Genomic DNA, 57,006 nt, shown 5'->3' on the forward strand with positions numbered 1-57,006 from the left:
AAGCGCGGGCTGAAACGACGATAATCGTCGGCCGCGAAATCATCCGCGGCTTTTTTGGCCTGGCCGATGATCGTTTCAAAGCCTGAAATGCCCCACCATCCCCTTCAGTTCAACCCCCAGTTGCGCCAACTGGATACTGGACGCGGCATTGCCCTGCATCGCCAGCGATGACTGATCGGCACTGGCGCGAATGCTGGTAACACTGCGATTGATCTCCTCGGCCACCGAGCTCTGCTCCTCGGCCGCCGCGGCGATCTGCTGGTTCATCTGCTGGATCAGCGACACCGCCGCCGCAATGCTTCCCAGCGCACTCTCGGTCTGCAAGGCATCGCTGACCGCCAGCTTCACCAACTCGCCACTGCTCTGGATCTGCTGCACCGACGACTGCGCCGCCAAACGCAAAGCGCTGACCAGGCGTTCGATTTCCTCGGTCGATTGCTGGGTTCGCTTGGCCAACGCACGCACTTCATCGGCCACCACCGCAAACCCCCTGCCCTGCTCGCCAGCCCGGGCCGCCTCGATCGCCGCGTTCAATGCCAGCAGATTGGTCTGCTCCGCCACACTTTTGATCACACTCAAAACCGTGCCGATGTTCTGGATTTCCGCACTCAGGCTTTCGATGCTCGAACTGGCCGAGGTGGCCGAGTTCGCCAGTTGTTCAATCCGCGCCATGCTCTGGCGCACCACCTGCTGGCCACTTTCAACCTTGCCGTCAGCCGTTTGCGCTGCCAGGGCCGCCTCCTCTGCATTACGCGCGACATCATGCACCGTGGCCGTCATCTGATTCATTGCAGTGGCGACCTGTTCGGTTTCCTCCTTCTGCGTGCTGACTTCGAGGTTGGTCTGTTCAGTCACCGCCGACAGCGATTGGGCGGAAGTCGCCAACTGCTCGATACCCGACTGCAAGCCGCTGACTATATGGCTGAGCCCCGCGCCCATTTGTTGCATTGCCTGCATCAACTGGCCGATTTCGTCACGACGGGTCACGTCAATGGTCGCACTCAAATCCCCTGAGGCAATCTGCTGCGCCACCTCAATCACACGGCGCAGCGGTGCCACGATCAACCGGGTGATAAACCACGCGGCAACCAACCCGACCAGCAAAGCCAGGGCGGAGGAGCCGATGATTAGCAGCGAGTTCTTTTTCAGTTCAGCCTGCATCGCCATGTCTTGTGCAACATAAGCCTGATCCACCCGTTCGACCACTTGGGCTGCGCGCTGGTGCAATTGTTGATAGACGGTTTTTTCCTGCTCCAGCAGCCCGGTGTACTCGGCAAGTTTGTCGCTGAAACTGACGATATGGCCCATTACCTCATTGAGGACGGTCTGATAGCCCTCATCCTTGACCGTGGTCTTGAGCTGCTCGGCCTGGGCCAGTGCCTGGCTGGCCTGTTCGATCTTGCCCTGCCCGGCGCTATCGTCACCTTTGCGGCTTTGATCCAGGCGCACGCGCGCTTCATTCATGGCTTGCAGCATCAAGCGTGAAACCTGGCTGACCTGACTGGCCTGCTCGATGAATTGCGCACCGTCCTTGCCTTCGGACTCTTTCAGCGTATAGGCGCCGTCATCGACGAGCCCGGATTGCAATACATCAAGGTTATTGGCCACGCTGGACACCGACCAACTGGCCATTTCCAGGGCCAGGTCCTTGGCCTGGGTAAGCGAGACAAACTCGTCGAAAGCCTTGCGATAGTCCCCCAGGGACTGTTCGACATCATTCATCACCGGCACGTTGGCCGCAGAAGCGGCCTTGAGCTGGCCGGCCAGGGCGATCAGGCCATCGACGCCCTCGTGCAGGGCATCGACGGTTTTCGGACTGCCGTGCAAGGCGTACTCCTGCTCCAGCAGCCGCACCTTGAGCAAACCGCTGTTGAGCGATGACATCTGCTTGAGCCCGTCGAAGCGCTGGCTGATGGTTTGCAGGGACCAAACGCCAATGCCCGCCACCAATGCAGTCAACAACAGTACCAGGACAAACCCGACACCCAGTTTTTTCGCCATACCGAGGTTGGCAAAACGTCCTTGCACGGCCGAATTCATTGCACTTAGTCCCCTGCCAAAGTCTGTAGACGCAGATTCGCAACGGGCCGGTGGCAACACAAGGCTCTGGCGCCGGAATAATGGCAAAAAGCTACGCCAACGTCGTTTTCAGAACGTTTGAGGTCGATCCCGTGCAGAGGCCTGAAAGAACGCCCGGGCTCGCGGATCGCAGGCATAGGCCACGTTGATACGCTGCCAGTCACTGGCCTCACCCGAGGGGTTGAAGGCGGTCTTCGATGACAGCAGCACACCCAGGCGCCGCGCCTGGGTCCGCAGCTGATCGTAGTCGGACATTCGTGATCGCGCCCAGATGAACAAGCCTCCCGCCGGCTTGCCGAAAACTTCCCATTCGGCATCCTCGAGCAATTGCAGCACCGCCAGCCGGTCGCAGCTCAAGCGTTGGCGCTGACGCTGCACCAGTTTGCGGTAGGCACCATTAGCCAACAGGCACGCCAGCACCGACTCGCAAAAACGCGAGGCGCCCATGCCACTGATCATCTTGACCTCGGCCAGGCGCGTAATGACTTCGGCACAAGCCACCACGAAACCGACCCGCAAGGAACTGCTGAGGGTCTTGGAAAAGCTGCCCACGTAGATCACGTTGTCGTCCAGCGCAGCCAGACGCATACCGGAACCGCTGTGCAAATCCGCATAGACGTCGTCTTCGATCACCTGTACGTCGAAGGTCCTGGCCAGCTGCAGCACGCGGCGCGCCACCAACGGTGCAAGGCTGCTGCCGGTCGGGTTGTGATAGAAGCTATTGATCAGCAGCCCTTGAGGCCGGTGTTTGACCAGCACCGATTCGAGCACGTCCACGTCCGGCCCGCGCGGTGTTCGCGGTACTTCGACCATGTGGATGCCGTGCAGCCTGAGCAGATCGAACAGCACCGGATAGCCGGGACTCTCCACAGCCACACAATCACCGGCCTTGAACAGTGTCCGCACGATCAGGTCAAGCCCCTGACTGGCGCCCGCCGTGGTCATGATCCGGTTGTCCTGCGCCCGGATATCCAGCTGCCTGAGGTGCTTGAGGATCTGTTGTCGCAAGGCCGGCAAACCCAGCGGCGTGCTGTAGTTGAACAGGCTGGCCGTGTCGGAACGACTGACTTGCCGAATCGCGTAAATCAGATCGTCTGTCTCGCGCCAGCTTTCAGGCAGCCCACCACAGCCCAGCCTCAACTCAGTCGAACAGGACCTGATCTCGGGCTCAGCTCCCTCGAACCACACCGGCTCGTGCTTTGCGCCCGCGGCCAATACCGGGTCGGCAACCGTATAGCCCGCCCCATGACCTGACACCAGCATCCCCTGCGTCACCAGGCGTTCACAAGCCTGGGCAACACTGACCTGACTGAGCAAGTTGATCCGCGCGATCTGTCGCACCGAAGGCAGGCGCGTACCGGGCGATACCCCGCTGGAATGAAGCCAGCAGGTCAGCGCGTCAACAATTTGCTGTACGACGGGCACCAGCGCCTGTCGGTCGATTCTCAATTCCATGAGCAAGCAAACTCCTGTTGATTTTGCGAGAAGCAGTTAATCACAGGAGTGTTCGAAGACATGTGCGACAACGCCGCCAAAACCATTGGATCTAATCATTTGAAACACATTGCCTGGTCCTTTAGCGTAACCAAAAAAACTGTGGGAGCTAGCTTGCTCCCACAGGTTGCAACTCTTCTTTGGTAGAGATGCGTTGCTTTAGAACGCAGTAACGCCACCATCCACCGCAAGCGAATGGCCAGTCGTGAACGCCGCGCCATCGCTGCACAGGTACAGCACCGCGCTGGCGATCTCTTCGACCTTGCCGATGCGACCGACCGGATGCATGGCGTTGGCGAACTCGCCTTTTTTCGGGTCGGCTTCATAAGCGCGACGGAACATATCCGTGTCGATCACCGCCGGGCACACCGCGTTGACCCGGATCTTCTTCTTGGCGTATTCAATGGCCGCCGACTTGGTCAGGCCGATCACTGCGTGTTTAGAGGCTGCGTAGATACTCATTTTCGGCGCCGCGCCAAGGCCTGCCACCGATGCTGTGTTGACGATCGCGCCGCCCCCTTGCGCCAGCAACAGCGGCAACTGGTATTTCATGCACAGCCAGACACCTTTGACGTTGACGCCCATGATCGCGTCGAACTCGTCGAGCGTACCTTCGGCCAACTTGCCTTTCTCAATTTCGATGCCGGCATTGTTGAAGGCATAGTCGAGGCGACCGTAAGAGTTGATCACCTCCTCCATCAGAATTTTTACATCGCTTTCCAGGGTAACGTTGCAGCGCACGAAGGTCGCGTCACCACCGGCTGTACGAATCAGCGCCACCGTGCCCTCTCCGCCCGCCGCGTCCATATCGGCCACCACGACCTTCAGGCCCTCTGCGGCAAATGCCTGGGCGGTCGCGCGGCCAATACCGGCCGCCCCGCCTGTCACCACGACCACCTGGCCGGAAAACGTCATGCTCATTGTTATGTCCTCAAAAGAAGAATGCGGGGAATCGCGTAGGACCAGTCTAGCCATGGAGGTCTTGAACACGGCAGCACTATCAAGGCTCCGGTTGGGTGCCCATGAGTTGCAGTGATGGAACTGCCGTACCAACTATCACTGCACTGGATCAGGCTGCATTCGCCGCATCAGCCGAACTTGCGGCATCGGCGCTGACCGGCTATCAACAAAGCTTCATTCATCCTGAGTGCCTGCCATGACCTCCCAGATCAATCGCCAATTCCTGCTCGCCAAACGTCCGGTTGGCGCGGCGACCCGTGAGACATTCACCTATCAGGAAGTACCGGTCGGCGAGCCGGCGGCGGGTCAGATCCTGGTCGAGAACCAATACCTGTCCCTGGATCCGGCCATGCGTGGCTGGATGAACGAAGGCAAGTCCTACATCCCGCCGGTCGGGCTCGGCGAAGTCATGCGCGCCTTGGGTGTGGGCAAAGTCATTGCCTCGAACAACCCGGGATTCGCGGTCGGGGATTACGTCAACGGCGCCCTGGGCGTGCAGGATTTCTTCCTCGGCGAGCCGCGAGGTTTCTACAAGGTCGATCCGAAACTGGCACCGCTGCCACGTTACTTGTCCGCGCTGGGCATGACCGGGATGACGGCGTACTTCGCCCTGCTCGACGTCGGCGCTCCGAAGGCCGGTGACACCGTGGTGCTGTCGGGCGCAGCCGGCGCCGTGGGCAGCATCGCCGGGCAGATCGCCAAGATCAAAGGGTGCCGGGTGGTTGGCATCGCCGGCGGCGCCGACAAGTGCAAGTTCCTGATCGATGAGCTGGGTTTCGATGGCGCTATCGACTACAAGAGCGAAGACGTCCTCGCCGGCCTCAAGCGCGAGTGCCCGAAAGGCGTCGACGTGTATTTCGATAACGTCGGTGGCGACATTCTCGACGCAGTGTTGAGCCGCCTGAACATGAAGGCGCGGGTGGTGATTTGCGGTGCCATCAGCCAGTACAACAACAAAGAGGCGGTCAAGGGACCGGCCAACTACCTGTCACTGCTGGTCAACCGCGCGCGCATGGAAGGCTTTGTGGTGATGGACTACGCCGCCCAATACGCCAGCGCCGCCCAGGAAATGGCCGGCTGGATGGCCAAGGGACAGCTCAAGAGCAAGGAAGACATCGTCGAAGGACTGGAGACGTTCCCGGAGACGCTGATGAAATTGTTCAGCGGCGAAAATTTCGGGAAGCTGGTGTTGAAGGTGTAACCCGATTTTTGAAGTCACCCTAAAAACAATGTGGGAGCGGGCTTGCTCGCGAATGCGGTGTGCCAGACAACATCTTCGTCGACTGACACGCCCTCTTCGCGAGCAAGCCCGCTCCCACAATGGGTTCTGCGGTGTCTGATCAGGCCAATTCAGCCACAACTGAAGCCAGCGCCTTGGCTGGATCCGCCGCCTGGCTGATCGGACGGCCGATCACCAGATAGTCGGAACCGGCATCCAGCGCCTGACGCGGGGTCAGAATGCGGCGCTGATCGTCCTGGGCACTGCCCGCCGGACGAATCCCCGGGGTCACCAGTTGCAGTGACGGATGCGCCGCTTTCAGTGCCTGGGCTTCCAGGGCCGAGCACACCAGGCCGTCCATCCCGGCTTTTTCCGCCAGGGCGGCCAGGCGCAGCACCTGCTCCTGGGGCTCGATGTCCAGACCGATGCCCGCCAGGTCTTCACGCTCCATGCTGGTCAACACGGTCACGCCGATCAGCAGTGGTTTCGGACCGGTGCGCTGATCCAGCACTTCACGGCACGCAGCCATCATGCGCAGGCCGCCGGAGCAATGCACGTTGACCATCCACACGCCCATTTCCGCAGCCGCCTTGACGGCCATCGCGGTGGTGTTCGGGATGTCGTGGAACTTGAGGTCCAGAAACACTTCGAAACCCTTGTCACGCAGGGTACCGACGATTTCCGAGGCGCAGCTGGTGAACAGTTCCTTGCCGACTTTGACCCGGCACAGCTTCGGGTCCAACTGATCGGCCAGCTTCAGTGCGGCGTCACGGGTAGGGAAATCCAGGGCGACGATGATGGGAGTCTGGCAGGCGGACATGAGTGGGCTCTCAGGCAAGTCGAAATCGGCGCGCATTGTAGCGGAACCAGCGCCGCTGCGGGACCCGATGATCGGTAAATCGTCGCGACGGCTCAGGCAAGGCCAGTCCTTGAGGCCATTGTGTCGAGTTCCCCAAGCAGAATACAAATCTCAGGGCCGACGATCGTCAACCCGCGCCTGAGGCTTGCTCCAGTCGATCAACAGGCTGTAGGCCACCGCCAGCAATGTCGGGCCAATGAACAGGCCGATAAAACCAAAGGCAATCAACCCGCCAAATACCCCAAGCAGCACAATGACCAGCGGCAGGTTACCGCCACGGCTGATCAGGTATGGCTTGAGCACGTTGTCGACACCGCTGATGACGAATGTGCCCCAGATCCCGAGGAATATGGCCATCCCGTACTCGCCTTTCCAGACCAGCCACGCGGTCGCCGGAATCCACACCAGCGGCGGGCCCATCGGGATCAGGCTGAGCATGAACGTCACGATGCCGAGTACCAACGCTCCCGGTACGCCGGCAATCAGGAACCCGATCAGCGCCAGGATCGCCTGGGCCGCGGCGGTACCGATCACGCCGTTCACCACCCGCTGAACCGTGCCCGCCACCAATTCGATGTAATAGCCGGCCCGCTGACCGATCAGCCGCTCCAGCAACGTGTGTACAAACGCCGCCAGGCGCGGCCCGTCACGATAGAAAAAGAACACGAAGACGACGCTCAGGGTCAGTTCGAGAATACCGCCGCCGATCTGCGCGCTGCGCGCCAGCAACCAGTTACCCATCTGCCCCAGATAAGGCTTGAGCGACACCATCATCGCCGCGCCCTGCTCATCGATGCTGTTCCAGATCCCCACCAGCCGTCCGCCCACCAGGGGAATCGAACCCAGCCACAGCGGCGCTTCGGGTAGCCCCTCGACCTGCGCATCCTTGATGAAAGCCGTGGCATCGCGCACATGATCGGCAAGATTGAAACCCAGCCACACCAAGGGTGCAGCTACCAGCACCATCCAGCCCAGGGTCAGCAATGCCGCCGCCAGCGACTCGCGGCCATTGAGCCAACGGGTCAGCAAGCGCATCAGCGGCCAACTGGCAAACGCCAGTACCGCGCCCCAGAACATCGCCGACCAGAACGGCGCCATCACCCAGAAGCTCGCGCCGAACAACACCACGAGCAGGATCTGCACCAATAGGCGATCGTTATTGATCATCAAAAGTCTCGAAAAAGTCAGTCAGCAAAAGAGTAGGCGAACGCGACGTACGCGCTCGCCCGGTACAGCCTAGCGCAATAGCTCGATGTGCAGGCCAGAGCCTCCGGCACTGCCAGCTTCCATCCGCGCGGCACGCACGCCCTGGCCAATCAGTGCCTGACGCCAGGCTTCGGCATTCGCTCCGGAAATGCTGACCCGCAAGGTGGTGTCCAGATTCAGCCCGCGAGAAATCAGGCGGAGCCAGGTCTCGTCAGGTGCGCTGTTCAACATGGAAAAATCGAGCTCGCCGGTGCTCTTGAGTTCACGCAGCAAGGTCGCGGAGGTCGGCAACAACTCGCCCAGCGGTGCCGAAGCGTCGAACTGTTCGACATGCAGGTAAGCTTTGCGATTACCCCGGGTGATGCTGTACAGCGCGATAAGCGTGTTGTCCCGTGGAGCGGCAAGTCGCAGCAGCAGATAGGCTTGTTGATCGTCGGCGCCGTACAGCTTGGCGTTGCCGAAGACTTCATTGGCCCATAGGCTGCTTTCGCCGCAATCGCGCGCCTGGCACCAAAACAGCAAGCCGGCGTCCTGCTGTTGCAAGGCCTCGCGGGCAGCGGTGAACGCCTCGATGGATGAATGCTCCGGTGGCAACTCGTAGGTCACGGAAGTGACGTTGCCGCGGGCACTGACCTGGCCGTCGAAACGTAACTGGCCACTGATTTTCCGGATCGAGCCCAGCGGGTAGATCCGCTCCAGTTCGGCGGCAGGACGATAGTCGACAATCTGGGCGTCGACCATGCGCGGTACTATCGGCAGGTCCTGACTGCCCGGAACATCGGCGGCGAACAACAAGGGACTGAAACTGCACAGCACCAATAAACTGAATGAACGCATGGATAGACTCATCGGATCAGCATGGCCTGGGCACCCTTGATGACACTGGCTTCATCGGCGCGTTTGGGTACTTGCAAACCACGCTGCACCGCCGCCCGGGCCTCCAGGGTTGCCATCCAGCGTTGCAACGCCGTCAAGCCCTCCACCGAGACGCCCGACCACTCGTAGCCGCGCACCCAGGGAAAGGTGGCGATGTCGGCAATGCTGTACTGATCGGCGAGGAACTCCACGCTTTGCAACCGGGTGTCAAGCACTTCGTAGAGGCGACGGGTTTCATGCTGATAGCGGTCGATGGCGCCCTGAAGCTTTTCCGGAAAGTAGCGGAAGAACACGTTGGCCTGGCCCTGCATCGGGCCGATCCCGCCCATCTGGAACATCAGCCACTGCAATACCAGCGAACGTCCCTTCGGGTCCGATGGCATCAGTTTGCCGGTTTGTTCAGCGAGGTAAATCAGGATGGCGCCGGATTCGAACACGGCGAAATCGCCGTTGGCGCGGTCGACAATCGCCGGAATCCGGCCATTGGGGTTGATCTTGAGGAAGTCCGCGGACTTCTGCTCCTTTTTGTCGAAACTCAAGGCATGCACCGTGTAGGGCAGGCCGAGTTCCTCGAGCACGATAGAGACCTTGTGGCCATTCGGGGTCGCAGCGGTGTAGAGATCTATCATGGTTGTCTCCCTTTTCAACCCGCCAAGCCTCGACAGTTGCCCGGCGCAAGTCAAGGAATGGCGAAGAACCGATTGAAACAGTCTGCGACAAGATCGGCACCGGACTCGTCATTGAGGTGCAAATGATGGCCGCCTGGCAGCTGTTCCCGGCTAAAGGGTAGACGCTCCAGCAACTCCGGGTGTTTGGCGAGCATGCCGTCGGCGGCAACCACCAATGTTGCAGGACACTTGATCCGCTGGACGAAGGCCATGGCCTGTTCGGTGGTAAGACGCAGCGGCGATGGCAGCGTGAGGCGATTGTCGGTGCGCCAGGTGTAACCGCCCGGCACCGGCATCAGGCCACGCTGCGCCAGCAGTTCGGCGGCCTCGCGGCTGACCGCCACCAGGCCCTTCATGCGCGCTTCGATGGCCCGGTCGAGAGTGTCGTAGACCGGTTTGCGCTTTTCCCGCAGATCCAGTTGCGCTTGCAGGGCCATGCCCATGCGCTCGGCAGCGTTTTCACCTTTGTCTGTAGGAGGAATGATGCCGTCGATCAACGCCAGGTGGGTAACCCGCTCGGGCATCGACCCGGCGATGATCAGCGAAGCAATGGCGCCCATCGAATGCCCCATCAGCGCAAATTTGCGCAATCCAAGCTGTTCGGCGACTTGCAGCACATCGTGGGCATAGTCCCACATGGCGTAGCCGGCGCCCGGCGGGCGATGCCCGGAATGACCGTGACCGGCCATGTCCAGTGCGATGATGCGCAGGCCTTTGAGTTTGGGTGCCAGGCGGGCAAAGCTGTTGGCGTTGTCCAGCCAGCCATGCAGGGCAATCACCGGCAAACCGTCTTCAGGGCCGAACAGGTGCGCCGCCAGTTCGATGTGCGGCAGGCTCAGGCGAACCTCTTCGACGACGTGGTTCATGCGCAATCCTGCTGTCGACGGCCGCCCCAGCGATAGAACAGGCCTTTGAGCATGCCAGCGGTATCAAGGGGACGTTCGAGCGGAAACATGTGGCCGCCGGGCATGGTCAACGACTCTCCCAGCGGCAGGCGGTCGACCGAACTGGCGTGATGACGCATCACCACGCGGCTGTCATGCCCGCGAACCACCGCCAGCGGCACTTGCAACTGACGGGTGCTGCCCGGGCTTGTGTGCGGCACGCCGCGATAGATGCTGATTTCCGTGGCCGGGTCGAAGCGCAGGCGCAGCTTGTCGCCGACCTGATGCAAGCCGTGTTGCAGGTAGGCATCGAAGCATTCCGGGTCGAAGCCGCGGAACAGGGTCTTGCCAGCGAAATACTTGCGGGCGCTGTCCAGGTCGGCGAATTCTTCACGGCGGCCCAGGGTACGCCCGGCCGGGGTCAAACGGTCGATGAAACCAAAGCGTTTGGCCGCCCGTATGACCCATCGGTCGGTGCGTGTCAGCACTGGCGAGTCGAGCATCACCACCCCGCGATACAACTCAGGGCAGCGCAAAGCGGCATGCAGGTGCAACACGCCACCGAAGGAGTGACCGACGCCCCACACAGGCTCGGCCTGTTGTTGCAGGTGATGGATCAGCTCATCCACCAGGTTGTACCAGTTGTCGTCCGCCGGAAAACGCGGGTCGTGGGCGTGCTGCTCCAGATGCGTCACCTCAAACTCGGGTGCCAGCGCCGCAAACAACTTGCCGTAGGTCCCCGAAGGAAAACCATTGGCGTGGGCGAAAAAGATCTGTTGCGACATACCTGCAAATCCATGAGTTAGAACAGGCGTTGATTGTCCGCAAGACCGCGTCCTACAGCAATGACCATAACTACCAGGAATGGTGGTAGGAGCTGCCGCAGGCTGCGATCTTTTGATTTCAAACCGTCAACGTACCGGCGGATTCTCACCCAACGGCACCACCGCCATGGTCAGTCGTGACACGCAACTGGCCTTGCCCTCATCGCTGGTTAACCGAATATCCCAGACATGGGTCGTGCGGCCGATGTGGATCGGCTTGGCCACTGCCCTCACCCGTCCGCTGCGCAGGCCGCGCAAATGGTTGGCGTTGATTTCCAGGCCCACGCAATAGAATTTGCTGGCATCGATGCACAGGTAGCTGGCCATCGAGCCGACCGATTCGGCCAGCACCACCGAGGCACCGCCATGCAGCAAACCATAAGGCTGATGGGTGCGGTGATCGACGACCATGCTGGCGGTCAGGGACTCGTCGTCGAAGGCTTCGAAACGGATGTCCAGCACTTCGCCAATGGTATTTTTCTGGATCGCGTTCAACTGCTCGATGTTCGGGGTGGTGCGCCACAGGCTCATTGCAGAGGTTCCTTGTTGGTTTTGTTCGTGGATCAATCCTGCCACAGCACCGCTTCGCTGCGCTCGCTCCATTCCTCAAAGCGCTCACCGTAAGCCGCTTCGATCACGTTGCGCTTGATCTTCAGGGTCGGGGTGAGAAAGCCGTTTTCCACGGCCCAACTGTCCTTGACCACCACCAGGCGTCGCAGCTGTTCATGCTTGTCGAGGGCGCCGTTGACCTCTTCCAGGAGTTTTTCCAGGCTCGAATGCAGGCCGGCGCGCGCGGCCCCGCCGGCATCCTGCTGGCCGACCGCCGACAACACGCACAACCCCAGCGGCGCACTCAAGCCGTCGCCCACCACGCAAACCTGTTCGATGCGCGAATGCACGGCCAGGCGATTTTCAATCGGTGCCGGAGCCACGTACTTGCCTTTACTGGTCTTGAAGATCTCCTTCAAGCGTCCGGTCAGGCGCAGATTGCCTTCGGCGTCCTCCTCGCCCTTGTCGCCGGTACGCAGGAAGCCGTCCTCGGTAATGGTGTCGGCGGTTTTTTCCGGCTCCTTGTAATACCCGAGCATGGTCGCACCACTGCGCACCATGACCTCCCCCGTCTCGGCAATCCGCACTTCGACCTCTGGACACGGCTTGCCGATCCAGCCCGGTTTGTTCTGGCCCGGCATGCCGATGTGGGAGTAGCCGCAACTCTCGGTCATGCCGTAGACCTCCAGCACGTCCAGCCCCAGTTTGCGGTACCACTGCAACAAGGTCTGCGGCACCGGAGCCGCGCCGGACAAGGCGGTGCGCAACGCATCCAGCCCCAACCCGGCGAGGACTTTATGCCCGACCCGTTTGCCGATGATCGGCAGGCCGAGCAGGAAGTCGAGGCGTTTTGCCGGGATCTTGCTGTACACGCCCATCTGGAATTTGGTCCAGATGCGCGGCACGCCAAACAGTGCGGTCGGCCGCGCACGCTTCAGGTCGGTGAGGAAGGTGTCGAGGCTCTCGGCGAAAAACACTGTTTGGCCGGTATAGATCGACGCCAGTTCGACGAACATCCGCTCGGCAACGTGGCACAGCGGCAGGTAGGACAACAGCCGGTCCGACTCGTTGAGGCCGAACAACGCAGTGCCGCGTGTGGTGGCGAACCCCAGATTGCCGAAGCTGTGCATCACGCCCTTGGGCATGCCCGTGGTGCCGGATGTGTAGATGATGGTCGCCAGTTGGTCGGCGGCAGGCTTGGGATTGTCCTGGATGGGCGAGTTGCGTTGCAGGTCGGTCCAGCTGAAATCAAAGTCGCCTGGGGGATGCAGGGGCAGGCTGATGGTCGGCAGGTCGGAGCTGACGCCACGGGACATGCCTGGCCAGTCGTCGAGCTTGCCGATGAATGCCAGCGCCGCTTCTGAATGTTCGAGTACCTGGGCAACGGTCTCGGCGGTCAGGTTGGGGTACAGCGGCACCGAGACATGCCCGGCCATCCAGATCGCCAGGTCGGCAATGATCCAATGCGCACAGTTTTTCGAGATCAGGGCGATATGGCTACCCTGCGGCAGTTCCCGCGCTCGCAGCCAGTGGGCCGCACAGCGTGCCTGATGACCGACATCGGCCCAGCTCAAGGTCTCGACCTGACCACCGCCGACAGGCTGGACCAGAAAGCGCTGGCGGGGATGACGGGCCTCACGCTCGTAGAAAACGTCCAGCGGCAAACGAAAAGCAGCAGACATGCGACTCGCTCCTGTTTTTTTGGTCTGGAGCAAGCGTAGTCAACCAAGCAAGTGCTTGGTTGAATTTTTAACGGAAAAACAAAATCAATAGATCGCAGCCTGCGACAGCTCCTACATGGAAATGGCGTGCATCTTGTAGGAGCTGCCGCAGGCTGCGATCTTTGCTTTTATGGGTGCTTGATGCCGTTGAGCCTCATCGACCCGACCAACAACTCATTGCTCTCGAGCTCGGCCAGGCCGGCGGTGCTGATCCGCTCTGGCAGATGCCCGGCGCCATGCTGCAGGTAGCTCAACAGATTCCCCACCAGCGGGTTGTGACTGACCAGCAGCACGTTGCTTACCGCGACCATCTGTTCGGCCACCTTGTCCGGTTCCGTGTCCGGTGTCAGCCACTCGACGGTGCGGATTTCCGGTTCGAAACCCAACGCCTCTCGTACCAGTTGCGCTGTTTGCTGCGCTCGCAGGTACGGGCTGGCGTAAATGCCGGTCAGCGGCTGACCCACCAGCTCTGCGGCGACTTTCAATACTTCCTTACGACCGTTATCCGTCAATTCCCGCTCCGAATCGTGGGGGCGGGAGCCGTGTGGTACAGCTTCACCATGACGCAATACCCAGAGTTTCATAGCTTGGGTTCCTCATCTCGGGCCGGATGGGGTGCCGGTGCCACGACATGCGGCGCCTCGCCTTCCGGTGTACGCGGCGTCGGCCAGTCGGCGAACGGCCAAGGCTTCTGGTCGCTGTGAAAGCTGCCGAAACGACCGATCTGCGCCAAAAACTGGCTCAGGCTGTCGCCGAAATTCATCAGGCTGGCGCTTGGGGCGCCATAGAACAAACGATAGATCAACTGCACCAGCACGACGGCGCCGAGGATGAACTGCGCCACTTGCCACACCAGCACGAAGAGGATCATCCACAACACCCGCAGCAGGATAGACTCGTACTTGGCTTCTACTTTTGGATCGTTCATGCGCAACTCCCTGCTTTTCTGGCAAGCGTGATTAGTTGAAACCACTGGTGGAAATAAAGTCGACGTCGGTTTTCGGCTCGCCACGCATTAACAGACCGATGACCTGCTCCAGCGTGCGGCCCTCGAACAGGATCGCGTGCAGCCCGGCGACCAGCGGCATGTACACACCAACCTCCTGGGCCTTGGCCTTGAGTACTTTAAGGGTGTTGACCCCTTCGGCGACTTCACCCAGGCGCGTGACCGCCTCGTCCAGGCTCAGGCCCTGGCCGAGGGCGAAGCCGACCTGATAGTTGCGGCTCTTGGGCGACGAACAGGTCACGATCAGATCGCCCACGCCCGCCAGCCCCAGGAAGGTCATCGGGTTGGCGCCCTGATTCACCGCGAAGCGGGTCATTTCCGCCAATGCCCGGGTGATCAGCATGCTCTTGGTATTTTCCCCCATGCCCAGCGCCACCGCCATGCCGGCGATGATCGCGTAGACGTTTTTCAACGCCCCGCCCAACTCCACGCCGAAACGGTCGGCGCTGGCGTACACACGAAAGGTGCGCCCGTGCAGCGCGGCCTGAACCCGCTGGCAGAGTTCTTCGTCCTCACTGGCGACCACCGTGGCGGTCAGCGCGTGCTCGGCGATTTCACGGGCCAGGTTGGGTCCGGACAGGACGCCGATGCGCGCCTGCGGGGCGATCTCTTCGAGGATCTCGCTCATCAACTTGAACGTGTGGGCTTCGATGCCTTTGGTCAGGCTCACCAGCAATTTGCCGGTCAAGCGTTCAGCGTGCGGCACCAGCACCGAGCGCAGCGCGCTGGAGGGCAACGCGACGAAACACAGGTCGCAGGCGTCCAGGGTGGCTTGCAGGTCGGTGACCGGCGTAACGCCGGGCAGAATTTTGATGCCTTTGAGGTAACGCGGGTTCTCGCGATTGACCCGAATGGCCTCGGCCTGTTCGGGGTCACGCATCCACTGAAGGACCTGATGCCCGTTCTCGGCCAGCAGATTAGCCACGGCGGTTCCAAAACTTCCGCCTCCCAGGACCGCAATCGGGCGCTGTTCAGTCATATGCAATCCGTTAATCCATACCAGTGGCGATGTCGGCATTATACGGGGCAGCCCATCGGCGGCCAGCCCCGGCATCAAATACCTGCACCAGTAGGAAGAAGAGCAATAAAACCGAGGAAAATGCCGACATCGTGAATGGAAAAGTCATTCGGCTCGGTTAACATGCGCGCCAACAATCACTGACAGGGATCTGTTGTGTCTCCGGGCTCTCCTTCGCCGCGTTCGCCTCTGTTACTGGCGCTGATTTTCAGCTCGCCGGCGCTGGCCGACGACTTGTTCCTGGACAGTGAACCGCTGCCGCAAGTGCTCACCGCCACGCGCCTGAAGCAGTCGCCGGCGGCCGTACCGGGAAGCATGACGGTGATCGACAGCGCCCTGATCCACGCCAGCGGTGCCCGCGATATCAGCGAACTGCTGCGCCTGGTGCCGGGGATGATGGTCGGCAACATCAGCGGCAACCAGGCCGCGGTGAACTACCACGGTACCAACGCGACTGAAGCGCGACGCATGCAAGTGCTGATCGACGGGCGCTCGGTGTATCGCGCCGGCCTGGCCACCGTGGACTGGAGCGACATTCCGGTGGCCATGGAGGACATCGAGCGCATCGAAGTCTTTCGCGGGCCGAATACCGTCAGCTACGGCGCCAACGCCCTGATGGCAGTGGTCAACATCATTACCCGGCGGCCGGCCGACAGTCACGGTACGCGCATGAAGGTCACCCGGGGCCAGCGCGGCATCAACGACTTTTACGCCAGCCAGGGCCTGGGCTGGGAAGACGGTGACATGCGCCTGTCCCTGTCCGGCCAGCAAGACGACGGCTTCGACACCGACCGAACCGGCGCGGACTACCATGACAGCCGTCGCCTTGATCGCTTCAATCTCGCCGTCAGCCAGAGCCTCGACGAACGGCAAAGCCTCGACTGGCAGTTGAATGCCAAGGACGGCACCAACCAGCGACCCTATACCTACCGGCCGGTGTTCCCGGGGATTACCCGCGCGGGCAACGACTCCGACGTCACCGCCAAGGACTACGCCGGTTCATTGCGCTGGAATCTGGACATCAATCCCGACCACAGCCTGTATATCCAGGGTTCGGCCCAACACTGGGATCGCCAGCAAACCTGGCGCGCCTGCGATGCTGAAATATCCTTCAGCCCGCAACTGACCGAACTCTGGCAATTGAACCCGAACTACACCGAACGCCTGGCCCGCAATATCACGCGTTTCATCGGCCCTGGCGCGCCGGCCGGCACGCCCGCCGAGCAGGCGCTGGCCAATCAGGTGCTCGATCAATGGCGTAACGGCGCGAGCCAGACCGTTTGCGGCGACATCGACCAGAGCACCCGAGAGTCGCGCTACGACCTCGAACTGCAGGACACCCTGAGCCTTGCCGATAACCTGCGGCTGGTCAGCGGTTTGAACTATCGTTACGACCGGGCCGATTCCGAGACTTACTTCAATGGCACGCTCGATGACACCATCTGGCGGGCGTTCGGCCAGTTCGAGTGGCGTGCCACCGAACACTGGTTGCTGCAAGGCGGTGCCATGTTCGAGGACACCCGATTGATCGGCAGCTCACTGACACCTCGCATGGCGGTCAACTACCTGATCAATCCGCGCCATGGCTTGCGTGCGGTGTACTCCGAGGCCGTCCGTTCGCCGGACATGTTCGAGAACAACGTCAACTGGAGTTATCAGGTCACCAACCTCAAGCCCGGCGCCTTTGGCCAATCCAGCGCCCGCTATTTCGTCAAGACCCGTGGCCCCGGCGACCTCGATCAAGAGCACATGCGCTCCCGGGAGCTGGGCTACAACGGCTATTTTCCCGAACCCGGGCTGGCGCTCGACGTGAAGCTGTTCCACGACGAAATCACCGGCATGATCAGTGAACCGCTGCGCAATAATCAGTACATCGCCAGCAACGCCAACAAGGCGCGTTTTTCGGGGGTCGAAACCCAGCTCGACTGGCGTATCGGCAGCCTCGATCGCCTGCGCCTGACCTATGCCTACGTCGATACCGACGCCAGCAATCCGCTGGATGCCAGGCAGACTGCAAGCAATAGTGGCTCGGCCGGATGGCTGCGCGATTGGGGCCAAGGCTGGAACAGTGCGCTTTTCTATTATGGCGATGATGCCCTCAACGGCTACCGCTTCGAACGGGTCGATGTGCGCATCGCCAAACGTATCGCCTTGGGCAAGACCAGCCTTGAACTGGCCGGAGTGCTCCAGCAACGGCTGGACAATCAGCCGACCACCTTCATCGACAACAATTATGACCAGCGCCACGTGATGTACTTCAGCGCGGAGCTGGAGCTTTAAGATGCCGAATCGTCCAGCCTGCGCAATACCGACCCTGGGTCGGCTGCTGGCCATACTCTGCCTGCTGACAAGCGGCCTGCTGGGCAGCCTGGCGAGTAACGCGGCCGACATTTTGCTCACGGGGGCCGAAGACAGCCCGGCTGTGCGGGCGTTTACCCAGGCCCTGAGCGAGTTGCGACCACGCGATAACGTACGCTTCCAGACGCTGGCCAAAATGCCGATACCGGACAAGCTGCCGGAAAACATCCGCTTGATACTGCTCGACCTGCCCAGCCTCGACTGGCGCCTGCAGAACACCCAGGGCCCGGCGACTCTCGTATTGCGCATCAGCCGCCTGCAAGCCCGGCAACGCTTGAACAACACGTTGCCTGCGCGCCTTTGCCTGCTATGGAGCGATCCGCCACTGGACCGCCAGTTACGCTTGACCCGCACCCTGTTGCCTCAGGCCAGACGCATCGGCGTGCTCTACGACACCCACAGTGAATTCCTCTTGAATGAGCTGCGTCAGGCCGCCCTCCCCCTGGGTCTTGAAGTGGTCACCCAGCGCTGGGACAACATTCACGACAGTCGTCCACTACAAGCACTGCTAAGCAAAAGCGACGTGTTGCTGGGATTGGACGATGCCGACCTGTACAACCCGCAAACCGCAAAGAACCTGCTGCTGAGCAGCTACTCGCGGCAAGTGGCGCTGATCGGACCCAACGCCGGATTCGTCAAGGCCGGGAGCCTGGCGAGCACCTATAGCGACCAGAGCGACTGGCTGGCGGTCCTCGACGAATTGCTCGACCGGCCACCGGCCACCTGGCCGCGCACGCTCTATCCCCATCGATTCAAGGTCGCGAGCAATCCGCAGGTGGCACGTTCATTGGGCATCGAACAGATAGACGAAACGTCTGTCGCCACACTGCTGGCTGAAGGAGAACGCCGCCCATGAGCTTGCGCCGTCGCTGGGACATCAACACCCGCACCCAACTCATCAGCCTTGGCCCTGCGCTGCTGCTGACCTTGTTGCTGATCAGTTTCTTCACGTTCGTGCGCATTCAGGATCTGCGTCAGGAAATCACCCACACCGGGCAGTTGATCGCCAATCAACTGGCCCCGGCCACCGAATACGGAGTGATTTCGGGCAACATCGAAGTGCTCGAAACCTTGCTCAAGGCGACGCTGGCCACACCCAACGTGAGCTTTCTGGAAATCCAGGACAGCGCCAACCGGGTTCTGGTGTACGTCGAACAACCAAACGAACACCACAATCGCGCGCTACAACTCGAAGTGTTCCAGGCACCGATACGGCTCCAGCGCATCGCGTTGCACAATGATTTTTTCCAGAGCAGCAAAACCGCCACTGCCGCCCCCACAGAAGACTATCTGGGCCGGGTGATCGTCGGGCTGTCCAACGACGCCTTCAGCCGGCGCCAACAGGAAATCGTGCTCAAGGCGGCCATCCTGGCGCTGTTTGCCCTGCTGTTTACCTTCCTCGTGGCCCGGCGCCTGGCGGGCAGCCTGTCGCAACCGATCCGTGATATCGGCAATGCCGTCAAGGCGATCCAGGAAGGCGACTACAAGACACCGCTGCCCATAGTCGACGACACCGAGCTGGGGGCGCTGTCGCAACACATCAACAACCTCGCCAGCGGTCTCGAGCAGGCCAGCCGCGAACAGCATCAGGCCATGGCGCAACTGATCCAGACCCGTGAAGAAGCGGAAAAGGCCAACAACGCAAAATCCGATTTCCTCGCCATGATGAGCCATGAACTGCGCACGCCGATGAATGGCGTACTGGGCATGCTGCAGTTGCTGGAAACCACCGACATGACCGAGGAACAGGTGGAGTATGCGGCGCTGGCCTCGGAGTCCACCGAGCACTTGCTCAAGGTCATCAACGACATCCTGGATTTCTCGCGGATTGAACGTTCAGAACTGGAACTGGAGCACATTGCGTTCAACCTCGCCGATCTGATCGGCAGTTGCGCCCAGTCGTTCCAGCACAGCGCCGCGCAACGCCGTCTGGACCTGCAACTGATGGTCCCCGAAGACATGCGCGGCTTGCAGGTCAAGGGCGACCCGACGCGTATCCGGCAGATACTGGTCAACCTGGTTGGCAACGCGCTGAAGTTCACCGAAAAGGGCCGCGTCACCATCGAGGCGCAGTGGCAGTCGCTGGACCACGAGTTGCTGTGGTTCACCTGCACCGTGCGCGACAGCGGCATCGGCATCCCGGCGCAAAGCCTGGAATTGATGTTCAACGCTTTCCAGCAGGCCGACAGCTCTATCTCCAGACGCTACGGCGGCACGGGGCTGGGCCTGCCGATAGCCCGTACCCTGGCCGAACGCATGGGCGGCACCTTGCGCGCGCAGAGTGAGGAAGGCCGCGGTTCGGTGTTCACCCTGGAAATTCCCCTGGCACTGCACCAGCAGACACAACCGCTGTTGCCCCCTCGCGCGCAATCGCGCAACAGCAACGGCGAAGGGCGCAATGTGCTGTTGGTCGAAGACAACCCGGTCAACCAGACGGTCATCGAAGCCATGTTGCGCAGCCTGGGCTTCAAGGTCAGTGTCGCCGCCGACGGCGCGCAGGCGGTACGCAGTGCCGAAAGCCTGATTTTCGAAGCGATCCTGATGGATTGCCGCTTGCCGATCATCGATGGCTATGAAGCCACCCGACAAATCCGCAAGCTACCCGGTTGCACCGACCTGCCGATCATCGCCCTGACCGCCAACGCCTTGCAGGGCGATCGCGAAGCCTGCCTGTCGGCGGGGATGAACGATTACCTGGCCAAGCCGTTCAAACGGACTGATCTGCAGCAAATTCTGCAACGTTGGGTGCAGTAGTACAGGCCTTTCGACCATCTGTGACTGGCGTGAAAGGCGAAAGTGCGGCAGTCTTAGGCACCCGAACAGGCCCGAAAAGGGGCTTGAATAAAAATTTCAGTGCACAAGTGTACATTCATGTCCTTGGTGCTGTGACTTTCACCACAACGCAATAGTCTATGAGTAGGCTGCCGGTTCGAGGCATGAACGCTTCGATCGGCCGGGAAGATTTGCCCCACCTGCCGCATGGGACTATTGAGGAGCTCGCATGACCAAACAAAACGCCTTTACCCGGGAAGACCTGCTGCGCTGCAGTCGCGGTGAGCTGTTCGGCCCTGGTAACGCGCAACTGCCCGCCCCGAACATGCTGATGGTTGATCGCATCACCCTGATCAGCGAAGAAGGTGGCAAGTACGGCAAAGGTGAATTGGTCGCCGAGCTGGATATCAATCCGGACCTGTGGTTCTTCGCCTGCCACTTCGAAGGCGATCCGGTGATGCCGGGCTGCCTGGGCCTCGACGCCATGTGGCAACTGGTAGGCTTCTTCCTGGGCTGGCAAGGCTTGCCGGGCCGTGGCCGTGCGCTGGGTTCGGGCGAAGTGAAATTCTTCGGCCAGGTCCTGCCGACCGCCAAGAAAGTCACCTATAACATTCATATCAAGCGCGTCCTCAAGGGCAAGCTGAACCTGGCCATCGCCGACGGTTCGGTCACTGTCGACGGTCGCGAAATCTATACCGCCGAAGGCCTCCGGGTCGGCGTGTTCACCTCCACTGACAACTTCTAAGGGTTATCCGCATGCGCCGCGTCGTTATCACTGGTCTGGGCATCGTTTCTTGCCTGGGCAATGACAAAGAGACCGTCTCCGCTAACCTGCGTGCAAGCCGCCCTGGCATCCGGTTCAACCCGGAATATGCCGAAATGGGTCTGCGTAGCCAGGTTTCCGGCTCCATTGACCTCAACCTTGAAGAACTGATCGATCGCAAGATCTATCGCTTCGTCGGCCACGCGGCAGCTTATGCCTACCTGGCCATGAAAGACGCCATCACCGACTCCGGCCTGACCGAAGAACAGGTGTCCAACCCGCGTACCGGCCTGATCGCCGGTTCCGGTGGCGCATCGACCCTGAACCAGATGGAAGCGCTGGACATCCTGCGCGAGAAAGGCGTCAAGCGCGTCGGCCCATACCGCGTCACGCGGACCATGAGCAGCACCGTTTCGGCATGCCTTGCCACTCCGTTCAAGATCAAGGGCCTGAACTACTCCATCGCTTCTGCCTGCGCCACCAGTGCTCACTGCATCGGTACCGCCATGGAACAGATCCAGATGGGCAAGCAGGACATCGTCTTCGCCGGTGGCGGTGAAGAAGAGCACTGGAGTCAGTCGTTCCTGTTCGACGCCATGGGCGCCCTGTCCAGCAAGCGCAACGACACCCCGGAAAAAGCCTCCCGTGCCTACGACGCTGACCGTGACGGTTTCGTCATCGCCGGCGGTGGCGGCATGGTCGTGGTTGAAGAACTGGAACACGCTCTGGCCCGCGGCGCCAAGATCTATGCGGAAATCGTTGGCTACGGCGCGACCTCCGACGGCTACGATATGGTTGCCCCTAGTGGCGAAGGCGCGATCCGCTGCATGCAGCAGGCGCTGTCCACCGTCGACACCCCGATCGACTACCTCAACACCCACGGCACCTCGACCCCGGTCGGCGACGTCGCGGAAATGAAAGGTGTGCGTGAAGTGTTCGGCGACAAGGCACCGGCCATCAGCTCCACCAAGAGCCTGTCGGGTCACTCCCTGGGCGCCGCCGGCGTTCATGAAGCGATCTACTGCATGCTGATGATGGAAGGCAACTTCATTGCCGGCTCCGCCAACATCGACGAGCTGGACCCTGAAGTGGCCGACCTGCCGGTGCTGACCAAGACCCGCGAAAACGCCACCATCAACACCGTGATGAGCAACAGCTTCGGTTTCGGTGGCACCAACGCCACCCTGGTACTGAAGCGCTGGCAGGGCAAGTAATACCCCGCCATAACGCCGCACAAGAAAACGCCCCGACTGGTTCGGGGCGTTTTTTTTTGCCTTGAGAAAACCCTCTGAAGATGAAGCTTTTGTCATGAAACCAAATGCCCTGCGACTGAATGTCGCGGATTCCGCGGGCTGCAGCACTGTTGCCGTTTTTGCAAAAAACCCTTACCAAACCCAATCATTTACTTAGCAAGCTACCAAACTCTATAACAGAGTCCTGCACACGCCTTGCTGCAGATAACAGAGATTGGAGCTAGCAGATGACTGTAAAAGTAACTGAACGCGACGATTCACATAAATCCCACGAGGGTGTAGCCGCCGGTATCCGGATCTGGGACGTGCATCAACAAGACCTGCTGGTCGGGATGTTCCACTCCGAGACCGACGCGCAAAACTACAGGGCCGAACTGGAAATGCTCGAGCGCAAACGCGAGCTCGCAACCGGTTGAGGACAGACTCTACAGACTTGCAGCTTGCCCCCCCCCACGCAGGGGCAGGCTGCAACCGGGCCACTTGGCTCAGGTAATGTGAACAGCCGCCAAATGAAGGGAGTCGTCGATCACCAGCGCAGGGACAACACTGACGATCCGCCCCGCTTCAAGTTTCACCACCTCGCATTCACCGTCGCCCGCGCCGTCATTACGGATCGCGTACTGGAGCGAAGACGGATGCAGTTTGCCGTAGTTGAATTTCATGCCGCAGGCAATCAGAAAATCGATCTTCGCCCCCGTCAGTTCAATTTCCTTGTCCCGCTCACCGTCTTTCAACTCTGCATAATCGAGACATAAATTGATACTGAATGGGCAGCCCGGAACGAGGCTGTTAATAAACATCCCTTCATATCCACCAAAATAACTATGCTCGGCCCGCACACTACTCACTGCCTTTACCCTGACTACAACCTCGTCAAACAACTTAAATAACCAATAGCCGTCTTCATCGCCAACATGGTTGCCGAAATCGATACCTGATACATAGCGTTTCGGCCACATCGACATCAATGGCATATCGACCTCATATTCCTTGTTGGTAATTGTCAGCATGTAATTGATAACATCGTAGTAACTCGACTCCCCCTCTCCTACCTTGATAAGCGTCGCACAGCTTCCCGCCAGCAAAACGATCTTGCCGTATTGCTCCATTGGTAGTTCGCTGATCAACAGCGTCACACACTCAGGTACCTTCTCCAGGTATGCAGAACTCAGCTCGTGCAGTTCTTCTTCACTGCGGATCTGGTGCCAGGGAATATTCCAGAAAAACTCAGGCAGGGTAAAGAAAACACACGCAGTCTCACCATGTTTCTCACGGGCGGTCTTAGCAGCGATCTTGATTTTTCGGCGCACCAGGTAAGCGCGCTCGGCCAGTTCACTGTCCAGATAATCGAGAATGGATTGTTCGGGCATTCGCGGGTGCGACAACTGCGATTTGAAAGTGGGTTGACGTAACGAAGCGATACTTACCAGCATCAAAGATATCCTTATCCATTTAAATTCATTCCATTAGTTCCTCCCGCCAAACAGCTAACCACTCATTCAAGAGCGATTATTTTTGGCAAAAGAAAACCCGAAAGATCGTATCGATACGAGCTTTCGGGTTCAAATTTTTAATCCTGCAAAGTACTAGCAAATATTTAGTACTGGCGAACTATTTACCACATCAGATCATCAGGGATCTTGTAGGCCGCGTACGGATCGTCCTCGACGCTGACTTCTTCGGTCTGCACATTCAACTGCACGATGCGTTGCGGGTCACGCTCCTGAATCTTCAGCGCCGCCTCGCGCGGAATCACTTCGTAGCCGCCGGCGTGATGCACGATGGCCAGAGAACCGCTGCTGAGCTTGTTGCGCATCAGGTTGTTGACGCAGATGCGCTTGACCTTCTTGTCGTCGACGAAGTTGTAGTAATCCTCGGTCGTCAATTTCGGCAGGCGCGAGACTTCGATCAATTGCTTGACCTGCGCGGCACGGGCCTTGGCCTCGGCCTTTTCCTGCTGCTGGCGGTTGAGTTCCTGGTCGCGCTTGACCTTCTCGGCCATGGCTTCCTGTGCCGCCCGCTGTTGGGAGTCATCCAGTTCGATCTGGCCTTTGTGGGCCAGGCGTTGCTGTTTCTGCTTGTCTTTGCTGACCTGCTTGGCCTGCTTCTGGTTGACCAGCCCTGCTTTGAGCAACTGGTCGCGAAGGGAAATGCTCATGGTGCTTATTACTCACTTAGGCCACTGCTCAACCGCAGCTGGGCAAATTCTTTTCCTGACGTTTGGCTTCGCCCCACAAGGCGTCCAACTCTTCGAGGGTGCAATCTTCCATGGGACGGCGGGTGTCGCGCAATGCCTGTTCGATAAAACGAAAGCGTCTTTCAAACTTGCCGTTGGCGCCACGCAGTGCGGTTTCCGGATCAACCTTGAGATGCCGCGCCAGATTCACCACGGAGAACAGCAGGTCACCGATCTCGTCGGCCACGGCCTCGGGATCATTTTCCGACATGGCTTCAAGGACTTCATCGAGCTCCTCACGCACTTTGTCGAGCACCGGCAAGGCGTCCGGCCAGTCGAACCCGACCTGCCCCGCGCGCTTTTGCAATTTCGCCGAACGTGACAACGCCGGCAATGCAGCGGGGACGTCATCGAGCAATGACAGCTGTTCGGGCGCCGAGGACTTCTCTGCACGCTCCTCGGCCTTGATCTCTTCCCAACGCTGCTTGACCTGCTCTTCGCTCAGGCGCGGGACATCCAGTGGCGCATAGAGATCGCCCGTAGGGAACACATGCGGGTGACGACGGATCAGCTTGCGGGTGATGCTGTCGACCACGCCATCAAATTCGAAGCGCCCTTCTTCCCGGGCCAACTGGCTGTAATACACCACCTGGAACAACAGGTCACCGAGTTCACCCTGCAAGTGATCGAAATCACCGCGCTCAATGGCGTCGGCGACTTCGTAGGCTTCTTCCAGAGTGTGGGGGACGATGGTGGCGTAAGTTTGCTTGATGTCCCACGGGCAACCGTACTGCGGGTCGCGCAGGCGGTTCATCAGGTGAAGCAGGTCTTCAAGGCTGTGCATCGACAATCTCATTTAGACGCAGGCCCCTGTAGGAGCTGCCGCAGGCTGCGATCTTTTGATGTTAAAAAACAAGATCAAAAGATCGCAGCCTGCGGCAGCTCCTACAAGGGTGCCGATCATGGCGTACGGTTACGCCGGGTTTCGATGATGTTCGGCAACTGGGAAATCCGCCCCAACAACCGCCCCAACGCATCCAGCCCCGGAATCTCGATGGTCAGGGACATCAACGCAGTGTTGTCCTCCTTGTTCGAGCGAGTGTTGACCGCCAGCACGTTGATTCGCTCATTGAGCAAGACCTGCGAGACATCACGCAGCAACCCGGAACGGTCGTAGGCGCGGATGACGATGTCCACCGGATAGGTGAGCACCGGCACCGGGCCCCAACTGACCTGGATGATCCGCTCTGGCTCACGCCCGCTCAGTTGCAGCACCGAGGCGCAGTCCTGGCGGTGAATGCTCACCCCGCGGCCCTGGGTGATGTAACCGACGATGGCATCTCCCGGCAGCGGCTGGCAGCAGCCGGCCATCTGGGTCATCAGGTTGCCGACGCCCTGGATCTGGATATCGCCGCGCTTGCCCGGTTTGTAGCCAGTGGCCTTGCGCGGTATGAGTTCAAGCTGTTCGTTGCCACGCTCCGGCTCGACCAGTTGCTGCGCCAGGTTGACCAGTTGCGCCAGGCGCAAGTCGCCAGCACCGAGGGCCGCGAACAGGTCTTCGGCGGTTTTCATATTGGCCTTGTCGGCCAGCTTGTCGAAATCCACCGCCGGCAGACCGAGGCGATTTAGCTCGCGCTCAAGCAGCGTTTTACCGGCCGCGACGTTCTGGTCACGAGCCTGCAACTTGAACCAGTGAACGATCTTGGCCCGTGCCCGCGACGTGGTGACGTAGCCCAGGTTCGGGTTCAGCCAGTCGCGGCTCGGGGTGCCGTGCTTGCTGGTGATGATCTCGACCTGTTCACCGGTTTGCAGGCTGTAGTTGAGCGGCACGATGCGCCCGTTGATCTTGGCGCCACGGCAGTTGTGACCGATTTCGGTGTGGACGCGGTAGGCGAAGTCCAGCGGGGTCGCGCCCTTCGGCAAGTCGATGGCGTGACCGTCCGGGGTGAAGATGTAGACCCGGTCCGGCTCGATATCGACCCGCAGCTGTTCCGCCAGGCCACCGATGTCGCCCAGCTCTTCGTGCCATTCGAGCACCTGGCGCAGCCAGGAGATTTTCTCTTCGTAATGATTGGAGCCGGACTTGACGTCGGTGCCCTTGTAGCGCCAGTGCGCGCAAACGCCGAGTTCGGCTTCTTCGTGCATCGCATGGGTGCGGATCTGCACTTCCAGCACCTTGCCCTCGGGCCCGATTACCGCCGTGTGCAGCGAGCGATAGCCGTTTTCCTTGGGGTTGGCGATGTAGTCGTCGAACTCTTTCGGGATGTGTCGCCACAGGGTGTGAACGATGCCGAGCGCGGTGTAGCAATCGCGCATTTCCGGCACCAGCACGCGAACGGCACGCACGTCGTAGATCTGGCTGAACTCCAGACCCTTGCGCTGCATTTTGCGCCAGATCGAATAGATGTGCTTGGCCCGGCCGCTGATGTCGGCATCGACACCGGTGGCCTGCAATTCGTTTTTCAGCTGGCTCATCACGTCGCTGATGAAACGCTCGCGATCCAGTCGCCGCTCATGGAGCAACTTGGCAATCTGCTTGTACTGGTCGGGCTCAAGGTAACGGAAGGACAAGTCTTCCAGTTCCCACTTGATGTGACCGATACCCAGGCGATGGGCCAGCGGTGCGTAGATGTCGAAGACTTCACGGGCCACGCGGTTGCGTTTTTCGTCGTCGGCGGTTTTCACCGCGCGGATCGCGCACGTGCGTTCGGCCAGCTTGATCAGGGCGACGCGAACGTCGTCAACCATGGCCACCAGCATTTTGCGCAGGTTTTCCACCTGGCCCTGAGTGCCCAGCACCAGGGATTTGCGCGGGCTCAGGCTGTCGCTGATCGCGGCCATGCGCTGCACGCCGTCGATGAGTTTGGACACCACCGGACCGAAGCGCTGGCTGACGGCCGGCAACTTGATCTGATTTTCGCGCACGCCTCGATACAGGATCGCGGCGACCAAGGAGTCCTGGTCGAGCTTGAGATCGGCGAGGATCTCGGCGATCTCAAGCCCGGTACGGAAAGTCGAGTTACCTTCCGACCACAGATTCTGTGCCGCATTGGCTTGTTGTTCGGCCTCCCGAGCGTACTCGCAGGCCTCTTTCAAGGCTTCGCGATCCAGTGCCAGATCGACACTGACCGCATGATCGAGCCAAGCCTCGAGATTGATACTACCGTCGGTGTTGATCGGCTGGTGTGCTCTCACCTGTACCATCTTGCTTACCTTCCCTACGACGCAGATTCAATGCGTCAAATCGCTGACCTTCGTTGCCCGTGCGCCCACGTCGGGCTGGGTGCGCGGCTGCACGGGCGGGCCAGTCGGACCAGACGAGCATCCTAGCTCGCTTCAAATAACGCCATGGCCTCGACATGTGCCGTTTGAGGAAACATATCGAGAATCCCGGCACGTTTTAACCGGTAGCCCTGCTTGATCAATTCGACCGTGTCGCGCGCCAGAGTTGCAGGGTTGCACGACACATACACCAATCGCTCGGCGCCAAGGCTCTTGAGCTTGCGCACGACCTCGAAAGCACCGTCACGCGGTGGGTCCAAGAGTACCGCACAAAAGCCTTCGGCGGCCCATTCGGCGCCTGTCAAAGGCTGGGATAAATCGGCCTGAAAAAACTTCGCGTTATGCAGATTGTTGCTAGCCGCATTCGCCGCGGCCCGATCGACCATCACCTGCACGCCTTCGACCGCCACCACTTCACGAGCGGCCTTGGCCAGCGGCAAGGCAAAGTTGCCCAGGCCACAGAACAGGTCGAGTACCCGCTCATCCGCTGTCGGCTTCAGCCAGTCCAGCGCCTGGGCGACCATCGCTTCGTTAACGGCGGCGTTGACCTGGATGAAATCCCCTGGACGATACGCCAACTCCAGGTCCCACTGCTCAAGGCGATAGCCCAACGACTGATCGGCCTCGACCGGTTGCGGTTCGCCGTCGCCATGCAGCCACAACTGGGCTTCATGGAACGCACAGAATTCCTTGAGGATCGTCAGGTCGGCGTCGGACAACGGTGCCATGTGCCGCAGCAACACAGCCAGCGTCGAGCCACTGAACAACTCCACATGCCCGAGCGCCTGGGGTTTGCTCAAGCGCCGCAGCATCTGGGGCAAGCGGGCCATGATCGGTTGCAAGGGCTGTACCAGCACCGGGCAGTCATCGATGCCCACGATGTCCTGACTGCCGGCGGCACGGAAACCGACTTCGAGTTTTTTCGCCTTCATGTCCCAGCGCACAGCGACTCGGGCACGACGCCGGTAAGCGAATTCCGCACCGCTCAATGGCGCTGCCCACTCTTCGGGTTCGACGCCCGCGACCCTCGACAACTGCTCGGCGAGCATGCGCTGTTTCAGGGCAAGCTGTTCGTTGTGGGGCAGATGCTGCACGCTGCAACCGCCGCAGCGGCCGGCATGGGCGCACGGTGCAGGCCGGCGTAACTCACTGGCCTTGAACACACGCTCAGTACGCGCCTCGACCACTTTGCCGTGGGCACCGAGCACCCGCGCCTCGATCTCTTCACCGGCCAATGCGCCGATGACGAACCAGGTGCGGCCTTCGAAAAACGCGATACCGCGACCGTCATTGGCCAGGCGCTCGATGGTCAGGCGCTGCTTTTTGCCGGTCGGGACTTGCGGGGCCTTGCTGCCGCCAGTGGGCTGGAAGCGCAGGCCTCTTTCATGTTTGGCCATCAGTTGGGCGCGTCGAAAATGCCGGTCGACAGGTAACGGTCGCCACGGTCGCAGATGATCGCGACGATCACCGCGTTTTCAACTTCTTTGGACAGACGCAGCATGGCCGCCACGGCACCGCCCGAGGACACGCCACAGAAAATGCCCTCTTCGCGAGCCAGACGACGGGTCACGTCTTCGGCTTCGCTTTGGGCCATGTCGACGATCCGGTCCACGCGGTCGGCCTGGTAGATCTTCGGCAGGTATTCCTGAGGCCAGCGGCGGATACCCGGGATCGCCGAGCCTTCCATCGGTTGCAGACCGATGATCTGCACGTTGTCGTTCTGCTCTTTCAAGTAGCGCGACACACCCATGATGGTGCCGGTGGTGCCCATGGAGCTGACGAAATGGGTGATGGTGCCCTGGGTCTGGCGCCAGATTTCCGGGCCGGTGGTGGTGTAGTGCGCCTCGGGGTTATCACCGTTGGCGAACTGGTCCAGCACCTTGCCGCGACCTTCGGCTTCCATTTTTTGCGCCAGATCACGGGCGCCTTCCATGCCCTGCTCCTGACTGACCAGAATCAGCTCGGCGCCATAGGCCGTCATGGCTGCCTTGCGCTCGGCGCTGGAGTTGTCCGGCATGATCAGGATCATCTTGTAACCCTTGATCGCAGCGGCCATGGCCAGGGCGATCCCGGTGTTGCCCGAGGTCGCCTCGATCAGCGTATCGCCGGCGTGGATCTGCCCGCGCAGTTCGGCGCGGGTGATCATCGACAGCGCCGGCCGGTCCTTGACCGAACCCGCCGGGTTGTTCCCTTCGAGCTTGAGCAATAGGGTATTGCTGGTGGCGCCGGGCAGGCGCTGCAAACGGACCAGCGGAGTGTTGCCGACGCAATCGGCGATGGTTGGGTACTGCAAGGTCATGGCGTATTCGCAATCCAGACTGCGGGGGCGACTATCATACCGGCAAACGTTCCCAGGCCATATCACGCAAAGTGTGGTGCTTATGGTTTATGGGAATAAGCAGATATTTTGCGGTGAACATGAGGGCCTCTTCGCGGGCAAGTCGGATCGCCGCACCGCCGCTCCCACAGGGTACCGGGGTGATCATACGTTTTGCGGTTGGAACACGCCCAATGTGGGAGCGGGCTTGCTCGCGAAGGCGTCGGCACTGGCGCTATTAACATCCGCCAACAAGCGCATATTCAGGCGCAACCCGGTCCCGGTGTTCTGCGCCCACAGCTGTCCGCCCTGACGCTGCACCGCATTGCGGGCGATGCTCAAGCCCAGCCCGAATCCACCGTCCCCCGGCCGCGAACCGTCGAGCCGGGTGAACGGCAGGAAGATCCGCTCCAGATCCGCTTGCGCCACGCCGCCGCCGTGATCTTCCAGCCACAGGTGCCAGAAATCGCCATCACGACGACCACCCAATTGGACAATGCCTGCGGCCGGTGAATGCCGAATCGCATTGCGCAGAATGTTTTCCAATGCCTGGGCCAGGGTGTTGAGATGACCGCGAACCCAGCAGGATGAATCCACCGTGCATTGCAACTGCGTATCGGGCCAGCCACTTTCATAGCAGGCGTTTTCCGTGAGCATTTCCCACAGGGCCTGGATCTGGATCGCTTCGTCGGGCAATCGGGTGCGCTCGGTATCGAGCCACGCCAGTTGCAGCGTGTCTTCCACCAGACGCTGCATGCCATCGACCTCACGCCCGATGCGCTCGCGCAATGGCTCCAGCCCCTGCTCGCTTTCACTGGCCACCCGCAGTCGGCTCAAGGGCGTGCGCAATTCGTGGGACAGGTCGCGCAGCAGTTGCTGCTGCAGGGCTACAGTACTTTGCAGGCGTTCGGACATGTGATCGAACGCCCGACCCAACTCACCCAGCTCATCCGATCGATTGGTGGTCCGGGCCGACAGCCGTACGTTCAGTTGATCGGCACGCCAGGCATTGGCCTGCGCGCGCAAGTGATTGAGCGGGACCACCAACAGGCGATACAGCCCGACGCATAGCAGCAAGGTGAACAATCCCGGAATCACGCCGTTGGTGATCACCCGCCAGAACACCCGATAACGTCCGGGTACAAAGCGTTTGGGTAACTCGATCACAAGGCTGCCGGCGGACGGGTCACCGGGAAACGGTATGCGCATCCACGGCCGACCTTTCTTGTGGATGGGCCAATCGAGGCCGCGCAAAAAGGTCAGGCGTTCGACTTCCTTGTCCGTCAACGATTGGTTGCTCAAGGACTGCAAATCACCACCGATGACACCGACCCAGCCTTTTTCCCGCTGATGCATGCCTTGCAGCCAGTCATCGACACCAGCGCTCTGGCGCTGCTGCCAGACCTGCTCGGCTTCGGCGGCGTAGCGCGCCAGGGTGCCGCGGGCCTCATCGGAGAGGAACTGGTTGCGCTGCTCCATGTAACGGCCCCAGGACCAACTCAGCCAGATCATCAGCAGGCAGAAAGCGACCAATAGACAGGCCAGTTTCCAGAACAGCGAATGCCTGCCGGGCAAGTTACACTTCATCAGCGTGGCTCAGGATGTAGCCCTTGCCCCATACCGTGCGTACTTCGCGCTCGGTGTAGCCAATGGCCTTGAGCTTGCGGCGGATCTGGCTGATGTGCATGTCCAGGCTGCGGTCATGGGCCGCGTAACCGCGTTGCAGCACCTGTTGATAAAGGAAGGCTTTGCTCAGTACTTCGTCGGCGCTGCGGTGCAGCGTCTCCAGCAACCGATACTCGCTGCGGGTCAAGCCACCGGCCTGTTCGCCATAAAAGACCTCGTAGCTTTCATCGTCGAAACGCAGGCTGTCCATCGATGGGGCCGGCACCGCGGGTGCGGGACGGCGGTCGAGTGCCACCCGCCGCAGTATGGCTTCGATGCGTACCCCCAACTCCACCATGCTGAAGGGCTTTGGCAGGTAATCATCGGCCCCCAGGCGAAAGCCGCTGATGCGATCGGCCTCGGCACCGAGGGCCGACATCAACAACACCGGGGTGGAATGGCTCTGGCGCAATTGGGTCAGCACCGCCAGGCCGTCCATGCCTGGCAGCAGAATATCCATCAGCACCACGTCGAAAGCTTCCCTGCGGGCAATATCCAGGCCTTCCCGGCCGTTCTGGCACCAGGTCACCTGAAAACCGCTACGGTCCAGATGCTCATGCACGTAGGCGCCGAGCACAAGGTCGTCTTCGATGGACAGGATTCGGGGGAGACCGGCAGTGATGGGAGCCATGACTATCTGCAAATAATTCTCAGTTGAGCAATTATTCAAGATTGCCTCGCCAGGGGCAACCCACCGTTTGTCCATATCGCCATTAAGTCATTCGGGCCGACGAATGACGGCACCATTTTTACGAGGATTGCCCGCGAGCAAATCGCTACACTGCGCAAGTGGTGCATGGCGGATGCATGTACAGCTCTATAAATAGCGGGATGCAGGAGAGATGCGTGCTCAAGAAACTGGGAATCAAAGGCCGCGTGCTGTTGCTGACCCTATTGCCAACCAGCCTGATGGCGTTGGTGCTGGGGGGGTATTTTACCTGGATGCAACAGGCGGACCTGCACATCCAGCTCATGCAGCGTGGCGAAATGATCGCCGAGCAGTTGGCGCCATTGGCGGCTCCCGCCATGGGCCATCAGGACAACGAACTGCTCGAACGCATTGCCACCCAGGCCCTGGAACAAACCGACGTACGAGCCGTGACCTTCCTGGCTCCTGATCGCACGCTACTGGCCCACGCCGGCCCGACCATGCTCAACCAGCCCCCCTCCGGCAGTGGCACGCAGATGCTGCGCCGCAGTGGCAACGATGCGACCCGCTATTTGCTGCCGGTATTCGGCAAACACCGCAACCTGGCCGGGGACGTGATTCCCGAAGAAGCCGACCGCCTGCTGGGCTGGGTCGAACTGGAACTGTCCCATAACAGCATGCTGTTGCGGGGCTACCGCAGCCTGTTCGCCAGCCTGATACTGATCATTGCGGGACTGACGGGTGCGGCACTGCTGGCCCTGCGCATGGGGCGCACGATCAATCAGCCGCTGAGCCAGATCAAGCAGGCCGTGGCCCAGCTCAAGGACGGTCATCTGGAAACCCGCCTGCCGCCCCTCGGCAGTCAGGAGCTGGACGAGCTGGCCTCGGGCATCAACCGCATGGCCGGCACCCTGCAAAATGCCCAGGAAGAATTGCAGCACAGCATCGACCAGGCCACCGAAGACGTGCGCCAGAACCTGGAAACCATCGAGATCCAGAACATCGAGCTGGACCTGGCGCGCAAGGAAGCCCTGGAAGCGAGCCGGATCAAGTCCGAATTCCTGGCCAACATGAGCCATGAAATCCGCACACCGCTCAATGGCATTCTCGGCTTCACCCACCTGCTGCAAAAAAGCGAGCTCACCCCACGCCAGCTCGACTACCTGGGTACCATCGAAAAGTCCGCCGACAGTCTGCTGGGGATCATCAACGAGATTCTCGACTTCTCGAAAATCGAGGCCGGCAAGCTGGTGCTTGACCATATTCCGTTCAACCTGCGCGACCTGCTCCAGGACACCCTGACCATCCTCGCCCCGGCCGCCCACGCCAAACAACTGGAACTGGTGAGCCTGGTGTACCGGGACACGCCACTGTCACTGGTGGGCGACCCGCTGCGGCTCAAGCAGATCCTGACGAACCTAGTGAGCAATGCGATCAAGTTCACCCGCGAAGGCACCATCGTCGCCCGCGCCATGCTCGAAGAAGAACACGAAGACACCGTGCAGTTGCGCATCAGCATTCAGGACACCGGTATCGGTCTGTCGAACCAGGACGTGCGCGCCCTGTTCCAGGCCTTCAGCCAGGCCGACAACTCGCTGTCGCGGCAACCCGGCGGTACTGGCCTGGGCCTGGTGATTTCCAAGCGTCTGGTCGAACAGATGGGCGGTGAGATCGGCGTCGACAGCACGCCTGGGGAAGGATCGGAATTCTGGATCAGCCTGAGCCTGCCGAAAACCCGCGACGATGCCGAAGACCTGCCCTGCGCGCCCTTGCTCGGGCGACGGGTGGCGGTACTGGAAAACCACGAGCTGGCGCGGCAGGCGTTGCAGCATCAACTGGAAGACTGCGGCCTCAGCACCACACCGTTCAATACCCTTGAAAACCTGACCAATGGTGTCACCGCCGCCCACCAGACCGACCAGGCGATCGAGCTTGCCGTGCTCGGCATCACCAGTAACGACATGCCGCCGGAACGCCTCAACCAGCACATCTGGGACCTCGAGCATCTTGGCTGCAAGGTGTTGGTGCTGTGCCCGACCACGGAACAGACGCTGTTCCATCTTTCCGTGCCCAACCCCCACAGCCAGCTCCAGGCGAAACCGGCTTGCACCCGCAAGCTGCGACGCGCCCTGTCTGACCTGGTCAACCCGCGACCGGTACGCAGCGAGCCGGGCGAACCGTTGTCCAGCCGTGCCCCGAAGGTGCTTTGCGTCGACGACAATCCGGCCAACCTGATGCTGGTGCAGACCCTGCTCGAAGACATGGGCGCCAAGGTGCTCGCGGTGGAAAGTGGTTATGCCGCCATCAAGGCAGTGCAAAACGAGACATTCGATCTGGTGCTGATGGACGTGCAAATGCCCGGCATGGACGGCCGCCAGAGCACCGAGGCAATCCGCCAGTGGGAAAGCGAGCGCCATTGCACACCGCTGCCGATCGTGGCCCTCACTGCCCACGCCATGGCCAACGAAAAACGCGCGCTGCTGCAAAGCGGCATGGACGACTACCTGACCAAACCGATCAGCGAGCGGCAATTGGCCCAGGTGGTGCTCAAGTGGAGCGGCCTGGCGCTGCGCAATCACAGCCCGGAGCGCTCCGGCGATGGGCATGCGGGTGCCCATGACCTGATGGTACTCGACCACGACGAAGGATTGCGCCTGGCCGCTGGCAAGGCTGACCTGGCTGCAGACATGCTGGCGATGCTGCTCGCGTCCCTGGAAGCCGACCGAGAAGCCATCCGCCTCGCTCAGCAAAGCAACGACCACAACGCCCTGATCGAACGGGTCCATCGCCTGCATGGCGCGACGCGTTACTGCGGCGTACCGCAATTGCGTGCGGCCTGCCAACGCAGCGAAACCCTGCTCAAGCAACAGGACCCGAAAGCCAGCGTGGCACTGGATGAGCTCGACCGGGCAATCAATCGCCTGGCTGCCCAGGCGCGCATGAATGCTTGATGCAGCGCAATCGCCAAGGGTTGCCGGCGAGCTAACCTGACGACTGTCGAATGCCGGCTTGCTCAACGGCGCAGGCCACCTTCAAGGAGCACCGCATGCGTACGATTCTTTTCAGCAGCCAGAACTACGACCGCGACAGTTTTCTCGCGGCCGGGCAGCCGGCCGGCATCGAGCTGCAATTTCAGCCTGCGCGCCTGAGCCTCGACACGGTAGCGCTCGCCCAAGGGTATGAAGCGGTCTGCGCGTTCATCAATGATGACCTCGGCGCGGCAGTGCTCGAACGCCTGGCCGCTGGAGGCACGCGCCTGATCGCCCTGCGCTCGGCCGGTTACAACCATGTCGACTTGCCGACGGCAAAACGTCTGGGACTGGCCATCGTACGCGTCCCGGCTTATTCGCCCCACGCGGTGGCCGAACATGCGGTAGCGTTGATCCTCGCACTCAACCGCCGCTTGCCTCGCGCCTACAACCGCACCCGAGACGGGGACTTCAGACTGCAGGGGCTGACCGGTTTCGACCTGGTGGGCAAGACCGTCGGCGTGGTCGGCACCGGTCAGATTGGTGCCACCTTCGCCAAAATCATGAGCGGGTTTGGTTGCCAGTTGCTGGCCTACGACCCCTACCCCAACCCACAGGTCGAAGCCCTCGGCGCTCGCTACCTGAGCCTGCCGCAACTGCTGGCCGAATCGCAGATCATCAGCCTGCATTGCCCGCTCAACGAGCAGAGCAAGCACTTGATCAACCGCGAGTCCCTGGCGCACATGCAACCGGGTGCGATGCTGATCAATACCGGACGAGGCGGCCTGGTGGACACCCCGGCACTGATCGATGCCCTGAAAGACGGTCGCCTGGGTTACCTGGGGCTGGATGTGTATGAGGAAGAAGCGCAGTTGTTCTTCGAGGACCGCTCCGACCTGCCACTGCAAGACGATGTGCTGGCACGGCTGCTGACCTTTCCTAACGTGATCGTCACCGCGCACCAGGCCTTCCTGACCCGCGAAGCGCTGGATGCGATTGCCGCCACCACGTTGCGCAACATTGCAGCCTGGACGGCGGGCACCCCGGAAAACCTGGTGACGGGAGACTGAAACGGATCGAAGGTCATCTGCCTGCGCGATGCGGCGTGCAAGCCCGTGCTAGCATATCGCGCATATTTGGAGGACCCATGGTCGAACACGATTTCCGCTACAGCCTGATGAACCCGCAACACACCCTCACCGAATGCCGCGCCCTGGTGCCGGGGCGCTATCAAGTCACCGGCAACGGTGGTTCGATTCGCAACAATGACGTGCTGGTCGTGACCCTCAAGGGTGCCAAGGACTTGTCCATGCGCCTGACCGTCGAAACGGTTCGCCACCTGATCAACCCGCCCGGCCAATGGGTCGCGGTAGCCAGTGGCCCGGTGTTCGGCGAACTGGCCATCCACACCTGGCAAGTGAACTGTGACAGCTGCGCCAAAGAGCTGAGCTTCGAGTTCGCCGTCGATGCCAAGCTGGGCAACAAGGCCGAAAAGCCTGCCGCCACCGCGCGGATTGCCGAGCTGGGCTGGACCAGCGTCGGCGAGAAACACCTGTGCCCGAAATGCCAGGAGCCTGCGTGATGAAACGCCTCGCTCTGAGCGCCATGGTCGGCGCCAGCCTGCTGGGTTGCGCCGCCGAGCCGGTGCAACTGCAACAGAACCGCAGCTACATTCTGGAGTGGATCGGCGAGCGGCCGTTGATGGACTACAGCCACCTGACCATCACCCTCGGCGAAGACGGCCGGGCCTACGGCAATGGCGGCTGCAACCACTGGTTCGCACCGTACACCCTCGAAGGCCACAAGCTGACCTTCGGCAAAATCGGCAGCACCCGCAAACTGTGCGCGCCAGCGCTGATGGAACAGGAAAAACGCTTCCTCCAGGCGCTGGAAAATGTCCAGCGCTGGGACGTCTCCCCGATCGAGCAGATGCGCTTCTGGCCAACCGAAGGCAAGCCGCTGCGTTGGTGGCTTGAGGAGGGCTGATCCCCTGAAAGATCGCAGCCTGCGGCAGCTCCTACAGGGTGTACGACAATCCATGTAGGAGCTGCCGCAGACTGCGATCTTTTTGCTTTAATTTTTCGCCTGCAACGCCTCAAGCTTGGCCATCACCCCCGCCGCCGTCTGTTCACCCATCAACTGCTCACGCACCTTGCCCTTGTTATCGATGATGTAGGTCACCGGCAACGCCTCGCTGCGCGGCAGCTCGAACAGTTCGGAAGGGTCCTGGGCCAGTACGGTGAACCTGATCCCCAGTTTCTCGCTCGCGCTCTTCAGCTCTTGCCCCTGAACGTTGTCGAAGTTGACCCCGAACACACCGATTTTCCTGTCCTTGAGCTGCTCGGCCAGGGCGTTCAACTCCGGGATCTCCGTGCGGCAAGGCCCGCACCATTCTGCCCAGTAGTTGAGGACCAGCCATTTTCCGTCCAGGCGGTCAGAGGCGATTTTATGACCGTCCTGGTCGATGCCATAGTCATTACCGCAGCCCCCCAGCATCAACGCTCCGATGATCGCCAATGCTGCTGCCAGTCGCCTTGTCATGTCGTGTTCCTTGTCAAAAATTGAATGCACCTGCGACCCATCGCCTCTCACGGTTCTGGAATGCGCGCTGCACAGTTAGAATAGCCGCCACCTTACGCAAGATGCGACCCGCTCATGACCGATCTGACGCTTTATCACAATCCGCGCTGCTCGAAATCCCGCGGTGCGCTCGAACTGCTTGAAGCCCGTGGCCTGACCCCGACTGTGGTCCGCTACCTGGAAACCCCACTGGACGCCGCGCAGATCCAGAACCTGCTGGGTAAACTCGGGATCAGCGCCCGGCAATTGCTGCGCACCGGCGAGGACGAGTACAAGACCCTCGACCTGGCCGACAGCAGCCTGAGCGAAGCGCAATTGATCGCCGCCATCGCCGCCCACCCGAAACTGATGGAGCGACCGATTCTCGAAGTCGGCGACAAAGCCATCATCGGCCGCCCACCGGAGCAGATCCTGGAACTGTTGCCATGAGCGCACCGTACATTCTGGTTCTGTACTACAGCCGCAGCGGCTCGACCAACGAAATGGCCCGGCAGATCGCCCGTGGCGTCGAACAGGCAGGGCTTGAGGCACGCTTGCGCACGGTGCCGGCGATTTCCACCGAGTGCGAAGCCGTTTCCCCGGAGATTCCCGACGAAGGTGCGCTGTATGCCAGCCTCGACGACCTGAAGAACTGCGCCGGCCTGGCTCTCGGCAGCCCGACCCGCTTCGGCAACATGGCTGCACCGCTCAAATACTTCCTCGACGGTACCAGCAACCTGTGGCTGACCGGCGCCCTGGTGGGTAAACCGGCGGGTGTTTTCACCTCCACCGCGAGCCTGCACGGCGGCCAGGAAACCACGCTGCTGTCGATGATGCTGCCGTTGCTGCACCACGGCATGCTGATCACCGGCCTGCCCTACAGCGAATCGGCGCTGCTGGAAACCCAGGGCGGCGGTACGCCATACGGCGCCAGCCACCACGCCGGTGCCGACGGCAAAAGCGGTCTGGATGCCCATGAAGTGGCGCTGTGCCGCGCGCTGGGTATGCGCCTGGCCAAGACCGCACAGAAACTGGAGAGCTGAGGTGGCCAAGAAACCGAAGATCCTGCCCGCCCTCGAATGGCTCGAACCACGGGTCAAGGCGATGCGCGCCATCAGCCTGCTGTGCTTTTTCGGCCTGGTGGGATTGCTGTGTGTTTACTACCTGGCGATTGCCGACCTGCACGGGGCACGCCCCTGGGTGATCCTGTTGATCGAGCTGGTGCCACTGCTGATTCTGGCACCGGGGATGATCATCGGCAGCCCTCGCGGGCATTCGTGGATGTGCTTTGTGGTGAACCTTTATTTCATCAAGGGCGCATTGGCTGCCTATGACCCGAACCGGCAGATCTTCGGTTTGCTGGAGATGGGCGCGAGCCTGGCGGTGTTTTGCTCGGCGCTGTTGTATGTGCGGTGGCGGTATCAGTTGAACCGAAAGCTGGCGGGTGAAGGCGAACCCTCCGTCGCCTGATCTGACGCCTTCGCGAGCAAGTCGAATGGGGCAACTCGGTCTCAATGATTGACGGTATAAGCCAGCATCATCGAAATCTGGCTCATCGGCCGCCCGCCACTTTCCTCATGCCACTGGTTGAACACGTCCTGCACCAACGCCAGGTCGCGCAGACTGCTCGGAACCCTGTCGATGATGTCCTGAGCATTCAGCGCCGCCACCACGTCATAGCTCGGTACAAAGGTGTCCTTGCCGATCATCCGCAAGAAACGTGGGGCTGACAGCCCGCCCAACTGATGTCCGCGCTTTTTCAGGAAGGTCCAGAGCCCGACGATATCGGTCACCGGCCAATCGGCGATCAGCGCACCGAAACTGCCCTTTTCATGGGCCACGTCCAGTATGAACTGCGCATTGCGCGGCACGCTCTTGAGCTTGCCCAAGTGACGTATGATCCGCGTGTCCTGCATCAGGCGCTCAAGGTGCTCGGCGCTCATCAACACGACTTTTTCCGGGTCGAACCTGAAGAACACTTCTTCGAAGGCCGGCCACTTGGCATCCACCAGGCTGTGCTTGAGCCCGGCACGGAATACCCGCAACGCCATCGTCGAGAGGTAGCGATCGTCGCTGATCTTGCGCAGTTGCGCCGGGGTCTTGGGAACGGGCAGATGGGCTTCCAGTTCAGCCGCCGAACCGAAGCGGTTCAAGCAATACTCGTTCAGCCACTTGTAGTCGCGCATGCCCTCTCCTGAGGTAAACGAAAAACCTGTGGGAGCGGGCTTGCTCGCGAAGACGTAGTGTCAGCCAACATCAATGCTGAAGACACACCGATTTCGCGAGCAAGCCCGCTCCCACAGCTGGATCAGAGGTTGACGACATTGACGAAGCGCGATGCGGCGCTTTCGTCGATCTTCAGACTGGTAAAGTCGAACAGGTTGCGATCCGCCAGTTGCGACGGGATCACGTTCTGCAGGCTGCGGAAAATGCTTTCGGTACGACCCGGAGTCTTGCGTTCCCAGTCCAGCAGCATTTCCTTGACCACCTGACGCTGCAGGTTCTCCTGGGAACCGCAGAGGTTGCACGGGATGATCGGGAATTGCTTGAAGTCCGAGTAGGCCTGGATGTCTTTTTCGTTGCAGTAGGCCAGCGGACGAATCACCACGTTACGACCATCGTCGGCGCGCAGCTTCGGTGGCATGGCCTTGAGCGAACCGTTGAAGAACATGTTCAGGAAGAACGTTTCGACAATGTCGTCGCGGTGGTGACCGAGAGCCATCTTGGTCGCGCCGATTTCATCGGCGAAGGTGTAGAGCGTGCCGCGACGCAGGCGCGAGCACAGCGAGCAGGTGGTCTTGCCTTCCGGAATCAGCTCCTTGACCACCGAGTAAGTGTCTTTCTCGACGATGTGGTACTCGATCCCCAGTTCCTTGAGGTAGGCCGGCAGCACGTGCTCCGGGAAGCCCGGCTGCTTCTGGTCCATGTTCACGGCCACGATCTCGAACTTGATCGGCGCGACCTTCTGCAAGTGCATCAGCACATCGAGCATGGTGTAACTGTCCTTGCCACCTGACAGGCAGACCATGACCTTGTCACCGTCTTCAATCATGTTGAAATCGGCAACCGCCTCACCGGCCAGTCGGCGAAGGCGCTTTTGCAGTTTGTTCTGGTTGACCGTGAGAGTGCCCATGACGCGAAATCCGTGAGGTGTGACGAAAGGCCGGCATTTTACGCAAAAACGCCTCAGGGGCGAAGTGCCTGGCCAAAAGGGCTGTTCGCCACAGACCCGGCGGCGATTAACAACTGCGTTTACAGCGCGATTTGCTCTAAAGCCCCTACTCCCTCTGGGGAAACTCCTCCCTATACTGCGACATAAGGTCACATACAAATTCAGACCTATGACTTACTTGGCCGCATTGGCCCGTAGGCGCTCCGCTGGGGGGCGACGGTAAAAACAAGAGGAGTGACTGGCATGATCCATCACGTAGTGGGGCTCTTCACCCACCCTGACCAAGAATGGAAGGAAATCCGTGGCGACCAGGAGGAAAGCATCAGCCACATGTACCTGACCCATACACTGATCCTGGCGGCGATTCCCGCGGTGTCTGCCTTTATTGGCACCACACAGGTCGGCTGGGTCATCGGCAACCGACCTCCCGTCATGCTGACCGTAGAAAGCGCGATATGGATGACGATCATGTCGTACCTGGCGATGCTCGGCGGTGTCGCGGTAATGGGCGCGTTCATCCACTGGATGGCCCGCACCTATGACGCCAACCCAAGCCTGGCCCGCTGCATTGCGTTTGCCACCTACACCGCTACACCGCTGTTCATCGGTGGTCTCGCCGCCTTGTACCCGCACTTGTGGCTGGGGATGATCATCGGTACCGCCGCCATCTGCTACACGGTGTACTTGCTGTACGTGGGCTTGCCGACGTTCATGAACATTCCATCTGACGAGGGCTTCCTGTTTTCAAGTTCGGTGCTCGCCGTAGGCCTGGTGGTGCTGGTCGCCATCATGGCGTTCACCGTCATTGTCTGGGGACTCGGCGTGGGCCCGGTCTACACCAGCTAACCGCTCATCGCTGAACATCGGAACTGCCGACAAAGGCCGCCGCAAGGCGGCCTTTTCATTCTTCAGCAACGAGAACGCACACGACCATTCGGCAACCTGGCGATTCGCAAGGTCCGAGGGTTGCGGCATACTTGAGCGCTCTGGAGATCCATCAAGCATGCCCGAGCAACTCAATACCCGCGTCGAAGACTGTTTCCAACTAGCCGAATCCTTTTTCAAACGACCTTTCAAGCGCCCCGTGGTGAGCCTCAAGCTGCGCGGGCAAAAAGCCGGTGTCGCGCATTTGCACGAGAACCTGCTGCGCTTCAACCCGCAGCTGTACCGGGAAAACACCGAAGATTTCCTCAAGCAGACCGTGGCCCATGAAGTCGCGCACCTGATCGCCCACCAGCTGTTCGGTGACCGCATCCAGCCCCATGGCGAAGAGTGGCAATTGATCATGCGCGGCGTGTACGAACTGCCGCCCAACCGCTGCCACACCTATGATGTCAAACGCCGCAGCGTGACCCGCTACATCTACAAGTGCCCGTGCGCCGACAGCGACTTCCCGTTTTCGGCCCAGCGCCACAGCCTGGTTCGGCAGGGACGGCGGTACCTGTGCCGGCGGTGTCGTAATACCCTGGTGTTCAGTGGGGAAATGCGGGTCGAGTAGTTGTTTTTTTGGTGACTGCACTGGCCTCATCGCGAGCAAGCTCGCTCCCATATTGAGTTTGTGTCACGCCACAGATCCCCTGTGGGAGCGAGCTTGCTCGCGATGGCGGCCTGACAGGCACTAAAGAATCACCTTGACCCGACGCAACTGTTCGATCCGCTCAGCACTGAACCCCAACTCCCCCAACACCTGGTCCGTATGCTGCCCCAGCGCCGCGCCAATATACCGGGGCTCAGGCAACCCTTGCGAAAACTTCAGCGGACAAGCCATCTGCGCCTGGGACGAGCCATCGCCACGGGGCACTTTGGCCACCAACTCCCGCGCCTGCAACTGCGGATGACACAGCGCTTCTCCCAGGCTCAACACAGGTTCGACACAAGCATCCAATTCGGCGAACAGCGCGCACAATTCGGCGAAGTCATGTTTTTCGAATTCGACCTTCAGCGCGTCTTTAAGCTGTTTCTGCTGCGCCGGTTGCGGTGACAGGCCAAGGCCGGCCAACTCCTCCAGCCCCAACGCCGTACACAACTGTTTCATGAAGGCCGGCTCAAGGCTGCCCACCGACAGCCAGCGCCCATCCCGGGAGCGGTAGTAATCGTAGAAACTGCCGCCGTTGAGCACCTGATTTTCCGGTCCCGGCTCGACGCCACAGGCCAGATACCCGGCACCCGCCATCGCATTCAGGCTGAACGCACAGTCGGTCATGCTGACATCCAGGTGCTGACCCTGACCGGTTTGCTGCCGGGCAATGACCGCCGCCAGCAAGCCAATCACCCCGTGCAACGAACCACCGGCGACATCCGCCACCTGCATGCCCAACGGCAGCGGCCCAGAGTCGGCACGGCCGGTATAACTCGCCAGCCCGGACAGGGCCAGGTAGTTGATGTCATGGCCGGCGCGGTCCTTGTAGGGACCGGTCTGGCCATAGCCGGTGATCGACACATAAATCAATTTCGGATTGATCGCCTTCAGGGCTTCGTAACCCAGGCCCAGACGCTCCATGACGCCCGGGCGGAACTGCTCGAGCACAATGTCGTAGTCCTGCAGCAACGACCTGATCACCTCCAGTGCCTCAGGTTGCTTGAGGTCCAGGGCGAGGCTGCGCTTGTTGCGGTTGAGGTAGGCATGACTGGCTGACACGCCTTGATCGTGGGGCGGCAACACCCGCAGCAGATCCATGCGGGTCGGTGATTCGATGCGCAGCACTTCGGCGCCCATGTCCGCCAGCAGCAACGAAGCGAACGGCCCCGGCAGCAGTGTCGAGAAATCCAGAACCTTGAGTGATGCCAGTGGACCGAGCATGAGCGTTCTCCCTTGACGATGCCCACAGCCTAGGCAGCTGATCGCTTTGCAGCAATCACCTTATATGCCACGTGCAGTGACCGTTACGCTCAAACACCGGGCATGAAAAAACCCGCCGAAGCGGGTTTTTCATTACAACAAGGCTTACTTGGCGTTAACCGGGGCTACCTCTTCGACGTGGCCCAGTACATCGTCTTTAGGCTCGTCGGCAATGCCGCGACCGCCCGAAGCCAGCTCGGCTTGCAGTACGTCGGTGTCCAGTTCATTGACCCACTTGGCCACAACGACAGTGGCAACGGCGTTGCCGATCAGGTTGGTCAGGGCACGGGCTTCGGACATGAAGCGATCGATGCCGAGGATCAGCGCCAGGCCGGCAACCGGCAAGTGGCCCACGGCAGACAGGGTGGCAGCCAGTACAATGAAACCGCTACCGGTTACGCCCGCAGCGCCCTTGGACGACAGCAGCAACACCACCAGCAGGGTGATCTGGTGCGTGATGTCCATGTGCGTATCGGTTGCCTGGGCAATGAACACCGCGGCCATGGTCAGGTAGATGGCGGTACCGTCAAGGTTGAACGAGTAGCCAGTCGGGATCACCAGACCCACGACAGATTTTTGCGCGCCCAGACGCTCCATCTTGATCAGCATGCGTGGCAGTACCGATTCCGAAGAAGAAGTACCCAGCACGATCAGCAGTTCCTCACGGATGTAGCGGATCATTTTCAGCACGCTGAAGCCATGCAAGCGGGCGATGGAGCCCAGCACGATCAGGATGAACAGCAGGCAGGTGATGTAGAAGCACGCCATCAACTGACCCAGTTGCACCAGCGAGCCGACACCGTAGGCACCGATGGTGAAGGCCATCGCACCGAAGGCACCGATTGGCGCGAGCTTCATGATCATGTTGATGATGTTGAACATCACGTGGGCGAAGCGATCGATGAAGTCCAGCAGCGGCTTGCCGTAGGCACCCAGGCGATGCAGGGCGAAACCGAAGATCACCGAGAACATCAGCACTTGCAGGATGTCACCGGTGGCGAAGGCGCCGACGATAGTGGCCGGTATCACGTTCAGCAGGAAGCCGACGACGCTTTGGTCAGCACCGGCTGCAACATAAGTGGCAATCTTGGAGGCATCGAGGGTGGCAACGTCGATGTGCATGCCATTGCCCGGCTGCACGATGTTGACCACGACCAGACCGACCAGCAGGGCGATGGTCGAAACGATCTCGAAGTACAGCAGCGCGTAACCACCGGTCTTGCCGACCGATTTCATGTCCTGCATACCAGCGATACCGCTGACAACGGTACAGAAGATGATCGGGGCGATGATCATTTTGATCAGCTTGATGAACCCGTCACCCAGTGGCTTAACGGCCACACCGAGCTGAGGGTAGAAGTGACCGAGCGCGATACCGATGACAATTGCAACGATCACCTGGAAATACAGGGATTTGTACAGTGGCTGACGAGTCGTCATTGCAAAGTTCCTCAAGGGTGCCAGGTGACAACATCCATCTGTTGCCCGCAACACCGCAATTGCGAACCCTCCTGCACTGGAGGGATTTGTTTTTTCGAGCTGCGCAACGGCAGGCATCTGCACGATGTATCGCAAGGCCCGTGCCACCTTCCGCAAAATCCCTGCAAGCCTTTTGATCTGCGGGGTTGCAGCGAATTCCCTGACACCGGACGGTTACAAGCATGTGGCGGATTTCCGCCCTTCCATTAAAAGTCGTCCTGCTATTTGGCGGATATCCGCCCTGTTCACGCCGGCGGTGCACAGCTACCATCCGTCGATCAACGGTCAGATCTGCTGCCATGCGCGAACGCACCATCGCCAGTCATTTCGCCCGCGCCGCCCTTGGGGGGGCGCGTCGGCACGGCTGCGACTATTCAAGCCTGCTACAGCAACTGGGAATCAGCCCCGAGTTGCTGGACGAGCCCCGGGCACGCATCGCTCCGGAGCAATTCACCCAACTGATCCAGGCCTTATGGCTGGCGCTGGACGACGAGTACCTGGGGTTCGGGCAAGCCCCAAGCAGGCCGGGCAGCTTCGCGATGATGTGCCATGCCGTGATTCACTGCCGCAACCTGGATAAGGCACTCCATCGCGGCTTATTGTTTTATAGCCTATTCCCCGGGGCTCCGCGTTTGACCTTGAGCCGTGAAGATGAATGGGTGCGCCTGAGCCTGGACGACTCGCAACTCTGGGACCCGGATCATTTCCTCAGCGAAAGCCTGCTGGTGATCTGGCACCGTTTCGGCAGCTGGCTGATCGGCCAGCGCATTCGCCTGGAACAGGCCACGTTCAGCTACCCCCGCCCCGAACATGGCGCCGAATACGACCTGTTGTTTTCCTGTCCGCTTGAGTTTTCCAGGCCCCAGAGCAGCCTGTTGTTTCACAGCCGCTACCTGGCCATGCCGCTGTTGCAGGACGAACGCACCCTCAAGCATTTCCTTGAGCGCTCCCCCGCCGACCTGCTCTCGCGCCCCGACGATGGCGACAGCTTGAGCAGCCGCCTGCGGCGCTTGCTCAGTCGCGACAGTTCACACTGGCCCGACCTGGAAGCCGTAGCCGCCCATCTGCACATCAGCCCACAGACCTTGCGCCGGCATTTGCGGGAAGAGGGTTCGAGCTTTCAGGAATTGAAGGACCAGTTGCGCCGGGACATCGCGATTTATCATCTGAGCCGCGCGGACCTGTCGTTGCAACAGATCGCCGAGCAGTTGGGGTTTTCCGAGCCGTCGGCGTTTCACCGGGCGTTCAAGAAGTGGACGGGGCTGACGCCGGGGGCTTATCGGGCGCAGGAGAGCTGAGTTTCAGCACCCGCGTTGCGCAGTGATCACTAGCGTCCTCCCAAGCGTACTCGGAAATACCCCGTCCAGGTTTTGCGGACGCTTACTCCTGAGGCGGAATGATCAGCGACAAGCCCGGGTAAATTTTATCCGGATGCTCCAGCACCGACCTGTTCGCATTGAAGATCAGTGGGTACTTGACAGCATCACCATAAAACTCTCTGGCAATTTTGGACAATGTATCGCCCTTTACAACCACATACATATTCAACTGACTGACCGGTGGAATCGCCAGTGTGGCCGGTGATTCGAAGTCCACATCGCCTAGCTGGTTTACCTGTTCGATGAACCGGCCAAGATTGTTGGCCGTGGTCGCGTGTATGTCATGCATCAGCACAATGGAGTTCTTTCTTTTCCTTATTTGCTCAACACCATGGGATACCCAGCCTCCAGGTTGGTAGTTGCTGTTCCAGTCCAGGGTATCCACGCTCCACAGAACCTGCCGGTACCCCAACTCGGCGACAGTGCGATCGACCATCGCATCGTGAGCGCCATAAGGCGGCCTCATGATCAGGTCCGGCTGCTGGTAGGGAGCCAGTGCCTGCTCCGTCATTTTGATTTGATCGATGATGGTGTCTTTGTCCTGGCCAACCAGCCTTAGATGATCGTAAGTGTGATTACCGATCCGGTGTCCTTCGCAGAGGATGCGCTTGATACGCTCGCCATGCCTGGCAACCAGATTGCCAACAATAAAAAACGTTGCCTTGATATCAAACTGCGCCAGTGTTTCGAGCACGGTGTCGGTCTGGATTTGCCGAGGACCGTCGTCAAACGTCAGCCAAACTTTCTTCCTTTCCATTTTTATCTCCTTTGATGGCATGGAACGCTTCAGCCCATATCCACTCATGCACCAACACAGGCTTTGCGTGTGCATGTTGTCAATGAGGCGAGGCCTATTACCTGCCACCAAACGGCTGAACGCCAACAAAACTTTGTTGCCGGTCGTTTAACGATTGATGCCTTTAGCGGCCGTAAAAGACCGCTATCAAATACCCGTTCAAACTGCCGGAAAGTGAATCCTGAACACCGCCCCGCCCATCGGTGAATCCCCCAGGGTCAGCTTGGCGCTGTAGCTCTCGATGATGTCCTTGACCACCGCCAGGCCGATGCCCTGCCCCGGGTGCTGGCGGTCCAGGCGCTCTCCGCGCTCGAGAATCCGTGCGCGCTGATCCTGTGGTACGCCAGGGCCGTCGTCCTCGACACACAACTCGGTACCACTGAGGGTTTCACGCACGCTGATGCGTATTTCGCCCAGGCACAGGCGATAGGCGTTTTCCAGCAGGTTGCCCATCATCTCCAGCAGAGCGCCCTGCTCGATCGGCACATAGCACGGATCGGGCAAGTCGAACGCGACATGCACGCGCTTGTCGCGATAGACCTTGTCCAGCGTGTCGCACAGGCTTTTCAGTACCGGTCGCAAGTGCACCTGATGGCGTACCAGGCCGCTTTTGCGCAGGCTGGCGCGCTGCAACTGGTAGCTGATCTGCTGGCTCATGCGTTCGATCTGGGCTTGCAGCACCCAGGCCTGATCGCGATCCTCGGGACGCTGGGCCATGTCTTCACTGACGCCTTGCAACACCGCCAGCGGCGTTTTCAGGCTATGGGCCAGGTCGTCGAGGGAATCGCGGTAGCGACTGCGCTGCTCACGTTCGCTGTGCAGCAAACGGTTGAGGGAACCGGTCAGGCGCAGCAATTCCCGGGGATGTTCCTCACTGAGGCTTTCGCGGGTGCCACCTTCGATCTGGTCCAGTTCCTGGCTCAAGCGCCGCAATGCCTGCAAGCCCCAGGTCAGACCAATCCACAGCAACGCCAGCAGCACCAGCAGTGCCGCGCCAAACCCCAGATAGAGATTTTCCCGCAGGCCTTCGAGGGTCAGTTCGTACTCGCGAACCGGCTGCAACGCCACGATGCTGAAGGCTGCACTTTTGCCCCCGAGCAATTTGACCTCGACGTCGTAGACGAAGAACTCCTGGCCATTGGCTTCGCGGATCCGCGCAAACTCGCTGCCACGTCCGTCGTAGCGTGGCTTGTAGTTGATGCGTTCTTCCTGGGTCGCCTTCGAACGCCAGACCAGATGCCCTTCACGGTCATAGATGTAGCCGAGCAATCGACTGTCGGTGAGGTTGAAGCGCTCGTCGGGCAGTTGCGCCGGCATCTGCAGGCTGTTGTTCTCCACCCGGGCGGCCGAGATCAGCGTGGTCACGTCGGATGCCAGGCGCTGCTCGATGGAGTCCTGCAGCGCCAAGCTGAAGGCGCCTTGCATCGCCGGCAGCAACGCCAGCATGAACAACACCGCCAACAGCGTGGCGGCGAGCATCAAGCGTATGCGCAGCGAACGGATCAAGTGCAACGCTCGTTGAACAGATAACCCAGGCCACGCACGGTGTCGATCGGCTTGAACCCGCCCGGCCCCTCCAGTTTGCGGCGCAGACGGCCGACCAGCACCTCGATCACATTCGGATCACGCTCGTCGTCATCCGGATAGAGCTGCTCCATCAAGCGATCCTTGGGCACCACTTGCTGATGATGGCGCATCAGGTATTCGAGAATGCGGTACTCATACGCGGTCAATGCCAATGGCTGATCGTCGAGGGAAGCTTGCTTGCGGTTCAGGTCCAGCAGTAAGGGGCCAGCGACGATGGTCGACTGGGTGAAACCGCTGGAGCGCCTCAGCAAGGCATTCAGGCGGGCCTCCAGTTCTTCGAACTGAAACGGCTTGACCAGGTAATCATCGGCGCCGGCGGCCAGGCCTTCGACCTTGTCCTGCCAGTTGCCGCGCGCGGTGAGGATCAGGATCGGGAAGCTCTTGCCACTTGAGCGCAACTGGCGGATCAGGTCGAGCCCGCTCATGCCCGGCAGACCGAGGTCGATCACCGCCAGGTCAAAGTTGAACTGCGCGGTCTGGTACAGCGCCTCCTCGGCGTTGGCCACGGACTCGACCACATGGCCGCTCTCCGTCAGGCGGGTTTGCAGGTGATGACGCAGCAGCGCTTCATCTTCGACGACCAGCAATTTCATATTGCTCTCCCGGGCAAATCAACATCTCCAGAGGCGCAACGTCGCACCTCAATAGCTAACATGGCAACGCCGGATCAGTCATTCGGACTGATCCGGCGCAGGCCGTTCATGGAACGCTTGTCAGAAAGCGTAGTTGGCGGACAGGTAAGTCTGGGCGCTGCTGGTCAGGTCCAGCGAACCCTGTTTGCTGCCGCCGCGCTCACTCATCTCGGTGCTGGCGTTGCTGCGCAGGTAACGGTAACCCAGTTCAACCGAGGTGTTCTGCGAAACCTGTTGCAGCACACCCACCTGGCCACCGATTGCGTAGCCGATATCGCTGTCGCGGCTGAAGCCTGGAGACTCCTGAGTCATTTTTGTCAGGCCGGCCGTCGCGCCACCGAACAGCCTGGTGGTGCCGCTTACCGGGTAGAACAGATCGTAGCTGCCCAGAAGGTTTTCCTGACGCAGCTTAATGCCGTTGTGGGTGCCCGACACATTGTCGTAAGTGGCGTAGTAGCGGCCCTTGGTGTTTTGCTGGCCCAGACGAACACCCCAGGTGGTGTCCTTGCCGATTACGCCATCGGCGTTCGGGTGATTGAGGTTGTCGTTCAGGGCGTGGGATTTTTTGACCTTGTCGCTGGTCTGTCCAAGAGTAAGGCTGGCGAAGTTGTCGTCGGATGCGAAAGCTGCGGTGCTTGCGCCCAGAACCGTGAATGCCAGAAGCAGTTTTTTGAATCCAGTCATTGGGGAGTTTCCTCATGTGCCGTTTGTTTTTTGGGTACGGGGCAAGGTTACGCACCGCGCCCTGAACTCCCCCTGAACGCACTCTGAACCTGGGCTGAACCGCCCTCATCCGAATGTTTCGACACGTTTCAACAGGAGATCCGCCCCTGCAAAGGACAAGTCCGGCGCCGACTACCAATTCGTCAGAAGCTTTGCACTACCCAGCCTCAAGCCAACCCGGCAAAATGCCTGATATGAATCCAACCCCCGCCCTGCCCACCTGCTGCACACCCCTCGATGACCATTGGCCGCTGCCGTTTGTGCTGCCCGATACGGTCCTGCTGAGTACTCACTTCGATAGCGCCCGACTGGCCAGCGATGACTTTCAGCGCAGCGCTGTAGAAGTGCCGGCGAGCATCCAGCGCTCGGTGGCCAAACGGCAGGCGGAGTTTCTCGCCGGGCGAGTGTGCGCCCGGGCCGCGCTACAGCGACTGGAAGGCTTGAGTTTCATTCCGGCCATCGGCGAAGACCGGGCACCGGTCTGGCCTGGTCATATCACGGGCTCGATCACCCACAGCACTGGCCGGGCCGCGGCGATCGTGGCGAACAAAAGCCATTGGCGCGGCCTGGGCATGGACCTGGAAAACCTGCTCAATGCCGAACGGGCCGAACGCCTGGCCGGGGAAATCCTCAATCCGCCGGAGCTACAGCGCATGGCGGCGGGCGATCACGATCAACGGGCGTTGCTGGTCACCCTGACGTTCTCGGTCAAGGAAAGCCTGTTCAAGGCGCTATATCCGATCGTTCAGCAACGCTTTTATTTCGAACACGCCGAAGTGCTGGAGTGGCGTGAATCGGGCGAGGTGCGGTTGCGATTGCTCACGGACTTGTCCAGCGAATGGCGCAATGGCACCGAACTGGATGCGCAGTTCGGGGTCAAGGATGGGCAGCTGTTGAGTCTGGTCAGCATCAGGGCCTGAGGTTTATTGGCGCCTGTTCGGGCCCCATCGCGAGCAAGCTCGCTCCCACACTGGATCTATGTCACGCCACAAATCCTTGTGGGAGCGAGCTTGGTCCGGGCGGCGATCCGACGATGGGGCCGCAACAGACAACACAAGGCTCAACGCTTCTCCTGATTACGCGGCCAGCTCAGGCTGAAGCACGCCCCGCCCAGGCTCTTGCTCTTGCCGATCAACGCGCGCCCGTCATGCCAATGGATGATCCGTCGCACAATGGACAGGCCTAACCCATGGCCTCCAGACGCGCGGGTGCGGCTGTCGTCGAGACGCAGGAACGGCGTAAAGATCTTCTCCCACGCCGACTCCGGCACGCCCGGCCCGTCATCCTCGATATCTACCCGGCATCGCTGCTGCCCCACTTGATAGCTGATGGTCACCCGTGATTGCGCGTGGCGCATGGCATTAGTCACCAGGTTCTGGATCGCCCGATGCAAGTAGCGCGGTTCGGCCTCGACCCAGGCGTCGTCGTTGTCGGCGGCCGACAGGCATAACCCGCGTTGCACCGTGACGTCCGCGCGCAACGGCGCCAGTTCTTCGATCACCTGGTCGACCAAGGCATCCAGATCGATCCGCTGAAAGTTCAGCGCCGGCGAGCCCTGTTCCAACCGCGCGTAGGTCAGCATCTCGTCCACCAGCCGGTCGAGGTCCTCGATGTCGTGGTCCATGCCCTGGCAGTATTTTTCCAGGGCTTGCGGCGTGCTGGCCGAGCCGATCATTTCCAGGCCAAAGCGCAGGCGTGCCACCGGCGTACGCAATTCGTGGGACACCGCGCGCACCAGTTCACGCTGGATCGCCAGCAACTGCTGCAGGTGTTCGGCCATGCCGTTGAACGCCGAGGCCAGCCGCCCCACCGAATCCGCACCGCGAGCAGGTACGCGGGTTTCCAGGCTGCCCTTGGCAATGCGCGTGGCGGCGGCCTCCAGGCCACGCAAGCGTCGCTCGAGCTGGCGCACAAGCAGATAGACGATCAAACCGATCAGCGTCAGGCCCAGCGCGGCGATCAGCACCAGCCACTCCGGCGGATAAGGATTCATCTGATACAGCGGGCCGATTTCCAGGACCCACGGCGTGCCGACCATGCCGGCAAACACCCGGATCGAATCGCCCCCCTTGCCCAGCGCCATCACCGTGTCACCCTCGGATACCCGGCGGCTCTGGTCTTCGTCCATGTCCGCCTGGTCAACCGTGACCAGGCGCAAGTCGAAGCCGAAGCCCTTGCTTTCCTTCAATTGCGCCAGGCGCAAGGGCTGGTCGGCGACCGGGGTGCGCACCAGTTCATCGGTCAACAGGTAGATGGTCGCCCGGGCCAGTTGTTCGCTGATCTGCTGCACCTCCCCGGTGAGCATCAACTGTTCCTTGTCGCTGACCAGCTTGTAGACCTTCGCCGCGTGCGGCCCGGTCTGCTCCACCAATGCCTGGCCGCGCAACACACGGGTGCGCTGGGTCAGGTCGAGGTCGGTCTCGGCAAAGGTTTTCAGCGCCAGCGGAATCCCCAGCAGCCGCTCCCACACCAGCAAGGCCCGGTGGCGCTCGGTCTGGTTCATCGGTTGCAGGTTGTCGGCCATCAGCGAGAACGTGCCGTGGGCCAGGCGCTCGCGGTATTGCTCGCTGCGCACCTCATTGAGCAGGTGCAATGCCAGCACACCGAGCACCGCCACCAGAATCAGCGCGGCGCACATGCCGCCATAGATACGCAGGAAGATCGAGTTCACAGGGACGGATCTACGCAAGCCTCGGGAACGAACAGATAGCCCTTGCTGCGCACGGTCTTTATCAGCCGTGGATGCTCCGGGTCATCGCCGATCTTCGGGCGGATGCGCGAGATGCGCACATCAATGGAGCGGTCCTGACCGTCATAGCCGATGCCCCGCAGCGCGGTGAAGATCTCTTCCCTGGAGAGAATGCGCCCGGCATTGGCCACCAATAGCCAGAGCAGGTCGAATTCGGCGCTGGTCAACTCGATGCCGTTGCCCTGCAACCAGGCTTCGCGCAAGGCGTTGTCGACGATCAGCGGACCGAACTGTAGACGCCGCTGTTTTTCCGGGGCGACCTCGGGCGTTTCACTACGGCGCAGCAGCGCCTGGATGCGCGCCAGCAACAGGCGCGGGCGTACCGGTTTGCAGACGTAGTCGTCAGCCCCCAGGTCCAGGCCGAGAATCTGGTCGGTATCATCGGTGCGGGCGGTGAGCATCAGGATCGGGCCGTCATAGCGGGCGCGGACCTTGCGGCAAATGCTCAGGCCATCTTCACCGGGGAGCATCAGGTCGAGGATCACCAGGTCCGGTTGTTCCTTGATGATGCGATTCGCCGCGAGCGCACCATTGCCTTCGATCAATACACGCAGGCCATTGGCTTCCAGGTAATCGCGGGTCAGTTCGGCCAGTCGCTGGTCGTCCTCCACAATCAATACCTGCCAGGCTTCTTGCTCCACGGGTGACCTCTGCTTGCCAAAAACACTAATAAGGAAGGATCCGCCCGTCTTTTTGTAATGATTCGGGGGGATAAATATGTATACACGCTGGGCCGATTGTATAAACGCCACCCGTCGAGAACACAAGCGGGTAAATGCGTTCGGACAACAGGGTTTTTTGTGGTAGGGTTCGCGCCCTTAAAAATCTGACCTGGCGTTTTCACCCGTTGAAATTCGCTGAAAAAAGCTTCGATCCAGCAAGGTCGCGGCCTACACGCCGATTCCCTCTTTCACACACAATTTACGCACAGGTTTATCCACAAGCAGTATGTTGCACCCCCCCATAAAACGCATTATCTTGTACCCCGGCGCAAAAAAAACCCTACATGTAGGGTTTTGACTAAAAAGCCCAACCACATTTCAGACCAGAAACTCAAGCGCTTTATTGCCTGTTTATGGTTGAACCAAGCGTGAACTTACAAGCCCAAACCGCACTGGCGGATGGCACCGTTTTTTCAGGCCAGAGCGGCCAAAACGGTACGGGTGTTGCAGTCATGACTGACACCCCCGAAAGGAATCCGGTTTCGAGCCCAGGCTCGTAGCCAAAGACTTCGGCAAGGACGGCCTCATTAGCCTTTTTCCTACTGTCCCGAAGTTGTTATGCCCGGCTCTCGCCGGTTGTAGTGCTTCAGGACGGAACGGTGGGCACCGTGATGGTGCCCAAACAAACATAGAGAATGTGGAGACACCCCCCCATGCAAACCGACACAACTCGCGAGAACCCGCAGGGCACCTTGCCGCAGGCCGCCGATTCGAATTCGGATCTGTCCGCCACCGCGCCAGGTCAGCTGCGTGTGATCAAGCGTAACGGCACTGTCGTTCCCTACACCGATGACAAGATCACCGTCGCCATCACCAAAGCGTTCCTCGCAGTTGAAGGCGGCACCGCTGCTGCCTCGTCGCGAATCCACGACACCGTTGCCCGCCTGACCGAACAGGTCACCGCGACCTTCAAGCGTCGCATGCCATCGGGCGGCACTATCCACATCGAAGAAATCCAGGACCAGGTCGAACTGGCCCTGATGCGTGCCGGCGAACAGAAAGTGGCTCGCGACTACGTGATCTACCGTGACGGTCGTTCGAAAGAACGTGCTGCCCACGCACCGGCCGAAGAAGCGGTCAACGCTCACCCGTCGATCCGCATCACCCGTGCCGACGGCAGCCTGGCGCCGCTGGACATGGGTCGCCTGAACACCATCGTCACCGAAGCGTGCGAAGGCCTGGAAGAAGTCGACGGCGACCTGATCCAGCGCGAAACCCTGAAGAACCTGTACGACGGCGTGGCCCTGAACGACGTCAACACCGCCCTGGTAATGACTGCCCGTACCCTGGTTGAACGCGAGCCGAACTACTCGTTCGTGACCGCGCGCCTGCTGATGGACACCTTGCGCGGCGAAGGCCTGGGCTTCCTCGGTGTGGCCGAGAGCGCCACTCACCACGAGATGGCCGACCTGTACGCCAAAGCGCTGCCGGCCTACATCTCCAAAGGTATCGAGTTCGAACTGCTGAACCCTGTGCTGGCCTCCTTCGACCTGGAAAAACTGGGCAAGGCGATCAACCACGAGCGCGACCAGCAATTCACCTACCTGGGCCTGCAAACCCTGTACGACCGTTACTTCATCCACAAGGATGGCGTGCGTTTCGAACTGCCGCAGATCTTCTTCATGCGCGTGGCCATGGGCCTGGCGATCGAAGAGAAGCAAAAAGAAGACCGCGCGATCGAGTTCTACAACCTGCTGTCGTCCTTCGACTACATGGCTTCGACCCCGACCCTGTTCAACGCCGGTACCCTGCGTCCACAGCTGTCGAGCTGCTACCTGACCACCGTGCCGGATGACCTGTCGGGCATCTACCATGCGATCCACGACAACGCCATGCTGTCGAAATTCGCTGGCGGCCTGGGCAACGACTGGACACCGGTTCGTGCGCTGGGTTCGTACATCAAGGGCACCAACGGCAAGTCCCAGGGCGTCGTGCCGTTCCTGAAAGTCGTCAACGACACCGCCGTTGCCGTTAACCAGGGTGGCAAGCGCAAAGGCGCTGTGTGTGCCTACCTGGAAACCTGGCACATGGACATCGAAGAGTTCATCGAACTGCGCAAGAACACCGGTGATGACCGTCGTCGTACCCACGACATGAACACCGCCAACTGGATCCCTGACCTGTTCATGAAGCGTGTCTTCGACGACGGCAAGTGGACCCTGTTCTCGCCATCCGAAGTACCGGACCTGCACGACCTGACCGGTAAAGCCTTCGAAGAGCGCTACGAGTACTACGAAGCCCTCACCGAGTACCCAGGCAAGGTCAAGCTGTTCAAGACCATCCAGGCCAAAGACCTGTGGCGCAAGATGCTGTCCATGCTGTTCGAAACCGGCCACCCATGGCTGACCTTCAAGGACCCGTGCAACCTGCGCAGCCCGCAGCAGCACGTGGGCGTGGTCCACAGCTCGAACCTGTGCACCGAGATCACCTTGAACACCAACAAGGACGAGATCGCCGTTTGCAACCTGGGCTCGATCAACCTGCCGAACCACATCGTCGACGGCAAGCTGGACACCGCCAAGCTGCAACGCACCGTGAACACCGCCGTGCGCATGCTCGATAACGTGATCGACATCAACTACTACTCGGTGCCGCAAGCGAAGAACTCCAACTTCAAGCACCGTCCGGTCGGCCTGGGCATCATGGGCTTCCAGGACGCTTTGTACCTGCAGCACATCCCTTACGGTTCCGACGCTGCCGTCGAGTTCGCCGACAAGTCGATGGAAGCGGTCAGCTACTACGCGATCCAGGCTTCCTGCGACCTGGCTGACGAGCGCGGCGCCTACGAGACGTTCCAGGGTT

52 protein-coding genes and 1 pseudogene (1 of these 53 only partly in view) are annotated in these 57,006 nt (G+C 60.5%); 19 read left to right on the top strand and 34 right to left on the bottom strand.

What is annotated here, in order from left to right; all coding sequences use genetic code 11:
* Positions 1–75: 75 nt before the first annotated feature.
* From ACM6IT_RS12455 to ACM6IT_RS12470, 4 genes and pseudogenes are all read right to left on the bottom strand, one after another.
* Positions 76–957, bottom strand: a complete 882-nt coding sequence (locus ACM6IT_RS12455) for a methyl-accepting chemotaxis protein (RefSeq protein ID WP_409078949.1) — start codon at positions 955–957, stop codon at positions 76–78.
* A pseudogene (locus ACM6IT_RS12460) lies at positions 937–2,040 on the bottom strand (HAMP domain-containing protein); the annotation flags it as partial. The pseudogene ACM6IT_RS12460 and the gene ACM6IT_RS12455, both read right to left, overlap by 21 nt.
* Before the next feature lie 108 nt (positions 2,041–2,148).
* On the bottom strand, positions 2,149–3,534 hold the full coding sequence (locus tag ACM6IT_RS12465) for a PLP-dependent aminotransferase family protein (protein ID WP_414918103.1): 1,386 nt from the start codon (positions 3,532–3,534) through the stop codon (positions 2,149–2,151).
* A gap of 198 nt (positions 3,535–3,732) precedes the next feature.
* On the bottom strand, positions 3,733–4,494 hold the full coding sequence (locus ACM6IT_RS12470) for an SDR family oxidoreductase (protein ID WP_414918104.1): 762 nt from the start codon (positions 4,492–4,494) through the stop codon (positions 3,733–3,735).
* A 235-nt stretch (positions 4,495–4,729) separates the two neighbouring features.
* Between ACM6IT_RS12470 and ACM6IT_RS12475 the strand changes: the two genes are divergently transcribed.
* Positions 4,730–5,734 carry an NADP-dependent oxidoreductase gene (locus ACM6IT_RS12475; protein ID WP_056727978.1) on the top strand — a complete coding sequence of 335 codons (1,005 nt, stop codon included), beginning with the start codon at positions 4,730–4,732 and terminating at the stop codon, positions 5,732–5,734.
* 139 nt (positions 5,735–5,873) lie between these two features.
* Here the strand turns inward: ACM6IT_RS12475 and pyrF are convergent, their stop codons facing one another.
* From pyrF to ACM6IT_RS12530, 11 genes are all read right to left on the bottom strand, one after another.
* Positions 5,874–6,572 (bottom strand): orotidine-5'-phosphate decarboxylase, encoded by a 699-nt coding sequence (pyrF, locus tag ACM6IT_RS12480; RefSeq protein WP_008016546.1) that lies wholly within the window; start codon positions 6,570–6,572, stop codon positions 5,874–5,876.
* Between the two features lie 150 nt (positions 6,573–6,722).
* The gene (locus ACM6IT_RS12485) at positions 6,723–7,778 is read right to left on the bottom strand and encodes an AI-2E family transporter (protein ID WP_056727980.1); all 1,056 of its coding nucleotides are present in this window, start codon (positions 7,776–7,778) and stop codon (positions 6,723–6,725) included.
* A 69-nt stretch (positions 7,779–7,847) separates the two neighbouring features.
* Positions 7,848–8,654: a DUF4892 domain-containing protein gene (locus ACM6IT_RS12490; protein ID WP_414918105.1), complete on the bottom strand. Its 807-nt coding sequence runs from the start codon at positions 8,652–8,654 to the stop codon at positions 7,848–7,850.
* Between the two features lie 8 nt (positions 8,655–8,662).
* Entirely contained in the window at positions 8,663–9,322 is a 660-nt protein-coding gene (locus ACM6IT_RS12495) for a glutathione S-transferase family protein (protein ID WP_056727983.1), read from the bottom strand.
* A 50-nt stretch (positions 9,323–9,372) separates the two neighbouring features.
* Positions 9,373–10,227, bottom strand: a complete 855-nt coding sequence (locus ACM6IT_RS12500; protein WP_150726143.1) for an alpha/beta hydrolase — start codon at positions 10,225–10,227, stop codon at positions 9,373–9,375.
* On the bottom strand, positions 10,224–11,030 hold the full coding sequence (locus ACM6IT_RS12505) for an alpha/beta fold hydrolase (RefSeq protein WP_056727987.1): 807 nt from the start codon (positions 11,028–11,030) through the stop codon (positions 10,224–10,226). The genes ACM6IT_RS12500 and ACM6IT_RS12505 overlap by 4 nt, the downstream gene beginning before the upstream one ends.
* Before the next feature lie 126 nt (positions 11,031–11,156).
* A complete protein-coding gene (locus tag ACM6IT_RS12510) occupies positions 11,157–11,600 on the bottom strand; it encodes a hotdog fold thioesterase (RefSeq protein ID WP_414913636.1) in 444 nt (147 codons plus the stop codon).
* A gap of 32 nt (positions 11,601–11,632) precedes the next feature.
* Positions 11,633–13,300, bottom strand: coding sequence for an AMP-binding protein (locus tag ACM6IT_RS12515; RefSeq protein WP_414918106.1), 1,668 nt, complete (start codon positions 13,298–13,300; stop codon positions 11,633–11,635).
* Positions 13,301–13,467: 167 nt separating this feature from the next.
* On the bottom strand, positions 13,468–13,923 hold the full coding sequence (gene sixA / locus ACM6IT_RS12520; RefSeq protein ID WP_056727993.1) for a phosphohistidine phosphatase SixA: 456 nt from the start codon (positions 13,921–13,923) through the stop codon (positions 13,468–13,470).
* Entirely contained in the window at positions 13,920–14,267 is a 348-nt protein-coding gene (locus ACM6IT_RS12525) for a DUF4389 domain-containing protein (protein ID WP_056727994.1), read from the bottom strand. Before ACM6IT_RS12525 ends, sixA begins: the two co-directional genes overlap by 4 nt.
* Before the next feature lie 31 nt (positions 14,268–14,298).
* The gene (locus ACM6IT_RS12530) at positions 14,299–15,324 is read right to left on the bottom strand and encodes an NAD(P)H-dependent glycerol-3-phosphate dehydrogenase (protein ID WP_409078941.1); all 1,026 of its coding nucleotides are present in this window, start codon (positions 15,322–15,324) and stop codon (positions 14,299–14,301) included.
* A gap of 195 nt (positions 15,325–15,519) precedes the next feature.
* On the opposite strand from ACM6IT_RS12530, the gene ACM6IT_RS12535 reads away from it, so the two are divergent.
* The 6 genes from ACM6IT_RS12535 to ACM6IT_RS12560 all read left to right on the top strand — a co-directional run bounded on the left by ACM6IT_RS12535 (position 15,520) and on the right by ACM6IT_RS12560 (position 22,925).
* Positions 15,520–17,643, top strand: a complete 2,124-nt coding sequence (locus ACM6IT_RS12535) for a TonB-dependent receptor plug domain-containing protein (protein WP_414918107.1) — start codon at positions 15,520–15,522, stop codon at positions 17,641–17,643.
* A gap of 1 nt (position 17,644) precedes the next feature.
* Positions 17,645–18,577, top strand: a complete 933-nt coding sequence (locus ACM6IT_RS12540) for an ABC transporter substrate-binding protein (protein ID WP_056727997.1) — start codon at positions 17,645–17,647, stop codon at positions 18,575–18,577.
* Complete coding sequence (locus ACM6IT_RS12545; protein WP_414918108.1) at positions 18,574–20,475, top strand: ATP-binding protein; 1,902 nt, start codon at positions 18,574–18,576, stop codon at positions 20,473–20,475. Before ACM6IT_RS12540 ends, ACM6IT_RS12545 begins: the two co-directional genes overlap by 4 nt.
* Before the next feature lie 247 nt (positions 20,476–20,722).
* Positions 20,723–21,238: a 3-hydroxyacyl-[acyl-carrier-protein] dehydratase FabA gene (gene fabA, locus ACM6IT_RS12550; RefSeq protein WP_003227150.1), complete on the top strand. Its 516-nt coding sequence runs from the start codon at positions 20,723–20,725 to the stop codon at positions 21,236–21,238.
* An 11-nt stretch (positions 21,239–21,249) separates the two neighbouring features.
* Positions 21,250–22,470 carry a beta-ketoacyl-ACP synthase I gene (gene fabB / locus ACM6IT_RS12555; RefSeq protein WP_046042997.1) on the top strand — a complete coding sequence of 407 codons (1,221 nt, stop codon included), beginning with the start codon at positions 21,250–21,252 and terminating at the stop codon, positions 22,468–22,470.
* Positions 22,471–22,736: 266 nt separating this feature from the next.
* Complete coding sequence (locus ACM6IT_RS12560) at positions 22,737–22,925, top strand: hypothetical protein (RefSeq protein ID WP_056728002.1); 189 nt, start codon at positions 22,737–22,739, stop codon at positions 22,923–22,925.
* A gap of 69 nt (positions 22,926–22,994) precedes the next feature.
* Here ACM6IT_RS12560 and ACM6IT_RS12565 read toward each other — a convergent pair whose 3' ends face one another.
* From ACM6IT_RS12565 to ACM6IT_RS12600, 8 genes are all read right to left on the bottom strand, one after another.
* Positions 22,995–23,942, bottom strand: coding sequence for a hypothetical protein (locus ACM6IT_RS12565; RefSeq protein WP_056728004.1), 948 nt, complete (start codon positions 23,940–23,942; stop codon positions 22,995–22,997).
* A 182-nt stretch (positions 23,943–24,124) separates the two neighbouring features.
* Positions 24,125–24,667, bottom strand: a complete 543-nt coding sequence (locus tag ACM6IT_RS12570) for a DUF2058 domain-containing protein (protein WP_056728006.1) — start codon at positions 24,665–24,667, stop codon at positions 24,125–24,127.
* A gap of 28 nt (positions 24,668–24,695) precedes the next feature.
* Positions 24,696–25,529, bottom strand: a complete 834-nt coding sequence (gene mazG / locus ACM6IT_RS12575) for a nucleoside triphosphate pyrophosphohydrolase (RefSeq protein WP_414913639.1) — start codon at positions 25,527–25,529, stop codon at positions 24,696–24,698.
* A gap of 116 nt (positions 25,530–25,645) precedes the next feature.
* Complete coding sequence (gene relA / locus ACM6IT_RS12580) at positions 25,646–27,889, bottom strand: GTP diphosphokinase (RefSeq protein WP_056728008.1); 2,244 nt, start codon at positions 27,887–27,889, stop codon at positions 25,646–25,648.
* Between the two features lie 122 nt (positions 27,890–28,011).
* Positions 28,012–29,364, bottom strand: a complete 1,353-nt coding sequence (gene rlmD, locus ACM6IT_RS12585) for a 23S rRNA (uracil(1939)-C(5))-methyltransferase RlmD (RefSeq protein WP_056728009.1) — start codon at positions 29,362–29,364, stop codon at positions 28,012–28,014.
* Positions 29,364–30,266, bottom strand: coding sequence for a cysteine synthase CysM (cysM, locus tag ACM6IT_RS12590; protein WP_056728010.1), 903 nt, complete (start codon positions 30,264–30,266; stop codon positions 29,364–29,366). The genes rlmD and cysM overlap by 1 nt, the downstream gene beginning before the upstream one ends.
* 183 nt (positions 30,267–30,449) lie before the next feature.
* Positions 30,450–31,871 (bottom strand): sensor histidine kinase, encoded by a 1,422-nt coding sequence (locus tag ACM6IT_RS12595; RefSeq protein WP_223541050.1) that lies wholly within the window; start codon positions 31,869–31,871, stop codon positions 30,450–30,452.
* Positions 31,861–32,580, bottom strand: coding sequence for a response regulator transcription factor (locus tag ACM6IT_RS12600; protein ID WP_414918109.1), 720 nt, complete (start codon positions 32,578–32,580; stop codon positions 31,861–31,863). The genes ACM6IT_RS12595 and ACM6IT_RS12600 overlap by 11 nt, the downstream gene beginning before the upstream one ends.
* Positions 32,581–32,795: 215 nt before the next feature.
* Between ACM6IT_RS12600 and ACM6IT_RS12605 the strand changes: the two genes are divergently transcribed.
* The 4 genes from ACM6IT_RS12605 (at position 32,796) to ACM6IT_RS12620 (ending at position 37,553) form a co-directional block, all read left to right on the top strand.
* Positions 32,796–35,549 (top strand): response regulator, encoded by a 2,754-nt coding sequence (locus ACM6IT_RS12605; protein ID WP_414918110.1) that lies wholly within the window; start codon positions 32,796–32,798, stop codon positions 35,547–35,549.
* A 95-nt stretch (positions 35,550–35,644) separates the two neighbouring features.
* Positions 35,645–36,637 (top strand): 2-hydroxyacid dehydrogenase, encoded by a 993-nt coding sequence (locus ACM6IT_RS12610; protein WP_056728015.1) that lies wholly within the window; start codon positions 35,645–35,647, stop codon positions 36,635–36,637.
* A gap of 77 nt (positions 36,638–36,714) precedes the next feature.
* Positions 36,715–37,149, top strand: a complete 435-nt coding sequence (locus ACM6IT_RS12615) for a hypothetical protein (RefSeq protein WP_056728017.1) — start codon at positions 36,715–36,717, stop codon at positions 37,147–37,149.
* Complete coding sequence (locus ACM6IT_RS12620) at positions 37,149–37,553, top strand: META domain-containing protein (RefSeq protein ID WP_409078943.1); 405 nt, start codon at positions 37,149–37,151, stop codon at positions 37,551–37,553. Before ACM6IT_RS12615 ends, ACM6IT_RS12620 begins: the two co-directional genes overlap by 1 nt.
* 87 nt (positions 37,554–37,640) lie before the next feature.
* On the opposite strand, the gene ACM6IT_RS12625 is transcribed toward ACM6IT_RS12620, so the two are convergent.
* The gene (locus ACM6IT_RS12625; RefSeq protein WP_056728020.1) at positions 37,641–38,108 is read right to left on the bottom strand and encodes a TlpA disulfide reductase family protein; all 468 of its coding nucleotides are present in this window, start codon (positions 38,106–38,108) and stop codon (positions 37,641–37,643) included.
* Positions 38,109–38,222: 114 nt separating this feature from the next.
* Here ACM6IT_RS12625 and arsC point away from each other — a divergent pair, with 114 nt between their 5' ends.
* From arsC to ACM6IT_RS12640, 3 genes are read left to right on the top strand one after another with little or no spacing between them, the layout of a single operon-like run.
* A complete protein-coding gene (gene arsC / locus ACM6IT_RS12630) occupies positions 38,223–38,576 on the top strand; it encodes an arsenate reductase (glutaredoxin) (RefSeq protein WP_056728022.1) in 354 nt (117 codons plus the stop codon).
* A complete protein-coding gene (wrbA, locus tag ACM6IT_RS12635; RefSeq protein ID WP_046043016.1) occupies positions 38,573–39,169 on the top strand; it encodes an NAD(P)H:quinone oxidoreductase in 597 nt (198 codons plus the stop codon). Before arsC ends, wrbA begins: the two co-directional genes overlap by 4 nt.
* A 1-nt stretch (position 39,170) precedes the next feature.
* Positions 39,171–39,596: a DUF2069 domain-containing protein gene (locus tag ACM6IT_RS12640; protein ID WP_056728024.1), complete on the top strand. Its 426-nt coding sequence runs from the start codon at positions 39,171–39,173 to the stop codon at positions 39,594–39,596.
* A 41-nt stretch (positions 39,597–39,637) separates the two neighbouring features.
* Here the strand turns inward: ACM6IT_RS12640 and ACM6IT_RS12645 are convergent, their stop codons facing one another.
* Both ACM6IT_RS12645 and ttcA read right to left on the bottom strand, forming a co-directional pair.
* Positions 39,638–40,312, bottom strand: a complete 675-nt coding sequence (locus ACM6IT_RS12645; RefSeq protein ID WP_414918111.1) for a DNA-3-methyladenine glycosylase I — start codon at positions 40,310–40,312, stop codon at positions 39,638–39,640.
* 122 nt (positions 40,313–40,434) lie between these two features.
* Entirely contained in the window at positions 40,435–41,259 is an 825-nt protein-coding gene (gene ttcA, locus ACM6IT_RS12650; RefSeq protein WP_008051493.1) for a tRNA 2-thiocytidine(32) synthetase TtcA, read from the bottom strand.
* A gap of 282 nt (positions 41,260–41,541) precedes the next feature.
* Between ttcA and ACM6IT_RS12655 the strand changes: the two genes are divergently transcribed.
* Both ACM6IT_RS12655 and ACM6IT_RS12660 read left to right on the top strand, forming a co-directional pair.
* On the top strand, positions 41,542–42,144 hold the full coding sequence (locus ACM6IT_RS12655) for a Yip1 family protein (RefSeq protein ID WP_056728028.1): 603 nt from the start codon (positions 41,542–41,544) through the stop codon (positions 42,142–42,144).
* Positions 42,145–42,301: 157 nt separating this feature from the next.
* Entirely contained in the window at positions 42,302–42,796 is a 495-nt protein-coding gene (locus tag ACM6IT_RS12660; protein ID WP_046043022.1) for a SprT family zinc-dependent metalloprotease, read from the top strand.
* Positions 42,797–42,916: 120 nt separating this feature from the next.
* Here the strand turns inward: ACM6IT_RS12660 and ACM6IT_RS12665 are convergent, their stop codons facing one another.
* The gene (locus tag ACM6IT_RS12665; RefSeq protein ID WP_056728029.1) at positions 42,917–44,098 is read right to left on the bottom strand and encodes a CaiB/BaiF CoA transferase family protein; all 1,182 of its coding nucleotides are present in this window, start codon (positions 44,096–44,098) and stop codon (positions 42,917–42,919) included.
* A gap of 144 nt (positions 44,099–44,242) precedes the next feature.
* A complete protein-coding gene (locus tag ACM6IT_RS12670) occupies positions 44,243–45,577 on the bottom strand; it encodes a dicarboxylate/amino acid:cation symporter (RefSeq protein ID WP_056728032.1) in 1,335 nt (444 codons plus the stop codon).
* A 338-nt stretch (positions 45,578–45,915) separates the two neighbouring features.
* Between ACM6IT_RS12670 and ACM6IT_RS12675 the strand changes: the two genes are divergently transcribed.
* Positions 45,916–46,914, top strand: coding sequence for an AraC family transcriptional regulator (locus ACM6IT_RS12675; protein ID WP_414918112.1), 999 nt, complete (start codon positions 45,916–45,918; stop codon positions 46,912–46,914).
* Between the two features lie 82 nt (positions 46,915–46,996).
* Here ACM6IT_RS12675 and ACM6IT_RS12680 read toward each other — a convergent pair whose 3' ends face one another.
* The 4 genes from ACM6IT_RS12680 to ACM6IT_RS12695 form a co-directional block, all read right to left on the bottom strand.
* Complete coding sequence (locus tag ACM6IT_RS12680; protein WP_414918113.1) at positions 46,997–47,752, bottom strand: polysaccharide deacetylase family protein; 756 nt, start codon at positions 47,750–47,752, stop codon at positions 46,997–46,999.
* 198 nt (positions 47,753–47,950) lie between these two features.
* Positions 47,951–49,297, bottom strand: a complete 1,347-nt coding sequence (locus tag ACM6IT_RS12685; RefSeq protein ID WP_414918114.1) for an ATP-binding protein — start codon at positions 49,295–49,297, stop codon at positions 47,951–47,953.
* Positions 49,294–49,971, bottom strand: a complete 678-nt coding sequence (locus ACM6IT_RS12690) for a response regulator transcription factor (protein ID WP_056728039.1) — start codon at positions 49,969–49,971, stop codon at positions 49,294–49,296. The genes ACM6IT_RS12685 and ACM6IT_RS12690 overlap by 4 nt, the downstream gene beginning before the upstream one ends.
* A 120-nt stretch (positions 49,972–50,091) precedes the next feature.
* A complete protein-coding gene (locus tag ACM6IT_RS12695; protein ID WP_056728041.1) occupies positions 50,092–50,694 on the bottom strand; it encodes a hypothetical protein in 603 nt (200 codons plus the stop codon).
* A 233-nt stretch (positions 50,695–50,927) separates the two neighbouring features.
* Between ACM6IT_RS12695 and ACM6IT_RS12700 the strand changes: the two genes are divergently transcribed.
* Positions 50,928–51,653: a 4'-phosphopantetheinyl transferase family protein gene (locus ACM6IT_RS12700; protein WP_414913645.1), complete on the top strand. Its 726-nt coding sequence runs from the start codon at positions 50,928–50,930 to the stop codon at positions 51,651–51,653.
* 140 nt (positions 51,654–51,793) lie between these two features.
* On the opposite strand, the gene ACM6IT_RS12705 is transcribed toward ACM6IT_RS12700, so the two are convergent.
* Together ACM6IT_RS12705 and ACM6IT_RS12710 are read right to left on the bottom strand one after the other, a co-directional pair.
* On the bottom strand, positions 51,794–53,404 hold the full coding sequence (locus ACM6IT_RS12705) for an ATP-binding protein (RefSeq protein WP_056728045.1): 1,611 nt from the start codon (positions 53,402–53,404) through the stop codon (positions 51,794–51,796).
* Positions 53,401–54,123 (bottom strand): winged helix-turn-helix domain-containing protein, encoded by a 723-nt coding sequence (locus ACM6IT_RS12710; protein WP_056728048.1) that lies wholly within the window; start codon positions 54,121–54,123, stop codon positions 53,401–53,403. Before ACM6IT_RS12710 ends, ACM6IT_RS12705 begins: the two co-directional genes overlap by 4 nt.
* 734 nt (positions 54,124–54,857) lie before the next feature.
* On the opposite strand from ACM6IT_RS12710, the gene ACM6IT_RS12715 reads away from it, so the two are divergent.
* Positions 54,858–57,006 carry the 5' portion of a ribonucleoside-diphosphate reductase subunit alpha gene (locus tag ACM6IT_RS12715; protein ID WP_056728050.1) on the top strand. It continues 746 nt past the right edge of the window, so 2,149 of the gene's 2,895 nt are visible here — the first part of the coding sequence; it begins with the start codon at positions 54,858–54,860; its stop codon lies beyond the right edge, outside the window.

This window comes from Pseudomonas sp. IT-P4, assembly GCF_949767755.1.
GTDB classification, from domain to species: domain Bacteria; phylum Pseudomonadota; class Gammaproteobacteria; order Pseudomonadales; family Pseudomonadaceae; genus Aquipseudomonas; species Aquipseudomonas monachiensis.

Excerpts from the sequence above, each read along its gene's own strand:
- ACM6IT_RS12675 (WP_414918112.1), top strand. The coding sequence starts at position 45,916 with ATGCGCGAACGCACCATCGCCAGTCATTTCGCCCGCGCCGCCCTTGGG.
- ACM6IT_RS12540 (WP_056727997.1), top strand. The coding sequence starts at position 17,645 with ATGCCGAATCGTCCAGCCTGCGCAATACCGACCCTGGGTCGGCTGCTG.
- pyrF (WP_008016546.1), bottom strand. The coding sequence starts at position 6,572 with ATGTCCGCCTGCCAGACTCCCATCATCGTCGCCCTGGATTTCCCTACC.
- ACM6IT_RS12670 (WP_056728032.1), bottom strand. The coding sequence starts at position 45,577 with ATGACGACTCGTCAGCCACTGTACAAATCCCTGTATTTCCAGGTGATC.
- ACM6IT_RS12570 (WP_056728006.1), bottom strand. The coding sequence starts at position 24,667 with ATGAGCATTTCCCTTCGCGACCAGTTGCTCAAAGCAGGGCTGGTCAAC.
- cysM (WP_056728010.1), bottom strand. The coding sequence starts at position 30,266 with ATGACCTTGCAGTACCCAACCATCGCCGATTGCGTCGGCAACACTCCG.
- ACM6IT_RS12610 (WP_056728015.1), top strand. The coding sequence starts at position 35,645 with ATGCGTACGATTCTTTTCAGCAGCCAGAACTACGACCGCGACAGTTTT.
- relA (WP_056728008.1), bottom strand. The coding sequence starts at position 27,889 with ATGGTACAGGTGAGAGCACACCAGCCGATCAACACCGACGGTAGTATC.
- ACM6IT_RS12545 (WP_414918108.1), top strand. The coding sequence starts at position 18,574 with ATGAGCTTGCGCCGTCGCTGGGACATCAACACCCGCACCCAACTCATC.
- fabB (WP_046042997.1), top strand. The coding sequence starts at position 21,250 with ATGCGCCGCGTCGTTATCACTGGTCTGGGCATCGTTTCTTGCCTGGGC.
- ACM6IT_RS12700 (WP_414913645.1), top strand. The coding sequence starts at position 50,928 with ATGAATCCAACCCCCGCCCTGCCCACCTGCTGCACACCCCTCGATGAC.
- ACM6IT_RS12510 (WP_414913636.1), bottom strand. The coding sequence starts at position 11,600 with ATGAGCCTGTGGCGCACCACCCCGAACATCGAGCAGTTGAACGCGATC.
- ACM6IT_RS12695 (WP_056728041.1), bottom strand. The coding sequence starts at position 50,694 with ATGACTGGATTCAAAAAACTGCTTCTGGCATTCACGGTTCTGGGCGCA.
- ACM6IT_RS12475 (WP_056727978.1), top strand. The coding sequence starts at position 4,730 with ATGACCTCCCAGATCAATCGCCAATTCCTGCTCGCCAAACGTCCGGTT.
- ACM6IT_RS12465 (WP_414918103.1), bottom strand. The coding sequence starts at position 3,534 with ATGGAATTGAGAATCGACCGACAGGCGCTGGTGCCCGTCGTACAGCAA.
- ACM6IT_RS12660 (WP_046043022.1), top strand. The coding sequence starts at position 42,302 with ATGCCCGAGCAACTCAATACCCGCGTCGAAGACTGTTTCCAACTAGCC.
- ACM6IT_RS12620 (WP_409078943.1), top strand. The coding sequence starts at position 37,149 with ATGAAACGCCTCGCTCTGAGCGCCATGGTCGGCGCCAGCCTGCTGGGT.
- ACM6IT_RS12490 (WP_414918105.1), bottom strand. The coding sequence starts at position 8,654 with ATGCGTTCATTCAGTTTATTGGTGCTGTGCAGTTTCAGTCCCTTGTTG.
- ACM6IT_RS12565 (WP_056728004.1), bottom strand. The coding sequence starts at position 23,942 with ATGCTGGTAAGTATCGCTTCGTTACGTCAACCCACTTTCAAATCGCAG.
- ACM6IT_RS12500 (WP_150726143.1), bottom strand. The coding sequence starts at position 10,227 with ATGAACCACGTCGTCGAAGAGGTTCGCCTGAGCCTGCCGCACATCGAA.
- ACM6IT_RS12625 (WP_056728020.1), bottom strand. The coding sequence starts at position 38,108 with ATGACAAGGCGACTGGCAGCAGCATTGGCGATCATCGGAGCGTTGATG.
- sixA (WP_056727993.1), bottom strand. The coding sequence starts at position 13,923 with ATGAAACTCTGGGTATTGCGTCATGGTGAAGCTGTACCACACGGCTCC.
- ACM6IT_RS12485 (WP_056727980.1), bottom strand. The coding sequence starts at position 7,778 with ATGATCAATAACGATCGCCTATTGGTGCAGATCCTGCTCGTGGTGTTG.
- ACM6IT_RS12505 (WP_056727987.1), bottom strand. The coding sequence starts at position 11,030 with ATGTCGCAACAGATCTTTTTCGCCCACGCCAATGGTTTTCCTTCGGGG.
- ACM6IT_RS12680 (WP_414918113.1), bottom strand. The coding sequence starts at position 47,752 with ATGGAAAGGAAGAAAGTTTGGCTGACGTTTGACGACGGTCCTCGGCAA.
- ACM6IT_RS12645 (WP_414918111.1), bottom strand. The coding sequence starts at position 40,312 with ATGCGCGACTACAAGTGGCTGAACGAGTATTGCTTGAACCGCTTCGGT.
- ACM6IT_RS12690 (WP_056728039.1), bottom strand. The coding sequence starts at position 49,971 with ATGAAATTGCTGGTCGTCGAAGATGAAGCGCTGCTGCGTCATCACCTG.
- ACM6IT_RS12560 (WP_056728002.1), top strand. The coding sequence starts at position 22,737 with ATGACTGTAAAAGTAACTGAACGCGACGATTCACATAAATCCCACGAG.
- ACM6IT_RS12600 (WP_414918109.1), bottom strand. The coding sequence starts at position 32,580 with ATGGCTCCCATCACTGCCGGTCTCCCCCGAATCCTGTCCATCGAAGAC.
- ACM6IT_RS12655 (WP_056728028.1), top strand. The coding sequence starts at position 41,542 with ATGATCCATCACGTAGTGGGGCTCTTCACCCACCCTGACCAAGAATGG.
- ACM6IT_RS12515 (WP_414918106.1), bottom strand. The coding sequence starts at position 13,300 with ATGTCTGCTGCTTTTCGTTTGCCGCTGGACGTTTTCTACGAGCGTGAG.
- rlmD (WP_056728009.1), bottom strand. The coding sequence starts at position 29,364 with ATGGCCAAACATGAAAGAGGCCTGCGCTTCCAGCCCACTGGCGGCAGC.
- ACM6IT_RS12470 (WP_414918104.1), bottom strand. The coding sequence starts at position 4,494 with ATGAGCATGACGTTTTCCGGCCAGGTGGTCGTGGTGACAGGCGGGGCG.
- ttcA (WP_008051493.1), bottom strand. The coding sequence starts at position 41,259 with ATGGGCACTCTCACGGTCAACCAGAACAAACTGCAAAAGCGCCTTCGC.
- ACM6IT_RS12455 (WP_409078949.1), bottom strand. The coding sequence starts at position 957 with ATGCAGGCAATGCAACAAATGGGCGCGGGGCTCAGCCATATAGTCAGC.
- ACM6IT_RS12525 (WP_056727994.1), bottom strand. The coding sequence starts at position 14,267 with ATGAACGATCCAAAAGTAGAAGCCAAGTACGAGTCTATCCTGCTGCGG.
- wrbA (WP_046043016.1), top strand. The coding sequence starts at position 38,573 with ATGAGCGCACCGTACATTCTGGTTCTGTACTACAGCCGCAGCGGCTCG.
- ACM6IT_RS12530 (WP_409078941.1), bottom strand. The coding sequence starts at position 15,324 with ATGACTGAACAGCGCCCGATTGCGGTCCTGGGAGGCGGAAGTTTTGGA.
- ACM6IT_RS12665 (WP_056728029.1), bottom strand. The coding sequence starts at position 44,098 with ATGCTCGGTCCACTGGCATCACTCAAGGTTCTGGATTTCTCGACACTG.
- ACM6IT_RS12495 (WP_056727983.1), bottom strand. The coding sequence starts at position 9,322 with ATGATAGATCTCTACACCGCTGCGACCCCGAATGGCCACAAGGTCTCT.
- ACM6IT_RS12615 (WP_056728017.1), top strand. The coding sequence starts at position 36,715 with ATGGTCGAACACGATTTCCGCTACAGCCTGATGAACCCGCAACACACC.
- arsC (WP_056728022.1), top strand. The coding sequence starts at position 38,223 with ATGACCGATCTGACGCTTTATCACAATCCGCGCTGCTCGAAATCCCGC.
- ACM6IT_RS12595 (WP_223541050.1), bottom strand. The coding sequence starts at position 31,871 with ATGAAGTGTAACTTGCCCGGCAGGCATTCGCTGTTCTGGAAACTGGCC.
- fabA (WP_003227150.1), top strand. The coding sequence starts at position 20,723 with ATGACCAAACAAAACGCCTTTACCCGGGAAGACCTGCTGCGCTGCAGT.
- mazG (WP_414913639.1), bottom strand. The coding sequence starts at position 25,529 with ATGCACAGCCTTGAAGACCTGCTTCACCTGATGAACCGCCTGCGCGAC.